The sequence below is a fragment of the Geodermatophilus arenarius genome (genome assembly GCF_042654585.1).
GTDB classification, from domain to species: Bacteria; Actinomycetota; Actinomycetes; order Mycobacteriales; family Geodermatophilaceae; genus Geodermatophilus; species Geodermatophilus arenarius.
Genome location: NZ_JBHSGR010000012.1, coordinates 1 through 56,002, shown reverse-complemented (window position 1 = coordinate 56,002; position 56,002 = coordinate 1). Strand labels below are relative to the sequence as shown.

Here is a 56,002-nt window from a genome sequence, read left to right as displayed (position 1 = left end):
GCGAGCAGCGTGAGCGCGAGGAAGGCCGTCAGCAGCCACCGGGTGCCGGGGCGGACCTCCTCGGCGGGGTCCGGCGTCCGCGGTGCGACGGGTTCCATCGGCTGCCGCCTGTCGGTCGTGCCCGGCCCGCGACGGGGTCGGCTGGGCGCGCACCGGCGCCGGACCCCGGACCGGCGACCCAGGCTGGCACGGCGTCCGCGCCGGGTCGAGGGCCCATCGGCTCCGACTCCTCAGCCGGCGGCGCGCACGTTCTCCGTCCACACGTCCCAGCCGAGCCGCACGACCAGCGCGGTGACCACGACGAGGAACACGACGCGGATGAACCCGGTGCCGCGGGAGGTCGCCGTCCGGGAGCCGACGTAGCCGCCGAGCGTGTTGGCCGCGCCCAGGCACAGGCCCAGGCCCCAGACGACCGACCCGTGCGGCACGAAGAACGCCAGCGCGCCGAGGTTGGTCGCGACGTTGACGATCTTGGCCTTGGCGCTGGCCTTGAGGAAGTCGTAGCCCAGCAGCGACACCAGGGCGAACACGAGGAACGAGCCGGTGCCGGGGCCGAGGACGCCGTCGTAGAAGCCGATCACCGCCCCGACGGCGAGCGCGGTGCCGTGGTGGCGGCGGCCGGTGTGCCGCAGCGCCGTCACCTCCCCCAGCGCCGGGCGGAACGCGGTGAACAGCGCGATGCCGACCAGCGCCACGACGATCACCGGCTTGAACACCGCGGCCGGCAGCAGGGCCGCCACCGACGCCCCGCAGGACGAGCCGACCAGGGCGACCGCGGCCATGGGCAGCGCCGTCCGCAGGTCCGGGTGCACCCGCCGCTGGTAGGTGACCGCGCTGGTGGTGGTGCCGAACACCGACGCCAGCTTGTTGGTGGCGAGCGCCTGCACCGGCGCCAGGCCCGGCACCAGCAGCAGCGCGGGCAGCTGGATCAGCCCGCCGCCGCCGACGACGGCGTCCACCCAGCCGGCGGCCAGCGCCGCGACGAGCACGAGGGCGAGCAGGGAGGGCGTCAGGCCCTCCGGCAGGAGCAGGTCAGTCACGCGCGCGTCCCGGGTCGGTCACGGACAGCCAGCCTCCCCGACGCCGGAGGGGACCGGACGGCCGGGTCCGGGGAGCCGCGTTGCGGCCGGTCGCGTCCGGCGGTGCGATGGTGCGATGACAGGGGGTGGAGCGCGCACCCGGCAGCCGCCCGTCGGCGCGGCGGCCGACGCACACTCACCGCACCGGCTCACCGCCCGCGACTGGCGCCGGGTGCTGCGCCGCGTCGCGCGCCACGTGCTCAGCGACCGGCTCATGGTGCAGGCGTCGGCGGTGGCGTTCTTCGCGCTGCTGTCGGTCGCGCCGGTACTGGTCACGGCGGTGTCGGTGTACGGCGTCGTCAACACCCCCGAAGACGCGCTGCACCAGCTGTCCGGGGTGGCGGGGATGCTGCCGGAGGACCTGCGGTCGCTGGTGGTCGACCAGCTGACGACGATCACCACCGCCTCCACGAACGTGAACACCTGGCGGGGGCTCGGCGGCCTCGCCGCGGCGCTGTGGACGGCGACGACCGCGATGACCTACCTCGTCGACGGGCTGACCCTCGCCTACCACGAGACCGAGACCCGGGGCTTCCTCCGCCGCAGCGCGCTGGCGCTCGTCCTGGTCCTCGGCGGCGCGGTCCTGCTCGGCGGGATCATCGCCGGCGCCGGCGAGGTCTCGGGTGCGCTCGCCGGGGCACCGGACGCCGTCCGGGACGTCGCCCCGGTGCTGACGTGGGTCGCCGCCGCGGTGCTGATGAGCGCGGTGCTCGCCGTCCTCTACCGGTTCGGTCCCGACCGCAGGCAGGCCCGGTGGCGGTGGATCACCCCCGGGGCGGCGCTGACCACCGGGCTGTGGCTCGCGACGACGATCGGCTTCTTCAGCTACGTCCGGAGCCTGGGCGACTACTCCGCGACGTACGGCTCGCTCGCCGGCGTGGCCATCAGCATGTTCTGGCTGTGGACGACGGTCTTCCTCGTGCTCGTCGGCGCGGTCGTCAACGCCGAGACCGAGCGGCAGACCGCCAGGGACTCCACCGTGGGCCCCGAGCGGCCGCTCGGCGAGCGCGGCGCGGTGGTCGCCGACAGCGCGCCGCCCTATCCGGGCGAGCGCTGAGGGCGGTCAGAGGTAGTTGACGTGCACGTGGTCGAAGTGGTTGGCCGTCGTGCCGCCGCGGTCCTCCATCGTCTGCCACGACCCGTTCGGCGAGGACAGCATCCGCTGCTCCCAGATCAGGTAGTCGACGCCGAGCTCGTCCCAGTGCGCGCGGTGGTAGGCGACGATCGCGTCGCCGAGGGCGGCGTCGGTCATGACCATGTAGTCCAGCGCCTTGCCGGAGGGGTGGCCGCCCGGGTCGGCCGCGCTGGCGCGGGTGCCGCCCAGGGTGATCGCGTCCGCCCCCGGCACGTTGCTGACGACGGCGTCCGCGGCGGCCTGCACCTGCGGCTCGACCGGACCGGTGCTGTTGGTGATGCGGGCGACGGCCGAGACGGCGGTGGTGCCCGCGGTCTCCGCCGGGCCGGCCTCCTCCTCGGCCTCGGCGGCCTCGGCGGTCCCTGCGGCGGCGGCGGCCTCCGCCGCGGCGGCGGCCGCGGCGGCCTCGGCGGCCGCGGCCGCCTCCGCGGCGGCGCGGGCGGCGGCGTCGGCCTCGGCCCGCTGCCGGTCGACGGTGGCCTGGTCGGCGGCGGCCTGCGACTGCTGGGCCGCGGTCTCGGCGGCCTCCCGCGAGCTGCGGGTGGCGGCGAGGTCCTCGAGCGGCGCCAGGTCCGGCGGGGTGGTGGCGGTCACCGGGCCGGACCGCGCCGACAGCCCCAGCGCCTCGGCGACGGCGACCGACCCGCTCGCCGTCCCGGCCTCGGCGGTGGCGGCCGGCTGCGGGCCGACCAGGACGTTGACCAGGACCGCGCCGACGGCGGCGACGCCCAGGTACAGGCCCGGACGGCGGTGCGCGGCCGGCGGGCGGCGGCGGCCGGAACGGTCTGCGGACGCGCCGGGGCGGCCGGGGGTGGTGCTCGAGGGCATGGGTGCAGGTCTCCCGTCAGCCGCCTGCCGAGTTAGCTGACGGGTTCGGGCGGGAAGCAGCCCTACCCGCCCGGACGCACGGGTCCGGTGCGGGATTCACCCCAGTACTGCGGTGGGTCCCCGGCTCGCCCGGGGGGCGACTCGGCGGCGACCGCCCGGGTCCCCTGGCGGGGACGTGGCCGGACGGCCTCGGCCACGGTAACGGCCGTTACGCGTCCGTGACAAACGGCGACCGCGTTCCGTGGCGGGGACCACACCCCGGTCAGGGGCGGGTACGCAGCCGCCCGGCGACGCGCAGCGGCAGGCGCAGCCACCACCCGGTCACCCGCCACGGCAGGACCACGGCGGCCCGGACGCCGCGCGCACCGAGGGCGGCGAGGTCGGCCCACTCGGCCGGCCGCGGCGCCGGGGCGGCCGGCGCGGCGGAGGGGGGCGGCCCGGCGGGGGGCGGCTCCTCGTCCTCCTCCGGCGTCCCGCCGGAGGCCCCGTCCGACGGCGCCACCGCCGACGGACCCGCGGGCTCCCCCGGGTCCTCCTCGGGCACGAGGACGTCGAACGCGGTCCGGCGGCGCGGGGCGCGCAGCGAGTCGAACGACGGGATCGCCGGGGACGGCGGCGCGTCGTCCTCGTCGGGCAGCGGCCACAGGCCCACCGCCACGGGCTCGGGGACGACCGCGCGGACGGCGGCCACCATCGCCGGCCCCAGCCCGGGGACGGCGGCCAGCTCGCGGCGGGTCAGCGCGGACAGCTGCTCGACGGTGGTGATCCCGGCGCGGGTCAGCGCGCCCACCGCCCGCGCGGGCAGACCCAGCTCCCGGACGCTCCCCGTCGGCTCGACCCGCGACCTCGTCGACATGGCGTCGGACCCTAGCCCCGGGTTCACCGGGAGGGTCCCGCCGGGGAGCCGTCCCAGGCCCGTTCCGCCGGGACGGTCCCGCCGGCGCCGGCGTCCGGGGCCGGGGAGGTCGCCGGCGCCTCACCGGTCGACGTCGTCCCCGCGTCCGGGCCCGGGGACTCCCCCGTCGCCGGCGGGGCCGTGTCCCCGGGCGTCCCGGTCGCCGGCGCCGGCGGTTCCGGCGTCGTGCTGCCGGACGGGGTGCTCTCCGGGGCCTCGGGCGTGCTCTCCGGCGTCGTGCCCGCGGACCCGGTGCCCTCCGCCGTGGTCGCCTCGAGAGTGGGGGCCTCGGGGGTGGTCGCCTCGGGAGTGGGCGCCTCGGGGGTCGTGGCCTCGGGGGTGGGGGCCTCCGGGCCCGGGGCCTCCGGCGTCGGGGCCCCGGGGGTGCTGCTGTCCGCGGCGGGCGCCCCGGGCGTCGCGGCGGGGGTCTCCGGCGCGGACCCACCGGACGGGCCGGGCCCGGCGGCGGGCGCCTCGGGCCCGGGCACCGCGGTGTCGGGTGCGACGGCGGCGACCACCTGCACCCGGTCGCCGGCGGCCAGCTCCACGTCCACCGGGTCCAGGCCGACGACGGTGCCGGGAGCGGCGTCCGGGCTCTGCTCGCCGCGCTGGGCGACGGTGAGGCCGAGGGCGGTCAGGTCGTCGGTGACCTCGGCCACCGGGCGGCCGAGGAAGTCCGCGGCCCGCAGCACGATCCCGGCCTGCTGCGTCTCGGCGGCGTCGGCCACCGGCACGTCGCCGGCGCGGGTCGTGGTGAACAGCACGCCGCCGACGACGAGCGCGACCAGCAGCAGCGGCAGCAGGACCAGCGCCCGCCGGCGCCGGCGCGGAGCGGGCTCGGGCACCGGCTCGGCGGCGGGGGCCGGCCCGGGTGCGGGGGCGGCGGCCGCCACCGGGCGGGTGGGCGGCGCGGGGGCGGCCCGGGGGTCCAGGGCCTCCTCGACCGCGGCCAGGAAGGCGGCGCCGTCGGGCAGGCGGGCGCCGGGGTCCTTGGTCAGCGCGGCACCGATGAGCTCCCTGACGTCGGGCGGCAGGTCGTCGGGCAGCGGCTCGGGCTGCTCGCGGACCTGCTTGAGCGCGACGGTGACCGGGTTGGTGCCGGTGAAGGCGGCGTGGCCGGTCAGCGACTCGTAGCCGACCAGGCCGAGGGCGTAGACGTCGCTGGCCGGGCCGACCCGCTCGCCGGCGGCCTGCTCCGGGGACATGTACTGCGCGGTGCCGATGACCTGGCCGGTCTGGGTGAGCGGCACGCACTCGGCCGACCAGGCGATGCCGAAGTCGGTGAGCTTCACCCGCCCGTCGGGCCGCACGAGGATGTTCGAGGGCTTGACGTCGCGGTGGACGACGCCGCTGCGGTGCGCCTCGGCGAGGGCGGCCGCGGCCTGGCGCAGCACCGAGAGGGCGGCAGCGGGGTCCAGCGGGCCCTCGGTCTCGATGAGGGTGGACAGCGGCGCCCCCTCGACCAGCTCCATCACCAGGTAGGCCAGGTGCTCGCCGGTGGCGTCGTCGGTGCCCTCGCCGTAGTCCAGGACGGTGGCGATGTTCGGGTGGGTGAGCGCCGCCGCGTGCCGGGCCTCGTTGCGGAAGCGGGCGAGGAAGGTCGGGTCGTCGGCGTACTCGCTGCGCAGCACCTTGACCGCGACCGGCCGGGCGAGCAGGTGGTCCCGGCCCCGCCACACCTGGCCCATGCCGCCGGTGGCGATGACCTCCTGCAGCTCGTAGCGGTCCCCCAGGGTCCGGCTCCCCCGCTGCACCGTGGTCACTGCCCGACTCCGTCCCGTCCGACGCGGGCGGGTGCGCCCCGCCTCCGGCCCCCACCGGGAGCTGCGCGGCCGCTCCCCCTGCCGGGTGGGCGACCCCGGGTGGGTTCCCGCCCGGACGCCCCGTCAACCACGGACCGCCCACGGCGGCTCCCCCGGACGCGTGCCGGTGCTCGCGCGGCCGGCCTCCGGTCCGCCAGGATCCGGGCGATCCGCGGCGACGGGGCCGCGGCCGTTCCGGAGGTCGCCCGTGGACTCGGCCCTCAGCACCGTCGCCCTGCCCGCCGCCCTGGCCGTGGTCATGTTCGGGCTGGGGCTGTCGCTCACCGTCGACGACTTCGCGCGGGTCACCCGCCGGCCGCGCGCCGCCGTCGTCGCCCTCGGCCTGCAGCTGCTGGTCCTGCCGGCCCTGTGCTTCGGCCTCGTGGTGGCCACCGGCCTGGAGCCCGTGCTGGCGGTGGGGATGGTGCTGCTGGCCGCCTCGCCCGGCGGGACGACGGCGAACCTGTTCAGCCACCTGTTCCGCGGCGACGTCGCGCTCAACGTCTCGCTGACGGCCGTCAACTCGCTGCTCGCCGTCGTGACGCTGCCGCTGGTGACCAACCTCGCCGTGACCGTCTTCGACCCGCCCGGCGCCGGGTCGATCGGCCTGCAGTTCGGCAAGACCGTGCAGGTGTTCGCGATCGTGCTGGTGCCGGTGGCGCTCGGCATGCTGGTGCGGCGGGCGGCGCCGGCGTTCGCCGAGCGGATGGACCGGCCGGTGCGGGTGCTGTCCGCGGTCGTGCTCGCCCTGGTGATCGCCGGGACCGTGGTGGCCGAGCGGGAGGACGTGGCCGGGTACCTGCGCGAGGTCGGGCTGGTCGCGCTCGCCTTCTGCGCGCTCAGCCTGCTGGCCGGGTTCGCCGTGCCGCGCGCGCTCGGCGTCGGCCACCGGCAGGCGGTCGCCTGCGCCTTCGAGATCGGCGTGCACAACAGCACGCTGGCGATCACGGTGGCGATCAGCGTCCTCGGCAGCGTGGAGCTGGCCGTCCCGGCGGCGGTCTACGGGGTGCTGATGTTCCCGGTGGCCGCGCTGGCCGGCTGGGCGATGACCCGGTCCTCCCGGTCGGGGGCGCCGGAGCGCGTCGCGTCCTGACCCGGCCACCGGCGGGCCAGGGCCGGGACGACCTCCGCGCCGGCGGTGCCGGCCGCGGCCCAGCCGAGGACGACCAGCCAGGACAGCGGGTCCAGCGGGGTGCAGCCGAAGAACCGGCTGAGCCCGGGGGTCTGCACGACCGCGGCCAGGGCAACCAGCGACCCGGCCGCGGTGGCCAGCACCAGCGGGCTGCGCCGCCCGGCCCAGGCGGTCTGCCCGAGCTGGGTGGCGATCAGCGCGGCGAGCCCCATCGTGCTGGCCCGCCGGCGCAGGCCGGTGACGCGGCCGGTGGCCCACGCGCCGGTCGCGCCGGCGGCGGTGGCCACCCCGCGGACGGCGACCAGGCGGCGCACCGCGTCGGCGAAGCCGCGGTACGGGCCGGCGAGCAGCACCGGGGCGAGCGGGTGGCCGGCCTGCGTCCCGCCGACCGCGGCCGGGGCGGCCGCGCGCGGGCGGGCCACGGCGACGGCCAGCGCCGGGAACATGTCGGTGAGCAGGTTGACCAGCAGCAGCTGCCGGGTGCCCAGCGGCGCGCGACCGCCCAGCGCGGAGCCGAGCACGGTGAACGCGACCTCGCCGGCGTTGCCCCCGACGAGGATGGCGACGGCGTCCCGGACGCGGGACCACAGCGCGCGGCCCTCGGCGACGGCGTCGACCAGCCGGGTCAGGTCCCGGTCGGTGATCACGAGGTCGGCGGCGCTGCGGGCGGCGGGCGACTCGGCGCCGGCCACCCCGACCCCGACGTCGGCCAGCCGGATCGCGGCGGCGTCGTTGATGCCGTCGCCGGTCATGGCCAGCGTGGCGCCGGCGCGGCGCAGGGCGCCGACGAGCAGCACCTTCTGCTCCGGCGTCAGCCGGGCGAACACCGCCGCCTCGCGCACCAGCGCGGTCCGCTCGGACTCCGACGCCCGCGCCAGCTGCGCGCCGGTGACCACCCGGCCGGCGTCGGGGACCCCGGCCTCGGCGGCGATCGCGGCGGCGGTCTCCGGGTGGTCGCCGGTGGCCACGAGCACCCGGACGCCCGCCGCGGTCAGCTGCTCGACCGCCGCAGCCGACGAGCCGCGGACGGTGTCGGCCAGGCCCACCAGGCCGCGCAGGGTCAGCCCGGTCGCCGCCTCCTCGAGGTCGTCGGGCCGGCCGTCCACCGCGCGGTCGGCGACAGCGAGCACCCGCAGCCCGTCGCAGGCCAGCTCCCGCACCCGGTCCGCGGCGTCGCCCGGGTCGGTGCACAGCCGCAGCACGACCTCCGGCGCGCCCTTGACCACCAGCCGGCCCGAGCGCAGCGCCGCCGAGAACCCGCGGCCGGTGGCGAAGGGCACCGAGGCCTCCGGCTCGCCGCCGCCGGCCACGCCGCGGTCGGTGGCGGCGGCGTCGACGGCGCGGTCGGTCTCGTGCGCGTCGGTGTCGCCGGCGCCGATCCCGGCCGCGGCCAGGCGCAGCAGGCCGTCCTCGCCGTCGTCCGGACCGTCCCCGAGGGGCAGCAGCCGGGCCACCCGCAGCCGGTTCTCGGTCAGCGTGCCGGTCTTGTCGAAGCAGACGGTGTCCACCCGGCCGAGCGCCTCCAGCACCCGGGCGCTGCGCACCACCACCCCGTCCCGCGACAGCCGCCGGGCCGCCGCCTGCTGGGCGACGGTCGCGACCAGCGGCAGCCCCTCGGGGACGGCCGCGACGGCGACCGCGACCCCGGAGCTGACCGCCTCGCGCAGCCGCCGCCGCCACAGCACGCCGAGCGCGGCGACGGTCCCGCCGCCGGCCAGCGTCAGCGGCAGCACCGAGCGGGTCAGCTCGGCCAGCCGGGCCTGGACGCCGGCCGGTGGCGCCCCGCGCCCGGCCGCCCGCGCCGCCCGGCCCGCCTGGGTGGCCGGGCCGACGGCGACGACGACCGCGCGGCCGGTGCCGGCGACGACGGTCGTGCCGTCGAAGAGCATGCAGCGCCGGTCGGGCACCTCGGCGCCCGGCGTCGGGGCCACCGACTTGGCCACCGCGAGGGACTCGCCGGTGAGGCTGGACTCGTCGGCCTCGAGGTCCTCGGCGGCCAGCAGCCGCGCGTCGGCGGTCACCACGTCGCCGGAGCCGACGAGGACCACGTCACCCACCCGCAGCGCGCTCGACGGCACCTCCTCCTCACCGCCGTCGGCCTCCCGGCGGACGCGGGCGTCCTGCTGCAGCAGCAGCGAGGCCAGCGCCGTCTCCGCGCGCATCCGCTGCGCCGCGCCGAGCAGCGCGTTGCCGACCGTGACCCCGCCGACCAGGAACGCGTCCGCGGTCTCGCCCAGCACGGCGGTGGCGCCGGCGCCGGCGCCCAGGACGGGGGTGAGCGGGTCGGCGAGCTCCGCGGCGACGGTGCGGCCGAACCGGACGGGCACCCGGACCACGGGCGTGCCGCCCGCCCGCCGCCACGCGCGGGTCAGCGGGCCGGGCGGGGCGTCGTCGTCCCGGGGCAGGTCCGCCAGCCGGCGGAGGACGTCGTCGGGGTCGAGGGCGTGCCACGGCGTGTGCACCGACGGGGGCGGCGGGGGCCGGCGGGCGGCGCGGACCGCCGTCACGGTGCCGTCGAGCATCGTCCACAGCGTCGCGGACTTGCCCGGGGTCGTCGCCCGCCGCTGCCCGCCGCGGGCCGAGCCGACGGCGGCCAGCAGCCCGCCCAGCACGTTGCCGGTGACCGCGCTCTGCACCGACCGGCGGGCCAGCCGCCGGGCGTCGGTCACGGCCCGCACCACCCGGCAGGCGTCGGCCAGACCGGTCCCGGTCACCAGGTCCGCCGCCCAGGCCGGCGCCCGGTCGGGCCGCACGGGGGCCACCGCGACGTCGGCGGCCAGCAGCGCGGCCGCGTCGGCGGAGGACACCAGCAGCACCCCGTGCCCGTCGGCCTGCAGCCGGCGGACGACGCCGGCCAGCGGCTCGTCCGCGGGCGCGATCTCCCCGGCGACGCCGGCGATCTCCCGGCTGCCGGCGTGCGCGGTGAGCACCAGGCGTGCGCCGGTGCCGGCGGCGGTGGTCAGCAGCGCCTCGGCGTGCGGGTCGAGCTCGGGGGCGACCAGGACGGTGCCCACCCGCCGGCGCCCGGCGTACAGCGCGCGCAGCGCCGCCCCCGGCGCGTCCGGCGCTCCCCGCGGCGGGCCGAGCCGGGTGCCGCCGGCGCCCTCGCCGTCGCCTTCGGCCAGCAGCCGCGCCGCCGCCGTCCACACGGCGGCGGGATCCCACCCGTCGGCCTCGGCGGTGGCCTCCAGGACGACCGGCGGGCCGGTGCACAGGGTCGCCCCGTCGACCACCACGCAGTCGACGCGGTCGAGCCGGCGGTAGGCCGTGCCGTCCAGGGGCAGCACGCCCGCGCGGCACAGCAGCCAGTCGAGGGTGGCGGCGAAGGACTCGCGGCCCGCCAGCGCGGCCTTGGGCGTGAGCGCCTTGACCAGGTCGGCGGCGCGGCCGGGGCGGCCGGTCAGGGCGAGGACGGCCAGCACGGCGCCGGTCGTCGTCGGGCCCATCCGGCCCTGGTAGCGGTCGACCGCGCCGGGCGGGAGGGGCACCGGCCGCTCCCCGGCGCGGGCGGCCGGGGCCGGGTCCTCCGGCTCGGTCCCGTCCGGCTCGGGCCGGCACAGCTGCTCCTCCCGGCGCCGCCACACCTGCCGGCGGGCCCGGACCTCGAGCACCTGCTGGGCGGAGGCGGCCGCGTTGAGCGCCGGGACGACCGGGCTCTGGGTGGCCGAGTGCAGCACGGCGGAGAGCCCCTCGAGGACCAGGCGGGTGCCGTACCGGCCGATCCGCCGGGCGAGCAGCTCGGTGATCCAGTCCTGGGTGTCGATCAGCGTGACCGCGAGCGTGGCGTGCCGCGACAGGGCGGGGATCGGCAGCGCCCGGGCGGTGAGCGCGGTGAGCACGCCGAGGGCGTCCACCGCCAGCGCCGTCGCCGTCGCCAGCAGCGGCTCGAGGTCGGCGGGGTGGTCGGCCGGCTCGCGCAGGACGTCCCGCCGGTCGCCGGCGTCCTGCAGCGTGCGCACCGTCCCGACGACGTCGTCCACGCCCACCCGCCGCGTGTCGACGGCGACCAGCGCCCGGCCGAGGACCTCGTTGACCGTGGCCCACTGCACGCCCTCGAGCCGCTCGAGGCGCGCGCGCAGCGTGCGGCCGGCGTCGGGCGGCGCGCCGGGGGCGCACTCGGGCAGCTCGACCTGCACCAGGTCCCCGTCGGCCCACACCCGCGGCGTGTGCCGCCCGCCGTCGGGCTCGAACATGCCGGCGGCGACCCGCGCGAGCTCCCGCAGCCGGCCGGTGGGCAGCGGGTCGGCGCCGGTGAGCAGCGTGCCGGCGGCCCGGACGCCGGAGACGGCGGCCTGGGTGAGGTCGACCGGCCGGCCGGCGACGCGGCTGGTCAGGTCCTCCGCCGTGCGCACCGCGGCGCGGGTGGAGACGCCGAGCAGGCCGGCGGTGAGCACGGCCGGCGCGGCGGCGACCTGCGCGCCGGTCACCGCGAGGCGCGCCGTGGCGGCCAGGGCGCGCCGGGCGGTGGCGGCTCGGTGGAGGACGCTCATCCCGGGGCTCCCCCCTGCGCGACACCTGCTGTCCGCCCATCGTCCACCTCGGAGTGACGCACGTCACGACCCCGGACCGGTACGCGTCGGTCCGCTCCGGCCGGGCGTCAGTCCGCCGCGCCGCGCCAGCGCAGCACCTCCAGCGCCGCGGCCACGCCGAGGACGTTCTCGGCCAGCGGCCGGGGCAGCAGCTCGTCGGCGCGGGCCAGCCGGCGCAGCACGGTGTTGCGGTGGGTGTACAGCCGCTCGGCGGTGCGGGAGGCGTTGCCGAGCTCCCGCACGTAGGTCAGCACCGCCTCGCGGGTGTCGGGGTCGGCGGTGGCCAGCCGGCCCAGGGTGCCGGCGAGGAACTCCTCGAGCTGGGTCGGCTCGGTGGTCAGCAGCGCCACCAGCTGCACGTCCTCGTAGCGGGCCACCTGCTGCGGGGAGGTCAGCCGCGCCAGCATCCGCTGCGCCGTCGCGGCGTCCAGGTGGCTGCGGCGGAAGCCGTCGACGTCGCGGCCCGGCCGGCCCACCGCCACCCGGACGTCGGGGTGCGCGGCCAGCGGCCCGGCCAGCTCCGCCGCCCGCGGCGCGGTGCCCACCGGCAGCCACACCCACAGCGCGGCCGCGCTGGCGACGACGGTCAGCCGCCGGGTCGCGCCGGCCGCCCGCATGACCGCCTCCGCGGCGGCCTCCAGCTGGCCGGGCGCCGCGCTGCCGGACCCGGTCCACACGACGGCGGCGGTGTGCGGACCGGTCAGCCCGTAGCCGAGCTGCGCCTCCGCGCGGGCCCGGCCGATCGGCGCGCCCTCCAGCAGCAGCGTGACCGTGGCCCGGCGCTCGGCGTGCGCGCCGCGGGTGAGCTCGGCCCGCTCGGCGGCCATCCGCTCGGACAGCGCCGCGACCGTGTCGTCGATGAACGTGGTGATCGACAGCGCCGACACGTCGAGCAGCTCGCGCAGCTCGGCCGGGTCGCCGGTCAGCTCGAAGCAGATCTCCATCCACCGCCGCCAGGCCACGCCCTGCGCCGTCCGGTAGGCGTCCAGCCCGCTCTGGTCCAGCCCGCGCCGGACCAGGTCGCGGGCGGCGTCCAGCACCTCCCCGCCGGTGTTGGCCGGCACCCGCCGGCCCGGGTGCTGCACGTTGGCCGCCGCCCAGTGCAGCAGGTTGGCCAGGTTGGCCCGCCGGGTGGCGGCGGCGAGCACGGGGTCCTCGGCGACGGGGCGCATCCGCTCGGTGCCCAGCGACGCCCGGTGCAGCTCCTCGATCCAGTCGGCGCGGGGGTCGAGGGCCACCTCCGCGCCCCGGCGGAACAGCTCCCGGATCCGAGGGGAGACGGCCGGCCAGTCGACGCCCTCTGCTGCAGTCTGCACCACGTAAGTATCGGGATGGTGCAGTTCGTCGTTGCACCGGGTGACCGGGACCACGCAGTCTCGTAGGCCGCTGCACCCGTGTCCCGAGGACGGAGCACCGCATTGACCACCACGCAGACGCCGGTCGAGCACCTCGATGTGCTGATCGTCGGCGCCGGGATCTCCGGCATCGGCGCCGGCCGGTACCTGACCACCGAGCTGCCGCAGAAGAGCTTCGCGATCCTCGAGGCGCGCGGCGCCTCCGGCGGCACGTGGGACCTGTTCCGCTACCCCGGCATCCGCTCGGACTCCGACCTGTCGACCTTCGGCTACGAGTTCAAGCCGTGGCGGGACCGCCAGTCGATCGCCGACGCGCCGAAGATCCTGGCCTACCTGCGCGAGACCGCCACCGAGAACGGCCTCGACGAGAGGATCCGCTATCACCACCGGGTGCTGGCGGTGGCGTGGTCCAGCGAGGACGCCCGCTGGACGGTCGACGTCGAGCGCACCGACACCGGCGAGCGGCTGCAGCTCACCGCCGGCTGGGTGTTCTGCGCCGGCGGCTACTACCGCTACGACGAGGGCTTCACCCCCGTCTTCGAGGGCCGCGACCGCTTCCGCGGCGAGATCGTCCACCCGCAGTCCTGGCCCGAGGACCTCGACCTCGCCGGCAAGCGGGTCGTCGTCGTCGGCTCCGGTGCCACCGCCGTGACGATCGTGCCGGCCGTCGCCGGCACCGCCGCGTCGGTGACAATGCTGCAGCGCACCCCCACCTACGTGCTGCCGGTGCCCCGCGAGGACAAGGTCGCCGCGCTGCTGCGGAAGTGGTTCGGCGACGAGCGCGGCTACGCGCTGACCCGCCGCAAGAACATCGCCCAGCAGCGGGCGATCTGGAGCTTCTGCCAGAAGCACCCGAAGGCCGCCCGCAGGGTCATCCGCTGGGTCAACACCAAGCAGCTGCCCGAGGGCTTCGACGTCGACACGCACTTCAACCCGCCGTACGACCCGTGGGACCAGCGGCTGTGCGCCGTCCCGAACGGCGACCTGTTCCGCGCCATCCGCGAGGGGAAGGCCGACGTCGTCACCGACCGGATCGTCACCTTCGACGAGACCGGCATCCGGCTCGCCTCCGGGCGGCACCTGGACGCCGACGTGATCGTGACCGCGACCGGGCTGAACGTGCAGGCCTTCGGCGGCGTCGCGATCACCGTCGACGGCGCGCCGGTGACCCTGTCGGAGACGGTCTCCTACAAGGGCATGATGCTGTCCGGGGTGCCGAACCTCGCCTACGCGATCGGCTACACCAACTCGTCCTGGACGCTGAAGGTCGGCCTGCTCTGCGAGCACTTCGTCCGGCTGCTCAGGCACATGGACGAGCGCGGCCTGGACACCGCGCGGCCGGTGCTCGCCGACCCGGACATGCCCACCCGGCCCTTCCTCGACTTCGCCGCCGGCTACATCCAGCGCGCCGTCGGCCGGCTGCCGCGGCAGGGCGACCGGATGCCGTGGCTGACCTCGATGGACTACCACTCCGACGTCAAGCTGCTCCGGGCCGACAGCGTCGTCGACCCCGAGCTCCGGCTCACCCGGGCGGCCGACCGCGTGACCGCCGCGGCGGTGCCCGCGTGACCGCGGCCGAGGCGCCGGCCCGCGTCGCGGCGGAGGACCGCTTCGCCGACCTGCCGGCCGGCCCGCGGATCTGCCACCGCGTCGACGGCCCGGACGACGGCGAGCCGCTGGTGCTCGTCGCGGGCCTCGGGCTGGACCTCACCTCGTGGCCGCAGCGGATGGTCGACGGGTTCACCGGCCGCGGCTTCCGCGTGGTGCGGATGGACAACCGCGACGCCGGCCGGTCGGGCCGGATCGCCACCCCGCCGCCGGGCCGCGCGCGGCAGCTGCTGGCCCGGCCCCGGCCGGACGCCTACGACCTCACCGACATGGCCGCCGACACCGTCGGCCTGCTCGACGCCCTCGGCCTGGGCCGGGTGCACCTGGTCGGCATGTCGATGGGCGGGATGATCGCGCAGGTCGTCGCGGCCCGGCACCCGCACCGGGTGGCCAGCCTGACCTCGATCTTCTCCACCACCGGGTCGCGCCGGGTCGGGCAGCCGGCCCGCTCCACGATCCTGCGGCTGGCGCGGGCCGCGCCGCGCACCGCCGAGGAGTCGGTCGAGCGGCACCTGGCGATGCTGGGCCACATCGGCGGCCCCGGCTTCCCGCCCGACGACGACCTCGAGCGCGCCTGGGCGGCCGCGGTGTGGGAGCGCGGCGGCGGCGACCGGTCGCGGGAGGTGGCCCGCCAGATCGGCGCCATCCAGGCCTCCGGCGACCGCACCGCCGACCTCGCGCGGATCACCGCGCCCACGCTGGTCGTCCACGGCGACGTCGACCGGATGGTCCACCCCAGCGGCGGGCGCGCCACCGCCGAGGCGATCGCCGGTGCCCGGCACGTCGAGATCCCCGGCATGGGCCACCACCTCGCGCCCGGCGTCGTCGACCGGCTCGTCGAGCTCACCACCGACCTCGCCCGCGGAGCGGGCCGCGACGACACCGCCCGGTCCGCGGGCGCCGACCTCCCAGGGGGGAACCGATGAGCAGCGTGCGCGGCAAGGTCGCCGTCGTCACCGGCGCCGGGTCCGGCATCGGCCGGCAGCTGGCCTTCGAGCTGGCGAAGCGGGGGGCGCGGCTGGCGCTGTCCGACGTCGACGAGCTGGGCCTGGGCCAGACCGCCGACCGGGCGAAGGCGCTGGGCGCGGAGGTGCACACCGCCCGCCTGGACGTCAGCGACCGGGCGGCCGTCGTCGCGTACGCCGACGCGGTCGCGGCCCACTTCGGCGTGGTGCACCAGGTCTACAACAACGCCGGGATCTCCGGCGGCGGCCGCTCGGTGCTCGACACCGACTGGGAGACCTACGACCGCACGCTCGGGGTCAACCTGCACGGCGTCATCAACGGCACCAAGGCGTTCCTGCCGCACCTGATCGCCTCCGGCGACGGGCACGTGGTCAACGTGTCCAGCCTCAACGGGTTCATGGCCCAGCCGACGCTGTCGGCGTACTGCGCGAGCAAGTTCGCCGTCCGCGGCTTCACCGAGGTGCTGCGCACCGAGATGATCGCCGGCGGCCACCCGGTGCGGGTCACCGTCGTCCACCCGGGCGGGGTGAGGACCAACATCGCGTCGGCGACGGTGGCCGAGGCCCGGGCGCAGGGCCTCGAGCTCTCCCCCGCGGAGCTGGCCCGCAACCGCGTCTACAACGAGAAGCTGCTGACGATGCCCGCCGAGCAGGCGGCGCGGATCGTCGTCGACGGCGTCGAGGCCGGGAAGCCGCGCGTGCGGGTCGGCAAGGACGCCGTCCTGGTCGACCGGCTGGTCCGGCTGCTGCCGGCCCGCTACCCGGTGCTGTCGGCCTGGTACGACCGCAAGCTGTTCGGCCGCGCCTGAGGCCCGGGGCCCCGGCCGCCGCCCGGCGGCCGGGGCTCAGGCCCGGTGCAGCCCCGCCGGCTGCGGGGCCAGGCGCCAGCCCGCCGCCCCGGTGAGCGCGATCGCGGCCGCGACGGCGACGTAGAGCCAGGCGGCCGGCCCGTCCCACACGACGTCGCCGCGGTGCAGCAGGACGACCACGAGCTCCAGGACGCCGAACACCGTGTAGGCGATCGCCGCGGTGCGCAGCCGCTCGAGGTCCCCGGCCAGCGCCGCCAGGGCGGTGGCGACGCCGAAGGCGACCAGCCAGGCCCCCACCACCCGGGCGGTCAGCGGGGTCAGCGGCCAGGGCCACAGCGTCGTCGCCGACGACGGCGCGATCGAGATCGCGGCGCCCACGGCCAGCAGGACCAGCGACTCCACCGCCAGCGCCGTCCGCAGGACGACCGGCACCGGCCGGGTCCGCGGCGGGTCGGTGCCCGGCGCCCGCTCCTGGACCGGCAGGACGACGAGCATCGCCAGCGGGATGACGACGTAGACGGCGGTCCAGAACCAGGCGGCCCCGCGGGCGAGCAGCGGCGCCGCCGCGAACTCGTCCTGGAAGTGGAACCGGTCGACGTGCACCAGCGTGGCGACCAGCGTGAGCACGGTGAACACCAGGATGGTGAGCACCGGCACCCGGCTGTGCGCCCACACCGGGTCGCGCAGCGACAGGACCACGAGGGTGAAGCCGGCCGCGTAGCCCGCGCCGAGGAAGGCCGCGGTCGCCGGCGGCTGGATCGTCCAGGCGAAGCTCTCGCTCGTCCGCGTCGACAGGACGAACAGCGCGACGAAACCGAGCGCGGTGAGGACGCTGAAGGCGAGCAACAGCGCCCGCATGGCCGGCAGCAGCTCGCGCCGCCCGGTCGCGGGCCGCACGGCCGTGGGGACAGGGTCCACCGCGGACCTCCGTGGTTCCTCCGCCCCCGTGCGGGCCCATTGGAGCACCGGCGCCGGGGACTGTCACCGGACTTCCGTCCCCGCCCGGTACCGCCCTCGGGACCTACGCCTCTACGGCACGGCGGCCCGTCCTGCGGATGCTCGACCCGGCAGTGCTCGACGCGTGCAGCGAGGCGGGTTCCCATGACCCCACCGCTCCCCGCTCCCCCGGACGGCCGGGCGTGACCGCCGGGGTGGCGCTCTCGGCCGAGACCCGGCTCGCGCGCCTGCTCGAGCGGCTGCTCACCGCCGCCGAGGCGTCGCTGGCCGCCGGGGACCTGGAGCCCGCGCGGACCACGGCCGAGGAGGTCCGCGCCGTCGACCCGGACAACCGGCGCGCCGCGCTCGTCCTGCAGCGGGTGGCGAGCCGCCAGGTCGGCCCGGCCGGCGAGCGGGCCCTCATGACCCTGCTGTTCTCCGACCTGGTCGGGTCCACGCTGCTGTCCGAGCAGGTGGAGCCCGAGCAGCTGCGGGACCTGTTCGCCTTCTACCGGGCGGCCGCCCGCGAGGCCGTCGACCGGTACGGCGGCACCCTCATGCACTACTCCGGCGACGGCATCCTCGCCGGCTTCGGCCACCCGGTCCCGCACGAGGACGACGCCCGGCGGGCGGTGCTCGCGGGCCTGGACCTGGTGGTGGCGCTGCACGACGCCCGGGAGCGGCTGACCGACCGCTTCGGCGTGGCCCTGGACGTCCGGGTCGGGATCCACACCGGCCGGGTGGTGGTCACCGACCTGGTCGACGACGGCGCCGTCGCCGAGCGGGACTCCGTCGTCGGCCTGGTGCCCAACCTCGCCGCGCGGGTGCAGCAGACCGCCGACCCGGGCACGGTGGTGATCAGCGACGTCACCCAGCAGCTGGTCGACGCCGACTTCTACCTGCAGTCGCTGGGCGAGCGCGCGCTCAAGGGGATCAGCCGGCCGGTCGAGGTGTTCCGCGTCGACCGGCCCCGCTACGCCGCGGCCCGCTTCCAGTCCGAGCGGTACCGCAAGGCCGGCCTCGTCGGGCGGGACGAGCCCCGCGCCCGCCTGCTGGCGGCGTGGGACGCCGTGCGGCGGGGCGACACCGGCGCCGCGTTCCTCGTCGTCGGCGAGCCGGGCATCGGCAAGTCGCGGCTGGCGGCGGAGGTCCTCGACCGGGTGGAGGCCAGCGGCGGCCGGGTGGTCGGCGCCGCCTGCCTGCCCTACCACGCCAACGTCTCGCTCTGGCCGATCGCGCGGATGATCGAGCGCCTGGTGAGCCGGGCGGGCGAGGGCGGGGACCGGCTGCGCCCGCTGGTCACCCACCTGGAGTCCCTCGGGCTGGACCCGGCGGTCGTCGTCCCGCTGATCGGCCCGCTGGCCGGGCTGCCCCCGACGCCGGAGTTCCCGGCACCCGAGCTGGACCCGGGCGCCCTCCTCGACGAGACCCTCGACCGGCTCGTCGAGTGGATGGCAGCGGCCGCCGTCCGGCGGCCGCACCTGCTCGTGGCCGAGGACCTGCACTGGGCCGACCCCTCCACCGTCGACCTGCTGGGCCGCGTCGCCGCGCGCCGCCCGCCCGGCCTGCTGCTGCTCGCCACCAGCCGCGACGAGACCGCGGTCCCGTGGCGGGGCGCGGCCCGCGTGGTCCCGCTCGGGCGGCTCGACGACCGGGCCGCCGACCGGCTGGTCGGCAACCTCACGGCCGGCCGCGACCTCGACGACGCGGTGCGGTCGGCCATCGTCGAGCACGCCGAGGGGATCCCGCTGTTCGTCGAGGAGCTGACCCGCTCCGGCCTCGAGGCGCGGCGCGCCGAGCCGATCCCGCTGCGGCTGCAGGAGCTGCTGACCTGGCGGCTGAAGGCGCCCGGGGTCGACCTGCGGGTGGTCCAGACCGCCGCCACGATCGGGCCCACCTTCGACCCGGCGACCGTCGCCGCGGCGGTCGGCGACCCGGACGCCGTGGACGAACAGGTCCGCGTGCTCTCGGACCTCGGCGTCATCGAGCGGGCGGGGCTGGCGACGGGCGCCTACCGGTTCCGGCACGCGCTCATGCGCGACGCCGCCTACGAGACCCAGGTGCTCGACGTGCGCCGCCGCACCCACGCCGCCGTGGCCGAGGCGCTGGCGGCGCAGGGGGCCGAGCCGGCACTGGTGGCGCAGCACCTGGACCTGGCGAGCGCGACGCTGCCCGCGGTGGCCCGGTACGTCGAGGCGGCGCAGGCCGAGCAGGACCGCGGCGCCCACGCCGAGGCCGCGCGGCTGCTCACCCGGGCGCTGGAGCTGGTGGAGCCCCTGCCCCCGTCCGAGGAGCGCGACGTGGCCGAGCTCGGCGCCCGGATGCTGCGCGGCCTGTCCACCAGCGCGATGCGCGGCTACGCCGCACCGGAGGTCGAGGCCGACCACCGGCGGGCGCAGGAGCTCGCCAGCCGGCTGGGGCGCCCGGAGGTGCTGCCCGCACTGCTCGCGATCTGGGCCTACTGGTACGCCAGCGGACGGCTGACCACGGCCCGTGGCGTGCTGGACCAGCTCACCGCGATGGCCCGGGAACCCGCCTTCGCCGCCTTCGGGCCGGAGGTGGCGGCGGTGACCGGGATCCACGAGTTCGCCCGCGGCCACCTCGTGTCCGCGCAGGAGCACCTGGAGCGGTCGGTGGCCGGCTTCTGCGCCCGGCCGGCCGCGGAACGGGTCACGCCGCTGTGGCCGCTGCCCAACGACCCGCTCGCCGGTGTGCTGGCCGCGTACGCCCTCGTGAGCACCGCGCGCGGCGAGCTCGAGGAGGCCGGGCGACGGGAGCGGGAGGCCCGGCGGCGGGCCGAGGAGGTCGGCTCCCCGCGCGCCCCGTCCAGCCTCGCCTTCCTCCACGTCTACGTCTCGTGGATGCGGCACTTCCTCGGGGACGACGCCGGGGGCGCCCGGGCCGGGGAGGCGGCCGCCGCCATCGGCGACGAGCACGGGCTCGCCCTCTGGTCGGCGTACGGCGCCGCCTACGCCGCCACGGACACGCCCGGCGGCGCGCCGGACCGGGCGGTCCTCGAGCGGACCCTCGCGGCCCTGGAGCTCATGGGTTTCCGGTCGTTCCTCGCCTTCCACCTGGCCCACCTCGCCAGACTGGACGCGGCGGCCGGGGACCCGGACCGGGCCGACGAGCACCTGGCCGAGGCGTTCGCCGCCGCCCGGGAGAGCGGTGAGGAGATCCACCTGCCCGAGCTGTTCCGTCAGCGCGCGCACGCCACGCTGGCCCGCGCCGGGGACCCCGCCGACGCCGCGGCCGACCTGACCGAGGCGCTGTGGATCGCGACGGCGCAGGGTGCCCGGCTGTCCCGGCTGCGCGCCGCCCTCGACCTCGCCCGGCTGCCCGCGGACGTCCGGCCGCAGGACTGGCGCACCTTCGTCGCGGAGGCGCGCGCGGACCTGCCGGCCACGACGGCGACCCCCGAGACGGCCGCGGCCGACGAGCTGCTGGCCGGCTGACCGGCGCTCAGCGGCGGCGCGGCAGCACCACCCGCGCCCGGGTCACGCCGTCCTCGGAGGTCAGCGTCAGCCGGCCGCGGTGCTTCTGGGCGACCACCGCCAGCGACGTCGCCAGGCCCAGCCCCGTGCCCTGGCCGACCGGCTTGGTGGTGAAGAACGGGTCGAAGGCGCGCGCGAGCACCTCCGGCGGCACCGGCGGCCCGGTGTCCTCCACGTCGACCACCACGGCGTCGTCCTCCCCGCGGGTCCGCACCGTGACCGTGCCGTCCGGGTCCACCGCGGCGAGCGCGTTGTCGAGCAGGTTTGTCCACACCAGCGCCAGGTCCGCGGCCCAGCCCTGCACCGTCTGGGGCCGCGGGTCGAGGTCCACGACCACCCGGACGCCGGGGGGCACCTTGTGGCGCAGCAGCACCAGCGCCTGCTGCAGGCTCGCGTGCACGTCCACGTCGGCCAGCGACTGGTCGGAGGAGTAGGCCAGCGGGCGCACCCCGGAGACGATCCGGGACAGCTGGTCGGCGCCGGCCGCGACCTCCTCCAGCAGGGCGGCGACCTCGGCCGAGCGGGCCAGTCCGCGCACCGCCCGGCCGCGCCCGGCGGCCGGCAGCGCGGCGAGCGCGGCGGCCAGGCCCGCCGGGTCGACGCCCAGCCGCACCAGGTCGGGGGCGACCGCCCAGCCGCGGTCGACGCCCGCCGCGGCGAGGACCTCGGCGAGCGCCCGCTCGGCGTCCCCGCGCGCCAGCGGGTCGTCCGGGACGGGCACCGCGCCGGCGAGCGCGCGCAGCGGGGCGTCGGGGTCGTCGTCGCCGGACAGCAGGGTCCGCAGCCGGGCGACGCCGCGCTGGACGGCGGCCGCCGGGTTGTTGAGCTCGTGCAGCAGGCCCGCGGACAGGGCGCCGAGCGCGGCCATCCGCTCGTGCTGGCGGACCAGGCCCTCCTCGCGGTCCAGCCGCCGGGTGGCGGCCAGCAGCATCGCCCGGGCCGACGCCGGGTGGGTGAGCAGCCGGTCCAGCGCGTCGGCGCCGATCCGCTGGACGCGGCTGGGCGTCCGCGCCCGCACGGTGGCCGAGCGGGGCCGGCGGTGGGCCAGGCCCAGCTCGCCGACGAGGTCACCGGCGCCGCACACGTTGAGCAGCACCTCCGAGCCGCCCACCTCCCGGCTCACCTCGAGGTCGCCCTCCAGCACGACGTACATGGCCTCCGGCGGCGAGCCCTCCGCCATGAGCACCTCGCCGGCCGCCAGGTCGACGCCGCGGCTGGCGTCGGCCAGGGCCGCGAGGTCGTCCTCCGGGAGGTGCTCGAACAGCCGCGAGCGGCGCAGCGCCGCGGCGACGTCGGCGTCCGCGGCGTCGGGGGCCGCGGCGTCGGGGGCCGTGCGGGTCACCGGGCGCCCAGCCGCTGGTGGGCGAAGCGGACCGCCATCGCGCCCTCCCCCACGGCCGCGGCGATCCGGTTGCCCGACCCGTGCCGCACGTCGCCGGCGGCGAACACCCCCGGCACGGACGTCTCCAGGGGCAGCGGCGGGACCTCCAGCGGCCACTCCGGCGTCGGCCCGAGGTCCACGCCGGTGAGCACGAACCCGCCGTCGTCGCGGCGGACCAGGCCGTCCAGCCACCCGGTGCGCGGTGCCTGCCCGATGAAGACGAACAGGGCGTCCGCGGCGACCTCGCGCTCCTCGGTCCCGGTCCGCAGCCGCAGGCCCTCCAGCCGCCGCGTGCCCAGCGCGCCGGCCACCTGCGTGTGGTACTCGACCGCGACCTTCTCCGAGGCGATCAGCCGGTCGACCAGGTAGCGGGACATGGAGGCGGCGAGGTCCCCGCCCCGGACCAGCAGCGTCACCGACGCGGCGAACGTGGCGAGGAACAGCGCGGCCTGCCCGGCCGAGTTGCCGGCGCCGACGACGAACACGTGGCCGCCCGCGTGGTCCACCCCCTCGGCCCGCCCGGCGCCGTAGTAGACGCCGACGCCGGTGAGCCCCGCGGCGCCCGGGACGTCGAGGGTGCGGTACTCGACGCCGGTGGCGATGATCAGCGTGCCGGCGCTGACCTCCCCGCCGTCGTCCAGGCGCACCACCGTGTACGGGTCGGCCCGGCGCACGCCCACCACCTCCGCCGGCACCAGGATCTCCGCGCCGAAGCGGACGGCCTGCTCGCGGGCCCGCAGCGTGAGGTCGGCGCCGGAGAGCCCGACCGGGAAGCCCAGGTAGTTCTCGATCCGGCTGCTCGTGCCGGCCTGCCCGCCCGGCGCGCTGCACTCCAGGACCAGCGTGGCCAGGCCCTCGGAGGCGCCGTACACCGCGGCGGCCAGCCCGGCCGGCCCGGCGCCCACCACCACGAGGTCGTAGGCCGCGCGCTCGGCCCGTGCCCGCAGCCCGATCCGCGCGCCGACCTCGTGCAGGTCCGGCTGCACGAGCACCTCGCCGTCGTCGAGCACGAGGGCCGGCAGCGACCCGGCGTCGACGCCCGCCACCTCGAGCAGCTCCCGCGCCTGCGGGTCGGCCTCGACGTCGAGCCAGCGGTAGGGCACCAGGTTGCGGGTGAGGAACTCGCGCACCGCGTGGCTGGCCTGCGACCAGCGGTCACCGACCAGGCGCAGGTTGGCCACCGGCGGGGGCCGGCGCCAGGTCTGCAGCAGGTCGTCGAGCACCGGGTAGAGCCGGTCCTCCGGCGGGTCCCAGGGCTTGAGCAGGTAGTGCTGGACGTCGGCGTCGTTGATCGCCTTGATCGCGGCGTCGGTGTCGGCGTAGGCGGTGAGCAGCACCCGCCGGGCGTCCGGGTACAGCCGCCGGCTGGCGGCCAGCAGCTCGACGCCGCTCATCCCGGGCATCCGCTGGTCGACCAGCAGCAGCGCCACCGGCTCCTCGCGCAGCCGCAGCCGGCGCAGCAGGTCCAGCGCCTGGTCCCCGGAGGACGCCGTGTACACCTGGTACTGCTCGCCGTAGCGCTCCCGCAGGTCGCGCTCGACGGCGGCCAGCACCGGGCCGTCGTCGTCGACGGCGAGCAGCGCGGGCCGGCTCACGGCTCGTCCCGCGGGGCCGGGGTGCGCGCGCGGCGGCTGGGGACCGGGCCGGACGGTGCGTCCACGGGCCCACCTCCCGGTGGAGTGGCTGGCGGCCGTTGGGCGCGGAGTCTAGGGCGACCGGCGGTGACCGACCAGCGCCGCGGCCGTCCGGTCAGGTCACCGTGAACGTGCCGTGCATGCTCGGGTGCGGATCGCACAGGTAGCGGTACTCGCCCGGCCGGAGGTCGACCACCCAGGTGGTCTCGCCGGTCTCGAGGACGCTCGTCTTCTCGTCGACCGCGCCGTCCCCGCCACCGAGGTGGAAGCCGTGGACGTCGCTGTGGTCGGTGACGACGACGTTGTACTGCCCGGCGGGCAGCTCGGTCACCGGCGCGCCGTCCTCGTCGACCAGGGCGATCTCGAAGGCGTCCGGCGAGTCCTCGGTCCCGACGCTGCCCTGCAGCGTCGGTGCGCCGGCGACCGTGCGGTCCGCCGCCTCCACGTCGCCCTCCCCGGAGCCGCCGCAGGCGGCTGCCAGGAGGAGCACGGTCAGGGGAACTGCGACTGGAGCCCTCATCGCCATCACCCGGCACTGCACTCCGGCACCGGGGCGGTCCTGCATCCCGACGTGGTGCCGGTGCGGGAAACGGTAGTACGCCCGCGCCCGTCCGAGGGACGTCGCCGTCCGGTCCCCGCGCGCGCCCGGCGGGCCAGACTGTGGCCCGCCGTGAGCCCTGCCCCGACGTGCGGAGGAGCCAGCGATGCCCGGTCCCGGAACACCCCGGACGGGCGGCCCGTCGGCGCCGGTGGCGGAGGCGCCTCCCCCGGGGCCGGCCGCCGGGCCGCCCGCCGTCCGGGGCGCGGACCCCTCCGAGGAGGAGGTCACCGGCTACGAGCGGTCCCCCAGCGACGTGCTGCGCACCGCCGTCCTGACGACGGTCACGCTGCTGCTGGGCCTGGTCGCGGCGTGGTCGCGCGAGGCGGCGGCCGCGCTCGACGCCGACCTGGTGGCGCGGCTGACCTCGGCCGCCCCGGCCCTGGAGCGTTCCCTGGCCGGGGCGGTGACCGTGCTCGTGGCGGTCTCGCTGGCCGCGGCGGCGACCGCCCCGCTGCTGCTCCGCCGTCCCCGGCTGTTCGGCTACCTGCTCACCGGCGCCGCCGCCGCGGTCCTCCTGACCCGCGCGGCGGCGGAGGCCCTGGGCGGGGAGCCGGGGGACCTGCGCGGCGCGCTCGGCGTGCACGGGCCGGCGGTGACCGCGGCGTCGTTCGTGGTGCTGGCGCCGTTCGTGTCCCGGCGGTGGCGGCGGGCCGGGGCCCTGGTCCTCGCGCTCACCGTCCTGCTGCAGCTGCTCGGGCCCCGCGCGTTCCCGGCCACCCTCGCCGTGTCGCTGGTGCTCGGCGCCGCGGTCGGCTCCGCGACCCTGCTGGCCTTCGGCCGTCCCGTCGCCCGGCCGACGCGGGGCGCCGTGGCCGCGGCCCTGGCCGGCAGCGGGCTGGACCCGGTGGAGGTGGCACCGGCGGTGGTCGACGCCCGCGGCTCGGTGCCCTGGACCGCCCGGTTGCGCGACGGGGACCGCGTGTTCGCCAAGGTGATGGGTGCGGAGAACCGGGCGGCGGACCTGCTGTTCCGCGCCTACCGGTTCCTCCGGCTGAAGGACGTCGGCGACGAGCGCCCGTTCTCCTCGCTGCGCCGCACCGTGGAGCACGAGGCGATGGTGTCGCTGCTGGTCCGCGACGCCGGCGGCCGGACCCCCCGCCTCCGCACGATCGCCCCCGTCGGCCGCGACTCGTGGCTGCTGTCCTACGACCTCGTCGACGGCGCGACCCTGGACCGGGTGCCCGACGCGGCCGTGACCGAGCGGGTGCTGCGCGGCATCTGGGAGCAGGTGGCCGTGCTGCGCCGGCACGGGGTGGCCCACCGCGACCTGCGCCGGGCCAACGTGCTGCTCGACCCGTCGGGCACGCCGTGGCTGATCGACTGGGGCTTCAGCGAGGTCGCCGCGGACCCTGCGCTGCTCGACGCGGACGTGGCCCAGCTGCTCGTCGCCCTCACGCTGCAGGCCGGGGTGGGACCGGCCGTCGACACCGCGGTCGCCGTGCTGGGGCCCGACGCGATGGCCGCGGCGCTGCCCCGGCTGCAACCGGACTCGCTCAGCGGCGCCACGCGCGACGCGCTCCGGCGCGACCGGCACCTGGCGGCCCGGCTGCGCGCCGCGGTCAGCGAGCGGTGCGGCGTCCCGGAGCCCCCGCTGGCGGACCTGGAGCGCGTCCGGCCCCGGACGCTGCTCGTCGTCGGCGTGCTCGCCCTCGCCACCTACCTGCTCGTCCCCCAGCTCGGCGACGTCGCCGGGATGGCCGAGCGCGTGCGGGACGCCGACTGGGCATGGGTGCCGCCGGTCCTCGTGGCCTCGCTGCTGACCTACGTGGGCGCCGCGGCGAGCCTCGCGGGGGCGGTGGCCGTGCGGCTGCGGCCGGTGCCGACCTTCGTCGCCCAGCTCGCCTCCTCGTTCGCCGGCCGGCTGGTGCCCGCCGGGCTGGGCGGGATGGCGCTGAACGTGCGCTACCTGCAGCGGTGCGGCCTCGACGTCGCGGTCGCCACGTCCGGCGTCGGGCTCAGCTACGCGGCCGGGACCGTCGTCCACGTGGTGCTGCTGCTGGTGTTCGGGATCTGGGCCGGCCGGTCGCTGCCCGACCTGGCCCGGCCGGTGGAGTCACCGGCCCTCGTGTGGGGCGCCCTCGCGGTGCTCGCCGTCACCCTCGCCGCCGCGGCGGTCCCGGCCGTGCGGCGGTTCGCGGCCGCGCGGCTGGTGCCGCCGCTGCGCCGCTCGGCCCACGGCCTGGCCGGCGCGCTGCGCAGTCCCGGCCGGGTGGTGCTGCTGCTGGGCGGTTCGGCGCTGACCACGCTCGGCTACCTGTCCTGCCTCTACCTGTCCACGCGGGCGCTGGGCGGCGACGTCGGCCCGGTCGCCGTGGGCGCGGTCTACCTCCTCGGCGCCGCGGTCGCCGCGGCCGCGCCGACGCCCGGCGGTCTGGGCGCGCTCGAGGCCGCCCTGATCGCCGGGCTGGTCGGCGTCGGGATGGACCACACGGTCGCCGTCCCCGCCGTGTTCCTCTACCGGATCGCCACCTTCTGGCTGCCGGTCCTGCCCGGCTGGGCGGCCTTCGCCTGGCTCCGCCGGGAGCACTACGTGTAGCCCTCAGAGGCCGAGCGCGCCCGAGGCGGGGTCGGCCCAGCGGCTGGAGTCGTCGTAGGTGCGGACGACGAGCGACCGCCACCGGCCGGTGCGGCTGATCTCCTTCTCCGGCACGCCGCGGGCGTAGGCCGTGGTGGCGAAGCCGCGGCGCAGCGAGTGCGGGGACAGGCCCTCGGTGGGGACGCCGGCCCGCTCGGCGGCGCGCTCCAGGACCAGGTCGACGCTGCGGGTGGTCAGCGCGGTCGCGCCCAGCCGCGGGGCGCGGCCCTTGCCCAGCGACCGGAACAGCGGGCCGGAGGTGACGCCCCGGTCGGCCAGCGCGGCCAGCCAGGCCCGCGCGGCGCGCACCGGGCAGGTGGCCGCGCGCACGCCCGGCGCCAGGGCCAGCGTCTCCCCCGCGCCCTCCTGGTCGGTCTTGGAGAACCGGAGGAGGAGGTCGAGGCCGCCGTGCCCGGCCGGGACGAGGTCCTCGACCCGCAGCCCGACCAGGTCGGAGGCGCGCAGGCCGAGGGCGTACCCGAGCAGGATCAGGGCCCGGTCGCGCACGCCGGCGAGGGAGTCCGGGAGGTCCTCGACCAGCGCCCGGACGGTCGCGGTGTCCAGCGCGCGGGCCCGGCGCGGGCGGACGCCGGCGCGGGCGGCGGTGCGGCGGATGCCGCTGAGCGTGCGGCGCACCCCCTCGCTGTCGCCGGGCGCGGGGTGCCCGGCGGTGCGGGAGGCGTCGTTGAGCGCGGACAGCCGGCGGGCGACGTAGCGCGGGCTGTGCCCGGCGTCGGCCATCGCGGCGAGCCAGGCGGCGACGGTGAGCGGGTCGGCCGGCAGCGCGGACGGCAGCGACCGGCTGCGGCACCAGTCGGCCCAGGCGGCGAGGTCGCGCGCGTAGGCCGCCCGGGTGCTGCCGGCGAGGGACGCGGCGAGGTAGGTGCCGACCGCCGTCATGTCCGTCGCCGGGACGACCCCCCTCTCTCCGGGGTGGGGACCGGCCGGTACGGCCATGCCGGGCCCCTCCGTCCGCCGTCGGATTTCACTTCGCAGAGTAGGGGCTTCTCGGAAGTGACGGCATCCTCCGCCTCGTCGATCCGGATACATGCATGGGCGCCATCCATCTATCGTCAACCCATGACGGAGCCACCCGGCGGGACGCCCACCTCCACGTGCGCCTATCCGGGGTGTCCGTCACCACCGCGGCCGCGCACGCCCGGACGCAGCGGCCCCTCCCCCCGGTTCTGCGAGCGGCCCGACCACAACCCCGAGTCCGCCCGGCAGGCGCGCGCCCGGGCGGCCGGAACGGCGGCCACCCGGCTGGCGGTCACCACCGCCGCCCTGGTCCAGGACCTGCCGCCCGAGGGCCGGGTCCGGCAGCTGGTGGGCCGCTGGGCCGACGCCACCCGGGAGGCCGCCCGGACGGCCGAGACCCAGGCCGCGCTCCTCGCCGCCGCGACCGAGGCGCTGGAGCAGTACCGCGACGAGTCGTCCGTGGAGGCCCGGCTGGCCCGCGCCTCGGCCGACGTCGACGCCGCGCACGCCGCCCGCCTCGACGCCGAGGAGCGCGCCCGCGCCGCCGAGGCGCAGCGCGCCGACGCCGAGGAGGCGCGGCAGGCGGCCGTGCGGGTGGCCGCGGCCGCCCGCGCCGAGGCCGAGAACCTGACGGCCGCCGCCGAGGCGGAGGCCGCGCGCCGGGTCCGGGAGGCCGACGGGGCCCGCCGGGCCGCCGAGACCGCGCGGGAGGAGGCGGAGGCGGCGCGCGACCGGGCCGGTGGGGAACGCGACGTCGCCCGGCGGGAGGCCGCGGAGGCCGCGGACCGGCGGCGGGCGGCCGAGCGGGACGCCGCGGCGGCGCGGGAGGACGGGCGGCGTGCCCGGGCGGACGCCGCCCGCGAGCACGACGCGCTCGTGGCGGCCCGCGCGCGGTGGGACGTCACCGAACGCACGCTCACCGCGGACCTGGAGACGCGGACGCGGGAGCGCGACGAGGCGGCGGCCGCCCGGGACGAGGCGCGCGCCGCCACCGCCGCCGCCCGGGAGCAGGTCCGCGACGCCGAGCGGGACCGCGACGCCGCCCGGCGCGCCGAGCAGGACGCCCGGACCCTGGCGCGGGAGGCGGCCGACCGCGCGACCGCGGCCGAGCAGGGCCTGCGCGAGGCGCTGACCGGGGCGGCGCGGAGCGCGGAGCGGGCGGAGGACGCCACCCGCCGCGCCGCCGAGGCCGAGGCCGCGGCGCGGCGGGCCGCGGCGCAGGTCGGCGCGCTCACCGCCGAGGTGGCGGCGCTGCTCGCCCGCCCGGCCGGCCGGCCGGGCGGGGACGCTCCGGACCAGGGACCTCGGACCGGCGCGCGGGGACCCGGCGGCGCGTAGCCTCCCGGGGCACGGAGCCGCGCGGGCGGGTGTCGCCGTCGGGAGGCCGCGCCCCGGCTCCGCTCCCCCGCCGAGCACCCGGCCCCACCCCCCGTCCCGGCGGCCTCGCCGGGCGGCGACCGAGGGACCCCGCCATGAGCGACCAGTGGCAGTACCCGGAACCCACCGTCCCCGTCCCCCGGGGGACGACCGACGTCGTCGGGCCGATCGCGGAGGAGGTCGCCGACCTCGAGGAGGACCGGCGCCGGCTGACGGACCTGGAGTACGCCGAGCTGGGCGGCGAGGGCTGAGGCCCGCGCGCCTCAGGGACGGGCGCGCAGGCCCTCGAACGCCGTCCGGACCAGCGCGTCGGCCAGCGCGTCCGGCGACAGGCTGCCGCCGGGGCGGTACCACTCGGTCAGCGAGTTGACCGTGCCGAACAGCAGCCGGCTGGTGACGGCGGGGTCGACGTCGGGGCGCACGTCGCCCTCCTCCTCCGCGGCGCGCACCAGTTCGGTGACGATCCGGTCGAACTCCCGCCGGCGCTGCAGTGCGGCCTGCTCGACCGGGGAGTTGCCGCGCACCCGCAGCAGCAGGGTGACGAACGGCAGCTCGGCGGCCAGCACCCGCACCGACCCGCGGACGACGTGCTCCAGCCGGTCGATCGCCCGGCCGGTGCGCGCGCCGGGCTCCCGGGTGACGGCGAACAGCGCGTCCAGCGCCCGGTCCAGCGCCAGCCGCAGCAGCTCGACCTTGCCGGGCACGTGGTGGTAGATCGCCGACTTGGTGACGCCGAGCCGGCCGGCCAGCTCGTCCATGCTGGTGGCGTCGTAGCCGCGCTCGTTGAACACCGCGACGGCGACGTCCAGCAGCGAGTCCAGCGAGTGCCCGGGGCGCCCTCGGCGGGCCCTCGCGAGTTCCGTCACGGACGGTTGCGGTTGTCGGTCATGCGCTGCAGTTTGCCCATCGAGCGCGGCAGCGTCTCCGGGTCGACGACGAGGACCTCGACGGTGCAGCCCACGGTGTCCTTGACGCCGGTCGCCACCTCCGCGGCCGCGGGCTCCCGGCGCTCCGGCGGGCAGTCCGGGCGCGCCTCGACGCGGCAGACCAGGTGGTCCATCCGGCCGCGGGTGACCAGCTCGAGGGCGAAGTGCGGCGACAGGCCCGGCGTCCGCAGCACGACCTCCTCGATCTGCGTGGGGAACAGGTTCACGCCGCGCAGGATGATCATGTCGTCGGTGCGGCCGGTGACCTTCTGCATCCGCCGCACGCCCGGCCGCGCCGTCCCGGGCAGCAGCCGGGTGAGGTCGCGGGTGCGGTAGCGGACGACGGGCATGGCCTCCTTGGTGAGCGAGGTGAACACCAGCTCGCCCTCCTCGCCCTCGGGCAGCACCTCGCCGGTGACCGGGTCGATGACCTCCGGGTAGAAGTGGTCCTCCCAGACGTGCAGGCCGTCCTTGGTCTCCACGCACTCCTGGGCGACGCCGGGGCCCATCACCTCGGACAGCCCGTAGATGTCGACGGCGTGGATGCCGGCGCGCTCCTCCATCTCGCGGCGCATCTGCTCGGTCCACGGCTCGGCGCCGAAGACGCCGATCTCCAGGCTCGAGGCCCGCGGGTCCAGCCCCTGCTTCTCGAACTCGTCGAGCACGGTGAGCATGTAGCTCGGGGTCACCATGATCACCCGGGGCGCGAAGTCGGTGATCAGCTGCACCTGGCGCGGCGTCATGCCGCCGGAGACGGGGACGACGGTGCAGCCCAGCGCCTCGGCGCCGTGGTGGGCGCCGAGGCCGCCGGTGAACAGGCCGTAGCCGTAGGCGTTGTGCAGCACGTCGCCGGGCCGGCCGCCGGCGGCGCGGATGGAGCGGGCCATGACCGCGGCCCAGGTCGCGAGGTCGCGCTCGGTGTAGCCGACGACGGTCGGCTTGCCGGTGGTGCCCGACGAGGCGTGCACGCGGCGCACCTGCTCGCGCGGGACGGCGAACATGCCGAACGGGTAGTTCTCGCGCAGGTCGGCCTTGCTCGTCGTCGGGAAGCGGGCCAGGTCGGCCAGCTCCCGGCAGTCGTCGGGGTGCACGCCGGCGGCGTCGAAGGCGCGGCGGTAGTGCGGCACGTTGTCGTACGCGTGCCGCAGCGACCAGCGCAGCCGCTCGAGCTGCAGCGCCCGCAGCTCGTCGGCGCCCATCCGCTCGGCGGGGTCGAGGGTCGCGGGGTCGGGGGCCTCGCCCAGCCGCTGCGCCGTCGTGGTCGTCCTGGTCGCCGTCATGACCGCCGTCCTCGTCCCGCGCTTGAACTCTCCCGGTGTCCTGGGTCACACTATTCCTGACCGCTCGGTCAGTAAATGGGAGGAAGGCCATGGCCGCACCCGTCGTGGACCGCGCCGCCGTCGACGAGACCGCGCTGCAGCAGCAGTTCGACGCGACGGTCGCCGCCGACCGGCGGATCGAGCCGCGCGACTGGATGCCCGAGGGCTACCGCAGGACGCTGGTGCGCCAGATCGCCCAGCACGCGCACTCGGAGATCATCGGGATGCAGCCCGAGGGCGACTGGCTGCTCGCCGCCCCGAGCCTGCGCCGCAAGGCGATCCTGCTGGCCAAGGTGCAGGACGAGGCCGGCCACGGCATGTACCTCTACTCGGCGGCCGAGACGCTCGGCGCCGACCGCGCCGACCTCACCGACAAGCTGATCGAGCGGAAGCAGAAGTACAGCTCGATCTTCAACTACCCGACGCTCACCTACGCCGACGTCGGTGTGATCGGGTGGCTGGTCGACGGCGCGGCGATCTGCAACCAGGTGCCGCTGTGCCGCTCCTCCTACGGGCCCTACGCCCGGGCGATGATCCGCATCTGCAAGGAGGAGTCGTTCCACCAGCGGCAGGGCTACGAGCTGCTGATGACGATGATGGGCGGCACGCCCGAGCAGCGGGCGATGGTGCAGGACGCCGTCGACCGGTGGTGGTGGCCGTCGCTGATGATGTTCGGCCCGCCCGACGACGACAGCCCGAACACCGCGCAGTCGATGGCGTGGGGCATCAAGCGGCACACCAACGACGAGCTGCGCCAGCGGTTCGTGGACATGACCGTGCCGCAGGCGCAGGTCCTCGGCGTCACGCTGCCCGACCCCGACCTGGCGCTCGACGAGGAGACCGGGCACTGGCGGTACGGCCCGATCGACTGGTCGGAGCTCAAGCGGGTGATCAGCGGGGACGGGCCGATGAACGCCGTCCGGATCGCCCGCCGCCGCGCCGCCCGCGACGACAACGCGTGGGTGGTCGAGGCGGCCACCGCCTACGCACGCAAGCACAGCGGCGGGCGACCGGCCGGGGAGCACGCGTGAGCACCGACCTGACCGCCGAGGGCGGGCACGGCGCGGTCCCGACCGGGCCGGAGGTGCCGACGACGCCGGCGCCGTCGGTCAGCCGCCGCGACTGGCCGCTGTACGAGGTGTTCGTGCGCGGCAAGCGCGGCCTCAACCACGTGCACGTCGGCTCGCTGCACGCGCCCGACGACGAGATGGCCGTGCACGCCGCCCGCGACCTCTACACCCGGCGCAACGAGGGCGTGAGCATCTGGGTGGTCAGGGCCGCCGACATCACCGCGTCCAGCCCCGACGAGAAGGACCCGATGTTCGCCCCGAGCGGCGACAAGGTCTACCGCCACCCGACGTTCTACGAGATCCCGGAGGACGTCCCGCACATGTAGGAAGGACCCCCACCGGGGCGGGGGGCCGACCGCTGCGCACGAACTCAGGGAGGGGTTCCGTCGGCATGGGGCACGAGGAGACGGTGTACGACGCGTTGACCAACGCGCACGACGACGCCGGGCACTGGGCGTTCGGCACCGGGTTCGACGACCCGCTGGCCGGGGTGGACACCACCGTCCCCGACGGCGTCGACCCCGCCGACCTGGGCGCCTACTGCCTGATGCTCGGCGACGACGCGCTGGTGCTCGCCCAGCGGCTGACCCAGTGGATCACCGCGGCACCCGAGCTCGAGGAGGAGGTCGCGTTCGGCAACGTCGGCCTGGACCTGCTCGGCCAGGCCCGGCTGCTGCTGGCCCGCGCCGGGTCGGCCGGCGTCCTCGGCCGGTCCCGCGAGCGGGCCGGCGCGTCGATCCCCGACGAGGACGCGCTCGCCTACTTCCGCGACCCCGACGAGTTCCGCTGCACCGGCCTGGTCGCGGCCGGGAACGGCGACTTCGCACGGACCATGGTTCGGCTGCTCGCGGCGTCCACCGTCCGGCTGGCGGTGTTCGCCCGGCTGCGGGACTCCCGCGACCCGGTGCTCGCCGCGATCGCCGCCAAGGGCGTGCACGAGCTGACCTACCACCGCGACCACGCCGCCCGCTGGGTCCTGCGCCTCGGCGACGGCACGGCCGAGTCGCACCGCCGCGCGCAGGCCGGCGTCGACGCCGTGTGGCCGCACCTCGCGGACCTGTCCACCGCCACCGACGTCGAGACCCGGCTGGTCGCCGCCGGGGTGGCCGTCGACCCGGCCGCCGTCCGCGACGAGGTGCGCGACGTGCTCACCACCGTGCTGCAGCGGGCGACCCTGACGGTCCCGGACTGGCCGGCCGACGCGCCACCGCGCGGCCGGGTCGGCGAGCACGGCCCCGAGCTGACCGACCTGCTCGCCGGCCTCCAGGGCCTCGCCCGCCGGCACCCGGCGGCGACCTGGTGACGGGGATGGCCGCCACCGCGCACGTGGACCCCCGGGCGGTCGCCGAGACCGTGACCGACCCGGAGCTGCCCACGCTCACGCTCGCCGACCTCGGCGTGCTGCGCGACGTCCGCGTGCACGAGGACACCGTCGTCGTCGACATCACCCCGACCTACTCCGGCTGTCCCGCGATGGGCGTCATGCGCGCGGACCTGCTGCACGCCCTGCACGCCGCCGGGTTCGACGACGTCGAGGTGCGCACCGTGCTCTCCCCCGCCTGGTCCACCGACTGGATCACCGAGGAGGGCCGCCGCAAGCTCGCCGCGGCCGGCATCGCGCCACCGGGCAGGGCGCCCGAGCGCACGGCCGGGCCGATCCCGCTGCAGCTGGGCCCGACCCGCCGGACCGCGTCCTGCCCGCTGTGCGGCTCCCCCGACACCGTCGAGATCAGCGAGTTCGGCGCGACGGCGTGCAAGGCGCTGCGCCGCTGCCGGGACTGCGGCGAGCCGTTCGAGCACGTGAAGGAGGTCTGAGTGAGCGCACCGGCCCGCCGGCGTCCGCGGTTCCACCCGCTGCGGGTCGCCGGCGTCGAGCGGCTCACCGACGACGCGGTGGCGGTCACCTTCGACGTCCCCGAGGACCTGGCCGAGGACTACGCGTTCCGCCCCGGTCAGGCGCTCACCCTGCGGCGGGTCGACGGCGACCGCGACGAGCGCCGCTCCTACTCGATCTGCGCGCCGGTGGGCGCCGCTCCGCGCGTCGGCGTCCGCGAGGTGCCCGGCGGCTTCTTCTCCTCCTGGCTGGTGCACGAGGTGCGGCCCGGCGACACGATCGAGGTGCTGCCGCCGTCGGGCACGTTCACCGCCGACCTGTCGCAGCCGGCCGACCACGTGTTCGTCGTCGCCGGCTCCGGGATCACCCCGGCGTTGAGCCTGGCGAGCACCGTGCTGCGCGACGGCGAGTCCACCGTCACCGTGTTCTACGGCAACCGGCGCACGAACACGGTGATGTTCGCCGACGAGCTCGCCGACCTGAAGGACCGGTTCGGTCCCCGGCTGCAGCTGGTGCACGTGCTGTCCCGCGAGCCGCGCGACACCGAGCTCACCAGCGGCCGGCTCGACCGGGACCGGCTGCGCACGCTGGTCGGCGCCCTCGTCGACGCCCCGCACGTGGACCACTGGTGGCTGTGCGGCCCGCACGGGATGGTCAGCGACGCCCGGGCGCTGCTGGCCGAGCTCGGCGTCCCCGCCGAGAAGGTGCACCAGGAGCTGTTCTACGTCGACGACGTCCCGCCCGAGCCGGTGCGCGGCGACGAGGAGACGGTCGCGGGCCCGAGCGCCCAGGTCACCGTGGTGCTGGACGGCCGCTCGACGACGCTGGCGCTGCCCCGCGACGTCCCCGTCCTGGACTCCGCCCAGCGGGTGCGCTCGGACCTGCCGTTCGCCTGCAAGGGCGGCGTGTGCGGCACCTGCCGGGCGCGGGTGACCGACGGCGAGGTCGAGATGCGCCGCAACTACGCGCTCGAGCCCGCCGAGGTCGACGCCGGCTACGTCCTGACCTGCCAGTCGCTGCCACGGTCGGACGCCGTCACCGTCGACTTCGACGCCTGACGGCCGTGCGCCCGGTCGCCGTCGGCGAGACCGCGGTCCTCGACGTCGTCGTCACCGCGGCGATGACCGTGCACTTCGACGAGCTCGGCCCGGTGCACCCGGTCTACGCCACCTACGCGATGGCCAAGCACTTCGAGGAGGCGGGGCGGAAGCTGCTGCTCGGCCACCTCGAGCCGGGCGAGGCCGGCGTGGGCACCGCGGTGTCGGTCGAGCACCGGGCGCCGGCGTGGGTGGGCGACCGCGTCCGGGTGACCGCCCGCTGCACCGCGGTCCGCGGCAACCGGCTGACCTGCGCGTGCCGGGCCGTCGACGCGAGCGGCCGGGAGCTCGGCCGCGGCTCCACCGAGCAGGCGGTCCTGCCCGAGGAGGTCCTGGCGGCCCGCCTGGACCCCCGGGTCCGGGACTAGTCGTCGCCGCGGCGCACCAGGTGCACCGCCGCCTCCTCGGCCGACGCCGCCCCGCCGTCGATGCCGAGGTCCTCGCCCAGCAGCTCGTCCTCCCTGTCGACGACGCCGTCGTCGCCGACCTCGGCCAGCCGGCCCGCGCGGGCGTCGCCGACCTCGTCGTCGAGCAGCTCGCCGTCGCCGCCGGTGAGGTCACCGAGGCCGTCGCCGTCGGCGTCGTCCCAGGACCGGTCCGGCAGCTCCCGGGCGAGCCGCCCGGCGAGGCTCTCGCCGGTGGCCTCCTCCCGCTCGGTGGTGCCCCAGTCGGCCACCCCCCAGGGCCGCTCCGGCGGCGACCAGCCGGTGTCCAGGTCGCGCGGGCGGCGGGGGTCCTCGAGGGTGTCCTCGGCCTCGAGCAGGCCGGTGGCCTCCTCGGGGTCGGTGCCGTCGGTGCCGTAGAGGTCGCGGTCCACGGTGGGGCTCCTCGGGTGCGGGCGGGGCGGACGGCGCTGTCCGGGGCGGACCCACCCTGCCACCGCGGCGGGCGGGGCGGGAGGGCCGCGCGTGTGACCGAACGAGCAGTCCGGCCTGCGACCCCGCCGCCCGGACCGGCGGACACTGGAGGCAGCCGACCTCCAGGGAGACCGCCGTGGACACCACGATGACCACGCTGCACGAGCACTACGTCCGGCGGGTGAACGCCGCCGTCGCCGAGGACCGCACCGACCTCGTGCGCGACCTCTACGAGGAGTACTTCGAGGAGGCGCTGCGGCGCCTGCTCGAGACCTCCGCCCCCGCCTGACGCTCGGCCCCCGTCGGACACGGGACCTCTGGGGACGACGACCCCGGACCCCTGCCCGCCGCGCGCCCCGTCACGCGGCCGGCTCAGCCCGCGTCGGCCCAGGACCGCACGACCGCGACGTCGAGCGGGAAGTCGAGCGGGAACTCTCCGAACAGCAGCCGCCCGGCCGTGGCCGCGGCGGCCCGGACCTCCGCGACGACGTCGTCGGCGAGGTCGGCCGGGGCGTGGACGACGACCTCGTCGTGCAGGAAGAACGCCAGGTGCGGCCGCTCCTCCAGCCGCCCCTCCCCCAGCTGCCAGAGCCGGTTGCGCAGGTCGGCCAGCCAGCACAGCGCCCACTCCGCGCTGGTGCCCTGCACGACGAAGTTGCGGGTGAACCGCCCCCACGCGCGGCGGGCGCGGTCGGAGTCGCGGCCGCGGGGCTCGGGCGCCTCGCCGAGGTCGGCGTCGCGCTCGGCCCACGCGGCGCCCGGCGGCGGGGAGCCCCGGCCGAGCAGCGTGGACACGACCGCGCCGCGCTCCCCCGCCCGCGCCGCCTCCTCCACCAGCCCGATCGCCCGCGGGTAGCGGCGGGCCAGCCGCGGCACCATCCGCCCGCTCTCACCGCGGGTCCCGCCGTAGAGCGCCCCCAGCACCCCGACCTTGGCCTCGGCGCGGGTGGCCACCACCCCGGCGTCGACCATCCCGGCGTACAGGTCCCGCGAGCGGGCCGCGGCGGCCAGCGCGGTGTCGGCGCTCATGCCGGCGAGCACCCGCGGCTCGAGCTGGGCGACGTCGGCGACCACCAGGACCCACCCGTCGTCGGCGACCGCGGCCGGGCGCACCTGCACCGGCACCGACAGCGCGCCCCCGCCCGACGACGCCCACCGCCCGGTGACCACCCCGCCGGGGAGGTAGACCGGCCGGAACCGCCCGCCGCGCACCCAGGCGTCGAGCCAGCTCCAGCCGTTGGCCGCCAGCAGCCGGGCCAGCCGCTTGTACTCCAGCAGCGGCGCGACGACCGGGTGCTCGACCCGCTCCAGCGTCCACGACCGGGTGTCCTCGACCGGCAGCCCCGCGACCTGCAGCGCTTGCAGCAGCGCCGCCGGGGAGTCCGGGTTGAGCTCGGGGGCGCCGAGCGTGGCGCGGACCTCCCCCGCCAGCGCCTCCAGCACCGCCGGCCGCAGGCCCGCGGGCGGGCGCGGGCCGAGCAGCCCGGTGAGCAGCGCGTCGTGGGCGTCGGCCCGCCACGGCAGCCCGGCGTGCGTCATCTCCGCGGCGGCCAGCGCGCCCGAGGACTCGGCGGCCAGCAGCAGGCCCAGCCGCGCGCGCTGCGGGGAGGCGGCGAGCACGGCCTGCTGGCGGCGGTCCTCGGCGACCGGGTCGAGCGCGTCGGCGGGGTCGGCCAGGTGGAACAGCGCCGGGTCGTCCGCGGTCACCGGCTCCAGCGCCGCCCAGCCCGGGTCCGCCGCCGGCCCGGGACCGGCGTGCGGGGAGCCGCGCAGCACGGCGGCGCACAGCCGCAGGTCGGCGCAGCGCGCCACGCGGACACCGGCGGCCAGCAGCGCCGGGTACCAGCGGGTGGTGTCGTCCCAGACCCACCGGACGCCGGCCCGCTCGCGCTCCCGCACCAGCGCCGCGAGCCCGTCCGCGGGGACCTCGGCGACGGCGCCGTCGGCCTCGTGCACCGCCACCGCGTCCCCGCGGCGGCGCAGCAGGACCCGGTCCACCGCCGCAGTCTCCCCGACCGGGCCGACGGTCCCGCGGACCGCCGCGGGGGTCAGGACCGGTCGCCGGCACCCTCCGCGGCCACCTGGGCGGGTGCGCCGTCGGCGGACCCGGGCCCCAGCGACTGCTCGCCGAGCAGCACCGCGGCGGCCTCGACCGTGGGTGGTTCCTGGGCCGGGGCGGGCCCGGCCCCGGCCGCCGGGGCCCTGGGTGGCGGGGCCGGCCGGGTCACCGGGGCCCTGGAGTCCAGCACCGGCACGGCCGTCGGGTCGGCGTGGCCCCAGGCCCGCTCCACCTCGCCGATCAGCGCCTCCAGGTAGGACCGCAGCTGCGTCCGGCACGCCTGGCCGAACGCCTGCAGGTAGGCGACCTGCTCCTGCAGCTCCTCGGCGGTGCGGGCGTCCCCCGCGGCGGCCGGTGCGCCGCCCTCGGCGACGATCCGGGCCGCGGCCTCGTGGGCGGCCTGGATCATCGCGCCGACCTTCTCGCGCGCGGACTGCAGCTGCTCGTCGTACTGCTGCTGCGCCTCGCTGACCATCACCCGGCTGAACGTCTCCGCCTCCGCCACGTACTGGTCGGCGGTCTGCTGGGCGACCGCGAGCAGGCTCACCGCCTGCGCCGTCGGCTCCTCCCGGGGCTTCTCCTCGCCCACCTGGGCCTGCAGCTCCTGCACCCGGCCGCGCAGCTCGGCCTTCTCCGCGTGCAGGCGGGCCAGCTCCTCGCCCACCCGGTCCAGGAACCGGTCGACCTCGGCGTCGCTGTAGCCGGGGTGCAGCATCGACGACCGGGCGAACCGCACCTCGCGCACGTCCGCGGGCGTCAGCCGCCGGCCGTTGGAGGCCACCTGCTCGGTCGTCATGACGTCACCTCTCCATCGACATCGGGTCCGGGACGGCTGGGGGCGAACACCTCGGTGCGGATGCGGTCCCGGGGCAGGCCGTGCCGCAGCAACCGCTCGACGGTGTCGTCGACCATCGCCCGGGGACCGGCGACGTAGGCCTCGCGACTGCCCCACGGCCCGGAGCGCGCCACCACCTCGCCGACGTCGCCGTGCGCCCACTGCGAGTTCCCGTCCTCGGAGACGGCGACGGTCACGGTGAGCCAGGGGTTCTCCCGCTCGAGCCGCTCCAGGTCCGCCCGGTCGTACAGGTCGCTCTCGGCGCGGACGCCGACGAACAGGTCCACCCGCCGGGGCGTGCCGTTCCGGGCGACGTGGTCGACGATCGCCTTGAGCGGCGCCAGCCCCGTGCCCCCCGCCACCAGCAGCAGGTCGCGGTCGGAGTCGGCATCGAAGCGCAGGTGGTCCACCGGGGGCCCGAGCCGCAGCACGTCCCCGACGTCGACCTGCCGCACGAGGGCGGTGCTGACCGGCCCGCCGGCCTGGGCCCGCGCGTGGATCTCCATCTCGCCGTCGGGCCGGCAGGCGTTGGCCGGCGAGTAGTAGCGCCACAGCCGCGGCCGCAGCTCGGTCTCCAGCGAGATCGACTCCCCGGGACGGTAGGACAGCGGGATCTTCGTCCGCAGCCGCAGCACGGCGGTGTCGACGGTGCGCCGCTCGTGCGCCACGACCTCGGCGTCCCACCACGGCGGCTCGTCGGCCATCTCGTCGGCGGCCGCGACCATCACCGAGGCGACCAGCTCGTAGGCCGCCGCCCAGTCCGCGGCCAGCGCGTCGTTCCAGTCCTCGTCGAAGTGCTGCAGCGTGGCGAGCAGGCTCGCTCCCACCGCGGGGTAGTGCTCGGCCACCGTCCCGAACTTGCGGTGGTCGCGCCCCAGCTGCTGCAGGATCGGCACGAGGGAGTCGAGGTCGTCGACCCGCCCCACCACCTCGCCGAGCGCGGCGAAGAGCCGGTCGCGCTGGTGCGCCATCGAGACCGGGAACATCTGCCGGGTCTCGGGATGGGCGAGGAACAGGTGGGAGTAGAACCACAGCGGCGCCTCGTCGCCGGCAGCCGCGGCCTTGGCGAAGTTCGCGCGCATCGCAGGAATGTCCACAGTCGCCCCCCGTGGGCCGTCCGCTCGGCCGTGTGACCTGGCGCACACTAGCGAGCCCTCCGGACGGCGGCTAGCCCTCCGCGGCACCGCTCCGGTCGATTTCCGGACCCGCTCCTGGCAGGGTCGGTCGCAGGGGCGCCGGTGGGGGCACCCCTGCCCCGCGGACGGCGACGACGGGCGGGCACGGACACGGGGACCCAGCAGGTCACCGCGCCCGTCGGCCGGCCGAGGAGGACCGCATGCTGTCTGACCGCTCCCGTCCCGTGATCGAGGCGACCCTGCCCGTGGTCGCCGACAACATCCAGGAGATCGCCCGGCGCTTCTACGGGCACCTGTTCGGCGCCCACCCCGAGCTGTTCGACGGGGTCTTCAACCGCGGCAACCAGGCCACCGGGGAACAGCAGGTCGCGCTGGCCGGCTCCGTCGCCGTGTTCGCCAGCACCCTGGTGAAGACGCCGGAGCAGCTCCCCGAGCAGCTGCTGTCGCGCATCGCGCACAAGCACGTCTCGCTCGGGATCACCCCCGCCCAGTACGACGTCGTCCACGAGCACCTGTTCTGGGCGATCGTCGACGTGCTCGGCGACGCGGTCACCCCCGAGGTGGCCGCGGCCTGGGACGAGGTCTACTGGCTGATGGCCTACGCGCTGATCCACCAGGAGCGCGGTCTCTACAGCGCCCGGGGGGTGCGCCCGGAGACGGTGTGGCGGGACTGGGAGGTCGCCGAGAAGGTCGAGGAGACCTCCGACGTCGTCACGTTCCGGGTGCGGCGGATCGACCACCGGCTGGTCAAGACGTCGCTGCCCGGCCAGTACGTCACCGTGCAGGTGCCGCTCCCCGACGGCGTGCGCCAGCCGCGCCAGTACAGCCTCACCCGCGCCGACGACGGCGAGCACCGCCAGTTCTCGGTCAAGCGGGTGCGCGGCGGGGACAAGCCCGACGGCGAGGTCTCCAACCACCTGTGCGACCGGGTGCGGGTCGGTGACCGGCTGACGCTGTCGGCGCCCTTCGGCGACGTCGTCCTCGACGACTCCGGCCGCCCGGTCGTCTTCGCCAGCGCCGGCATCGGGATCACCCCGATGGCCGGGATGCTGTCCCACCTGGCCGCGGCGGGCTCCTCGCTGCCCGTCACGCTGCTGCACGCCGACCTGGACGAGGAGTCCTTCGCGCTGCGTCACCAGGTCCTCGAGGACCTCCGCACGCTGCCGGACGCCACGGCGCACGTCTGGTTCGAGCGGGGCGCGCAGACCTCGCTGCCCGTCGACGGCGTGCACGACGGGACGATGGACCTCGACGAGGTCGACCTGCCCGAGGGCGCCGCGTACTACCTCTGCGGGCCCCTGCCGTTCATGCGCGCGGTCCGCAGCAGCCTGATCGACCGCGGCGTGCCCGCCCGCGACGTCCAGTACGAGGTCTTCGGCCCCGACCTGTGGCAGGCCGACTTCGCCTCCGAGCCGGCGCCGGGCGCGACGGCGGAGCCGGCGGGCGCGGGCCGGTAGCCGTCCCGGGCGGCACACTGGGCGGGTGCCCCCGACCGCAGCCGCCCGCCGCGGGGTGGTCCGCCTGCTCAACTCCTCCGCCGGGCGGGTCCTCTGCCTGGCCGGGGTCGTCGACGCGGACGCCGTCGAGGCGTTCTGGCGCTGCTACGGCCCGGAGCCGGTGCGCGTCGACGTCGTCGACGCCCGCTCGGTGACCGCCCTGTCGGCCTCCGGCCGCGAGCTCGTCGCCGACGTCCTCGAGGCGGCGGCGTGGCGCGGTCTCGAGGTCGTGCTGCGCCCGTCGGAGCCGGTGCGGCGGTCGCTGTCCGGGCGGCCGGCCTGACGCGACGAGCGTCACGGCCCGCGTTCACCTGGGCTTCACGCGCGGCGGGGACCGTGGGAGACGGCCGCACCCGCGGCCGACGGACGACGACGTCCCCCCGGACCCACCTCGAGGAGACGCCATGAGCACGACCACGAGCACGACCACGAGCACGACCACGAGCACGACCACGAGCACGGCCTCCCGCCGCACCCTCCGCAGCTGGCTGCGGCGCTTCGACGCCTACACGCTGCAGGTGTTCAACGCCGGGACGCCCGCGCGGCCCGGGACCCGCTGACCGACCGGGGCGGGGAGGCCCGGCCTCCCCGCCCCGCCGGTCACGCCCGCCGGCCCGCCGCGCCCTCGAGGATGCGGTGCGGGTCGGCCAGCGCGGCCAGCGCGGCCAGCCGGTCCCGGACGGCGGGCGTCGGGGTGCGGGCCAGCACGTCGGGCGCCGCCCCCCAGCCGTGCGCGGGCACGCGGCCGCCGAGGTCGCCGCCGAGCGCGCCGGCCAGCTCCTCGGCGCAGGCACGGGTGGCCGCCCGGTCCTCGGCGCCGGCGCCGCCGACGACCCGCACCGCCAGCCGCGCGTCCCGGTGGCAGACGGCGCTGGGCCGCTGCGGCACCCAGCCGAGCGCGCCGCCGAGCAGCCGCACCTCGACCGTGCGCGGCCGGCTCCCGCCGGCCGCGCGCACCAGCTCCGCGACCGCGCCGTCGGAGAGGCGGTCGAGCAGCAGCGAGGACTCCACCCCCGCCTCCAGCGCGGGCGTGGCCAGGCCCGCCGGTCCGCGCGGCGCCAGGTCGGCGGCCCCGGGCGGTGCGGCCGCGCGCAGGACGTCGAGCAGCCCGTCGCCGTCGTCGGCCTCGCCGGTCCAGGCGAACCGGACGGCCACCGTCCCCTCGCCCCGCGCCGGCCGGGTGAGCACCAGCGAGGTGCCCGCCTGCGGCGGCAGCGCCACCGACCAGGTCCGCCACGCCTGCGCCACCCGCGCGCCGTCGGCCGCTTGCCAGCGCAGCTCGCCGCCGTAGCGCGGCCCGGCGGCCAGCAGCTCCAGCTCCACGGCGGTGACGACGCCGAGCGCCTCGCCGCCGCCGCGGACGCCCCAGTACAGGTCGGCGCCGTCGGCGGGGGTGACCCGGCGCAGCACGCCGTCGCCGGTGACCACCTCCACCGCCCGCACCCGGTCCCCGGCCAGGCCGTAGGTCCGGGCCAGCGGGCCGACGCCGCCGCCGGTGACCGTGTCCGCGACCCGCTCGGCGGCCGAGGACCCGGTGATCGGGGTCAGCCCGTGCCGGGTGGCCACCGCGGCCAGGTCCCGCCAGCGCACGCCGGCGCCGACCCGCGCCCAGCCGGCGGGCGACACGCGCACCCCGGCGAGCCCGGCGGGGTCCACCTGCAGCGCGCGGGCGCCGGCGTCGGTGCGGCCGGGCCCACGGACGGCCACGGCCACCCCGGGCCGGCGGTCGGCGCGCAGCGCGGCCGCGACGTCGGCGTTCTCCGCGGCCCGCACCACCGCCCCGTCGGCCAGCACGGCCGCCGGCGAGAGGCGGGCGCGCAGGGCGGCGGTCAGGTCGGGCGGCAGGACGGCCGGCCGCGGGTCCGCGGCGCGGGCCGCGGGCGTGGAGGGGACGGACAGGGTGCTCACGGGGCTTCTCCAGGTGCGGGGGTCGGTGCAACCGGAGGGTCGTCGGCGGTCCTTGGTGCGCCCTTGGCGGCCGCTTGGGCAGCAGGTCACGGCCGCGACCGGGAGGTCACCGGCAGGTCACGCGGCGTCGCGGGCGCCCCCGCGGGCGTGTCCGGGCCCCTACCCTGCCCGGCGATGACCGCCACCTCGTACCGCGTGCTCGGACCCGTGGAGGTCTGGCGCGACGGGCAGCTCCTCGCCCCGCAGTCCCCGCGCCACCGCGCCGTCCTGGCCGCGCTGCTGGTCGACGCCGGGCGCACCGTCCCCGTCGACCTGCTCGTCGACCGCGTGTGGAGCGGCCAGCCGCCCACCGCCGTGTCGGCCACCCTGCAGTCGATCGTGTCCCGGCTGCGCCGGGAGCTGGAGCCCGACGTCACCGGTGGCCGCTGGACGCTGCTGGTCACCCGGGAGCCCGGCTACCGGCTCGAGGTCGCCCCCGAGGACGTCGACGCCGTCCGGTTCGTCCAGCTGCTGCGCACCGCCCGCGACCTCGCCGCCCGCGGGGACGCCGAGGGCGCCCGGGCGACGGTGGCCGAGGGGCTGGCGCTGTGGCGCGGCCCGGCCTACGCCGACGTCGCGGCCACCTTCGCCGCCGAGGAGTCCGAGCGGCTCGAGCAGCTGCGGCTGGCCGCCCGGGAGCTGGCCGCCGAGCTCGACCTGCGGCTGGGCCGGCACGCCGAGATCGTCGACGACGTCCGGGAGCTGCTCCGCGCCGAGCCGCTGCGCGAGGGCCTGCGCGCCTCGCTGATGCTGGCGCTGTACCGCAGCGGCCGGCAGGCCGAGGCGCTGGAGGTCTACGACGAGGGCCGCCGGCTGCTCGCCGACGGGCTGGGCGTCGACCCGGGCCGGCCGCTGCAGTCGCTGTACGAGCAGATCCTGCGCCAGGACCCGGCGCTGGCCGGGCCCGTCCCGGTGCCCGCCGCGGCGCCCGCCCCCGTGCCGGAGCCCGCGCCGGCTCCCCCGGCGCCGGCGGTGCGCGCCCCGGGCCCCCTGCCGGTCCCGCTCACCGCCTTCGTCGGCCGCGGCGCCGAGCTCGCCCGGCTGGCCGCCGCGCTGTCCGGGCAGCGGCTGGTCACCCTGGTCGGGCCCGGCGGCAGCGGCAAGACGCGGCTGGCGCTGGAGGCCGCGCGCCGCCGGCCGGCCGGGTCGCCGCCGGCCGCGCTGGTCGAGCTGGCCGGCGTCGAGGACCCCGAGCTGGTCGCCGGGCAGGTGGCCACCGTGCTGGGCGTGACGCTGGCGGGCGGGGACCCGCTGGGCGCGGTCGCCACCGCCCTGGAGGACCGCCCGCTGCTGCTGGTCCTGGACAACTGCGAGCACGTCGTCGACGCCGCCGCCGCGGTGTGCGCCGCCCTGCTCCCCCGCTGCCCCGAGCTGCGGGTGCTGGCCACCTCCCGCGAGCCGCTCGGGCTGCCGGGTGAGGCGGTGCTGCCCTGCGGCCCGATGCCCGCCGACGCTCCCGGCAGCGACGCCGAGCGGCTGTTCCTCGACCGCGCCCGGCTGGCCGCCCCGCACCTGGCCGACCCCTCCGCGGAGGACCTGGCCCACGTCCGGGAGCTGGTGGCCGCCCTCGACGGCCTGCCGCTGGCCGTGGAGCTGGCCGCCGCCTGCCTCACCACCCTCCCGCTGGCCGAGGTCGCCGGCCGGGTCGACGACCGGTTCGCCCTGCTGTCGGGCGGCTGGCGCACCGCCGTGCCGCACCAGCGCACGCTCGCGGCCACCGTCCAGTGGAGCGTCGACCTGCTCACCCCCGCCGAGCTGGCCGTCTTCCAGGCCGTCTCGGTGCTGCCCGGCACCTTCGGCCCGGACCTGGTCGAGGCGGTGGCCGGACCGGAGGTCGACGGCCGGGCACTGGAGCTGCTGCGGGTGCTGGTGGCCAAGTCGCTGGTCGAGCTCGACCACGCGGCCGGGCGCTACCGGATGCTCGAGACGCTGCGGCAGTACGCCGAGCAGGCGCTGGACGAGCCGGCGTCCCGGCGGCTGCGCGACCGGCTGACCGGCTTCGCCGTCGCGCTCACCGAGCGGCTGGAGCCGACGCTGCGCAGCCCGCTGTGGACCGGGAGCGCCCGCCGGCTCGACGCCGAGCAGCCGGCGCTGCGGGCGGCGCTCGGGCACGCGCTGGCCACCGGGCAGGGCGAGGCGGCGCTGCGGATCGGCGGGGCGCTGGGCTGGTACTGGTACCGCCGCGGCCACGTGCAGGAGGGCCGCCGCTGGCTGGCCGCCGCGCTGGACGCCACCCCCGGCGCGCCGGCCGGCGTCCGCAGTGGCGCGCTGCTCGCCGACGCGCTGCTGGCCTACCTGTCCGGCGACGTGCCCTCGCTGTGGGCGCGGACCAGCGAGATCGCCGGGACCGCCGACGACGCCGACCCGGTGCTGCCCCTCGCCCTGGTGCTGCGCGGCTTCGTGCGGGCGCTGCTCGGCCAGCCCGACCCCGACGGCGAGGTCGGGGCGGACATCGCCCGCGGCCTGGCGCTGGCACAGGCGTCGGGCATCGAGTGGGTGCAGGTCGAGATCGCCATGACCCTCGGCCAGTTCTCGCGGGCCGCCGGCGACCTCGACGGCGCGCTGGAGCACCTCGGCCGCGCCGAGCGGCTCGCGCTGCGGCTGGGCCACTCGTGGGCGCACTCGTCGGTCCTGTGGATCCGGGCGAAGGCGCTCACCGACGTCGGCCGGGCCGCGGAGGCGCTGGCCGACCTGTGGGCGATGGTCGAGCTGACCCACCGCGAGGGCGACGCCACCGGCACCCTCGCCGGGCTGCTGGCCGCCGTCGGCGCGGTCACCGCGTCGGGCCGGCCCCGCACCGCCGCGGTGCTGCTCGGCGCGGTGCAGGCCGTCGCCCGGCAGGTCGGCTACGACCCGCTGCGGATGGACCCGGTCGACGGGCAGCGCTACGTCACCGCCACCCGCGAGGCCCTCGACGAGGTCGAGTACGACACCGCGCTGGCCGAGGGCGCGGTCCTCGACCGCGGCGAGGCGGTGGCCATGGTGGGCAGGCTCGCCGCGGAGACCCGCACCGCCGACCCGGTCGCCTAGCCGCCGGGCGGCCGCAGCCCGGCGTACAGGCGGGCGAGGTCGGGCAGCTGGAAGTGCGCGTTCAGCCCGCTCGGGTTGGGCAGCACCCAGGTCTCGGCGCCGCCGACCGACACCGGCTGGCGGCCCCAGCCCGCGCGGGGCGCGCCGGTGGCGAGCCGCCAGGCCGTGAGCCCGAGGACCGCCAGCACCCGCGGCCGGCAGCGCGCGACCAGGCCGGCCAGCGCCGCCGCGCCCGCCCGCAGCTCCTCCGGGGTGAGCTCGGCCGCCGTCCGCGTGGGCCGGTCGACGAGGTTGGTCACCCCCAGCCCGTAGCGGGGCAGCTCGCGGTCCTCCTCCGGCGTCAGCCGGCGGGGGGTGAGCCCGGCCAGGTGCAGTGCGGGCCAGAACCGGTTGCCCGGGCGGGCGAAGTGGTGGCCGCGCTCGGCCGACAGCAGCGACGGGTTGATCCCGCAGAACAGGACGTCGAGGCCGGGGGCGACGACGTCGGGCAGCGGCTTGCCCGCTCCCCCGGTCAGGGCTCCATCGCCCGCACCGCCAGCGCGGCCCCGCCGTAGACGACCGAGCTGGCCACCGCCCGCACCGTGGTCGACCGGCCCGAGCCGCGGGCCGCGACCAGCGCGGTGAGCACGTCGAGGAGGTTCGCCGTGGCGACCAGCAGCAGCCCCCGGTCCACCTCCTCCTGGGTCCGCGCCGTCAACCCCGCCACCGAGAGGGCCAGCGCGCGGCTGCCGAACAGCCGCTGCAGCTGCAGCCCCTGCGGCGTCGGGGGGACGCCGTACCCCGCGGCGACCGCCCGCGGGGCGAGGACGCTGACCGCCCCGAACGCCATGCCGGCGCCGCCGAGCGCCCGCGCCGCCGTCTGCTTGGACATCCCTGCGATGGTCCTGGCCACGGTGGTCTCCACTCCCCGACCCCGGCGGCCGGCCTGCTGGGCCGCCTGCCGCGAGCCAACCAGCCGCCCGCACGTCGCGCACGCGGGAGGGGGCGCGGTCACACTGGTCCGCGACCGCGCCGAGTCCTCGCGCACGCCGTCCGGCCACCGGGGGTGCCAGCTGTCGACCGACCTCCTCCCGGCCGACCGGGAGACCCCGCTCGGGCGGATGCACAGCCGCTCGGCGGGCACGCCGCGCGACGGCGTCGCCGAGGTGGTGCTGGTGCAGGGCATCGGCGTGAGCGACTACCTCGTCCCCGCCCTGCGCGCGCTCGGGGCGTGGACGCGGGCGCACCTGGTGGAGCTGCCGGGCTTCTCGGGCAGCGGGGAGCCACCGCACGAGCTGGACGTCGCCGAGTTCGGGGACGCGCTGGTGGCCTGGCTCGCCGGCGCGGGACTGGACCGCGTGGTGCTGGTCGGACACTCCGGCGGCACCCAGGTCGCGGCACGGGCCGCGCTCCACCGCCCGGCCGGCGTGCGGGGCCTGGTCCTGGCCAGCCCGACGGTCGACCCGGCGTTCCGCAGCCTCGGCGGGGTGCTGCGGGCCTGGTACCGCAACCACCGGCGGGAGCCGCCGGACCTCGACGAGGCCCACCGGCCGGAACGGCAGCGGGCCGGCACGCGCCGGGTCCTGCACGCCGTCCGGGCCCACCTGGCCGACCGGCTCGAGGACGTCGTCCCCCGGCTGGCCGTCCCGGTGCTCGTGCTGCACGGCGCGGACGACCTGCTGTGCACCGCGGAGTGGGCCCGCGCGCTGTGCCGGCTGGCCCGGGACGGCCGGTTCGCGTCCGTGCCGGGGGCGCACAGCTTCGTCTGGACCCACCCCGGGGCCTGGTCCGGCCCGCTCCGCCGGCTCGCCGGGGAGGTCGGCTGACGGCCGGTCAGTCGCCGGTCCCGCCGAGCCGGTCGACCGCCTCCCGGGCGACCTCGGGCGGGACGACGTGACCGCCGGCGAACTCGCGGTAGGTGACGTCGTACCCGTCGTCGCGGAGCGCGGGGACGATCTCGCGGCTGGTCCGCTCGACCGGCAGGACGTCGTCGGCGGTCCCGTGGGACACGAAGACAGGCGGCCGCCCCGTGCGCGCCGCCGGGGGCACGAACCCCGGTGAGAAGGCGACGACCCGCCGGAACAGCAGGCCGTTGGCCAGCCCCAGCCCGAGCGCGTAGGACGCGCCGTCGGAGAAGCCGGCGACGGCCACCCGGCCGGCGTCGACCGGCACCCGCCGGAGGACGGCGGTCAGCGCACGGTCGATCCCGGCGACGTCGGGCCCGTAGGCGCGCAGGACGGCGTCCCAGGTCGAGCCCCGGGAGGCCGGGGCGAGCAGCACCAGGCCGCGCTCGTCGGCGAGGGACTGCAGCAGCCCGAGCCCGGCGGCGGCGTCACCCCCCGCGCCGTGCAGGACGACGACGAGCGGCGCCGGGCCGGGGACCCCGGCGGCCGGGACGTGCAGCAGGGGGTCGCGCGTCTCCTCCAGGCCCAGCGCGGAGGTGCCCGGTGGCGGCGGCGGGAGGTCCGGTGGCGCGGTCGGGCGGGCGGTCAGGACGGCGGCCCCCTCGGCGCCGGGTGCGCCGGGTGCGCCGGGGAGCCGGACCGCGCAGCCGGTCAGGAGGGCCGCCCCGGCGACCCGGCCCGCCGCCAGGAGCAGCCGCCGGCGGGTGAGCACGGTGCACGGGTGCCGCTCAGGCACTGACCTCCTCGTGGGTGTTCACCCCCGGGATCCGGCGGACCGACCCCCAGCCGAAGCGGGCCCACGCCACCAGCAGCGCCGCACCGACCAGGGAGCCGAGGGTGTCGCGGACGAGGTCGCCGTTGGTGTCGTCGTTGCCCTCCGACAGACGCGTGCCGAACCACGCGTCGGACCGCCACTCGTACACCTCCCACAGCGCCCCGATCGTGACGCCGAGGGCCGTCGTGACGACCGCGATCCCGACGTAGTGGCGCAGGTGGGTCTCGTCGCGGGGGTCGGGGACGACGTCGAGGCGGGCGAGCGCGATGTAGACGACGGGCGCGGTCAGCATCGGCAGCGTGACGTGCACCAGGTCGTCGAAGCGGACGAACCGGTCGTAGAGGCCCAGCGTCTCGCCGAACCCCTGCAGGACCATCCCCAGGGTCAGCGCGAGGTCGTACACCCGCGGCAGGTCGACCAGCCGCGCCAGGACCGTGACCGCCCCCAGGAACAGCAGGACCGCCGCGTCCCCCGCCCGCCCCGCCGCCGCGTAGGCGAGCCCGCCCACGAGCAGCACCAGCCGCAGGACGTCGATGCCGTCCCTCAGCACGGGCGTCCAGTCGCCCATCACCAGCCTGCGCACGTCCACGTCCACGTCCACGTCCCCGTCCCCGTCCCGGCCCGCCCGGTGGACGGGCCCCTCCGTCGGCGCCCGACCCACCGCGGGCGGCTCAGTGCGGCGGGTCGGCCTCCGCGCCCATCGCGTCGTCGACCGAGGTCTCGCCCTCGGTGCGACCGCCGCCGGCGTGGGCGACGTCCGGGCCGACGCTCGCGTGCGAGCCCTCGTCCTCCGGGCCGGCCTGCGGGGTCGGGTCGGTCTCGCTCATCGGTCCTCCTCCGGTCTGGTGGTGTCCCGCCCGTACCCCGCCGGCGGCGCGCCACGCCGCCGGCGGGGTGCGGGAGCCGGGTCAGCCCAGGCGCAGCACCGACATCACCCGGGCGGCCATCTCCGCCTCGCCGAGCGCGTTCGGGTGCACGACCACCGCGTTGGTGCCCTGCAGCACCGGCTCGACCCAGCGGACGCCGATCGGCTGACAGGCGTCGTGCCCGGCCGAGGCGCGGGACAGGTCGACGTAGGTGACACCCGTGGCCGCGGCCGCGCGCCGGACGGCGTCGTCGAGCGTGGTCTGCAGGGAGTGCAGGTAGGGGACGTCGCCCTCGGCGATCGGCATCCGGTCGAAGCAGCCGCCGGTCGGCGGGAGGATGGCGGGGTAACCGAGGATCGCGACCCGGGCCCGCGGCGCGGCCTCGCGCACCGCCGACAGCGCCTGCACCAGCGCCGGGTAGGTGGTGGTGCGGACGGTGTCCTCGAACGAGGTGCCGTAGGTGTCGCGGCACGGGCTGCCGCGGCCCAGCGTCAGCAGCCCGGCGGTGCCGCAGCGCAGGATCGACTCGATGAACACACCGCTGTCGTTGCCGCCGATGGTCATGGTGACCAGCTGGGTGTCCGGGGACAGCGCCTGGAGCTGGGGCGGCACGCCGGGGTGCTGCGCGGTGGTGAGGTCCGAGGTGTCCGCGCCGCCGCAGGTGACGTCGGTCAGCTGCGCGCCGGTCGCCTGCGCGATCAGGTGCGGGTAGTTGCGGGTGGAGCGCAGGCACTGCGGCGCGGCGGTGGGGTCCGGGGGCAGCACGCCGGAGGCCGCGCTGTAGGAGTCGCCGAGCGCGACGTAGCGCAGCGGCCCCGGGGGCGCGGCCGAGGCCGGGGGGACGACGAGCAGGACGCCGGCGAGCGCGGCGAGCAGGACGGTCAGCAGTCGGCGCACGGACCACTCCATCGGGGCCGGGGGCAGGTCGCCGGGCTCAACGACGCCGGCCCGAGCGGGTGACGGCGGTCACCCGGTCCCGACGAGCGGCTCGACCCGGTGGGTCCGCACCCACGCCGCCGGGTCGTGGCGGCGCAGCACCAGCGGCAGGACGGCGTCGCGGACGGCGCGGCCCACGGCCGGCGGCGGCTTCGCGCTGCTCCGGCGGAAGCCCTGGGCGACCACCCGCTCCGCGCGCGCCCGCCGCCGCTCCTCGAAGGCGCGCAGGGCGTCGTCGAGCGGCAGGTCGCGCAGGCACGCGGCGAGGACGACGGCGTCCTCCATGGCCAGCGACGAGCCCTGGCCCGAGGCCGGCGAGGTCGCGTGCGCGGCGTCGCCGACCAGCACGGTGCGGCCGCGGGACCAGCGGGGCACGGTGGGCACGTCGTGCGTCGTCCACCCGCGCAGCGGCCCGGGGGTGGCCTCCACCAGGTCCACCAGCGGCGACCGGTCGCCGCGGAGCAGGTCGTAGAGCAGCGCCCGCCACCGCGGGTCGGGCGTGCCGGCGACCTCGCCGTCGGCCGGCTCCCGGGTGAGCGGCGGGTTGGCGAACCACCACGTGCCGCCGTCCGGCGCGGCGAGGTACCCGGCGAAGCAGCGGCGGCCGAAGACCATGGTCAGCCGGCCCACCTCGGCGTCGGCCGGCACGTGCGAGGAGTACCCGGCGGTGACCAGCACGGGCACGAACCGGGGCGGCGGGGCGTCCGGGGCGACCAGCGGCCGCACCGCCGACCGCACGCCGTCCGCGCCGACGAGCAGGTCCGCGGTCTCCGTGCGGCCGTCGGCGAACTCCGCGGTGACCCCGGCGGCGGTGTCCTCCGCCCCGGTCAGGCGGGAGCGGTAGCGGATCTCCACGCCCCGCCGGAGCGCCTCCGCGTGCAGGGTCCGGTAGAGGTCCGAGCGCTTCACCGAGATGCCCGCGTCGCGCCGTCCCTCCGTGTCCCCGGTGGTGGACGAGCCCAGGACCCGGCCGGTCCCGCTGCGGAACTCGATGGTGTGCGTGGGGAACCCCGCCGCCCGGACGGCGTCCTCGGCGCCGACGGCGCGCAGCGCGTCCAGCCCGTTGACCTGCACGCCGAGCCAGGTCCCCACGTCCCCCTCGGGAGCCGGGTGGGCCTCGTGCACCGTCGCCTCGATCCCCACCCGCTGCAGCGCCATGGCCGTCACCGGCCCCGCGACCCCGCCGCCGACCACGATCGCGCGCGTCATGCCCGGGATTGCCTCACACCCGGCGGCGCGCGCCAAGCCCCTGCCGTCCTCCCGTCTGCCAGCATCGGCGGGCACCGACCGCAGCACCGGGGGAGGCCGCCCGTGACCGACGCCCAGCGGATCACCCTGACCGGCGTCGCGATCCCCCCGGGTCCGGGCGGGACGCCGGGGCTGCGCGGGCTGCTCGCCGTGCCCGACGGCCCGGGGCCGTGGCCCGGTGTGGTGCTGCTGCACGAGGCCTTCGGCGTCGACGGCGTGGTGCGGCGGCAGGCGCAGCGGATGGCCGCCGCCGGCTGCCTGACGCTCGTGCCGGACCTGTTCACCGACGGCGGCGCGCGGCGGGCCCTGGTCCCGACGTTCCGCGCGGTGGACGCCGGCGGGGGGCGCCCGTTCGCCGACGCCGAGGCGGCCCGCGCCCACCTGGCCGCGCGACCGGACTGCACCGGCCGGGTCGGCGTGCTGGGGTCCAGCGTCGGCGGCGGACTGGCGCTGCACCTGGCGGCCCGCGGCTTCGACGCCGCGGCGGTGTTCTACGCGCGGCTGCCGCGGGACCCGCACACCACGCTGCTCGGCGCCTGCCCCGTGGTGGCCGGCTACGGCGGCCGCGACCCGGGCCTGCGCGGCACCGCCGCGGAGCTCGCGACGGTGCTGACCCGGGTCGGCGTCCGGCACGACGTCCGCGAGTACCCGGGCGCCGGCCACGGCTTCCTGCACGACGCCCCGGTCGGCCCGCGGGTGCTGCGCCCCCTGCTGCGGGACGCGCTGCGGATCCGGCCGGACCCCGCCGCCGCGGCCGACGCCTGGGCCCGGACCGACGCCTGGTTCGCCGAGCACCTGCGGGGGCGGCCCCCGGCGGAGGTCCCGGCGCTCAGGCCGTCGGCACCGTGACGGGGGAGTCCGGCTGCCGCGGCGCCGGGACGACCGGCGCGCCGACGGCCTCCGGCGCGGCCGCCGGGCGGGCGGGCCGGCGGGGGAAGCCCGCGGCGAACACGTCCGGCAGCACGAACACGACGCGCTGCGGCTGCTCGGGGCCGGCGTCGACCAGGGCGCGGATGCGGGCCAGCTCGTCCTCGGCGGCCCGGGCGTCCTCCCACACCTCGTAGACCATCACCGACCGGGGCTGCCGGACGTGCCGGCGGGACAGGCAGTGCGGCGGCCGGTCGACGTCCTCCGGCAGGGCGCGGCGCAGCACCTCGTACTGCGCCGGCTCGACGTCGTTCCACCGCAGGTGCAGCACGAGGAGAGACACGGTTCCCCCTGGTATTCGGTCCGTAGGTGCGGCACGGACGCTAGGGACGGCCGATCGGCACCGTCTGTACGCACTTGTGCGTATGCGCCGGGGTGCGGCGCCCCCTTGACGGCGCGGGGATCTCCGTTGACGCCGACCCGCGGGAGCGGCCACGCTCGTCCTGCACAGAGGGCTGCACACGCGACCGACGCGGGACCGGCGGGGGCCCGCGGGATCGTCGGAGGCCGGCGATGGAGCCTGTGGTCCGGGAGCTCACCGACCTGGTGGTGGGCCTGCTCGACGGCATGGTCGGCCCGCAGCTGCCCGCCGGCCCCGTGTTCGCCGTCCTGTGCCCCCGCCTGGAGGCGCCCGCCGCGGTGCTGCAGCGCACCGACTGGCGCACCGGCGCCACGGAGATCACCGCCACCGGCCTCGCCGGTGACCAGCTCGAGCTGCTGGTCGACGCCACACACCGCATGCGCTCGGCGCACCCCCTGCTGACCGCCGTCGCGGCCGGGGACCTCACCCCCGCGACGGCGCAGGAGGCGGCCGGCGGCTGGCAGAGCTGGCGCCGGTCCCCCGCCCGGGGCGTCATCGCCTCGGTGTGCGGCTGGGACCAGCTGGTCAGCCTGCCCCTGCGGGGCGGGCCGGCCGAGGTCTGCGGCTTCGCCTTCGGCCGGCCCCGCCGCGACTTCACCGCGGCCGACCTCGAGCTGCTCGACGGCGTCGCGCCGGTGCTGCGGGCGCTGGACCGGCACGTGCGGACGGTGCGGGCCTGGCAGGACGGCGACGGGGACGGCGGCGCGCACGCCCGCGCGGCGGGCCTCACGTGCCGGGAGACGGCGGTCCTGCTGTGCCTGGCCGAGGGGCTGACGGCGACCGCGACGGCGCACCGGCTGGGCTGCTCGACCCGCACGGTCACCACGCACGCCGCGCGGCTGTACCGGAAGCTCGGCGTCCACGACCGGCTGACCGCGGTCCTCGAGGCGCAGCGCCGGGGCATCCTGCCCGCCCCCGCCGTGCCGGCCGGCTGAGCGGGGGGTCAGCGCGGTGTCCGCCAGGGCAGCAGCCGGGGGTCCAGCGGCGCCCCGAACCAGCAGGCCATCCACCGCAGCCGGGCGCCGGTCGGCGACGGCCGACGGGCCGGACTCGGGGTCGGGGTCGGGGTCGGGGTCGGGGTCGGGGTCGGGGTCATGGCGTCCTCCCTCGGAGCGGCTGCCGGACGAGCCTCCGGCCGGTGGCGGCGCCCTCGCGTCGGGGGAAACCCGCGACCTGGTGGGCCGGGCGGCGGAGCTCGCGCGCGTCGACCGGCTCCTCGACGACGCCCGCGCGGGCCGGCCGGGCCTGCTCGTCGTCGAGGGCGAGGCCGGCATCGGCAAGACCGCCCTGCTGGAGGCCGCGGCCGCGCGGGCCGCCGGGTGCACGGTGCTGCGCGCCCGCGGGATCGAGTCCGAGGCGACGCTGCCGCAGGCCGTCCTGCTGGAGCTGCTCGGCCCGCTGCGCCCCCTGCTGCCGGAGGTCCCGCCGGGCCAGGCGGCCGCGCTCGCCGCGGCGCTGGGCTGGGGGCCGGCCGACGTCCCGGGCGAGCGGCACCTCGTCGCGGCCGGGACCCTCTCGCTGCTGGCCGCTGCCGCGGCGGCCGCGCCGGTGCTCGTCCTGGTCGACGACCTGCAGTGGGCCGACGCGGAGTCCGCGGCCGCGCTGCTGTTCGCCGCGCGCCGGGTGCACGGGGACCGGGTCGCGGTGCTGGTGGCGCGGCGGCCGGGGGCCGGCCCGCTGCCCGGCGCCGAGGTGCTCCCGGTGACCGCCCTGCCCGCCGACGACGCCCGCACGCTGCTGGCCGGGACCGTCGCACCCGCCGTGGCGCGCCGGCTGGCCGGCCGGGTCGGCGGGGTCCCGCTCGCGCTGCTGGAGGTGGCCGCGGCCCTGTCGCCGGCGCAGCGGGCGGGCACCGAGCAGCCGCCCGCGGACCTGCCGGTCGGTCCGGCGCTGTCCGGGGCGTTCGAGCCGGTGCTGGCCGGGCTGTCGGCCGGGGCGCGGGAGGCGGTGCTGCTGCTGGCCGCGGCCGACGACGGCAGCGCCGCCGCGGTCGCCGCCGCGCTGGCCCGGTCGGGCACCGACCCGGCCGAGGCCCTGGACGCCGCGGAGGAGCGGGGCGTCGTCGTGCGCGACGGGGACGCCCTGGCGTTCCGGCACCCGCTGCTGCGCAGCCTGGTGTGGCGCCGGGCGACGCCCGCCGAGCGCCGGCGGGCGCACCGCCTGCTGGCCGGGACCGCCCGGACCGGCGCCGACCTCGCCGCGGTGCTCGACCGGGCGCTGGCGGCCGCCGGTCCCGACGAGGCGCTGGCCCGCGAGCTGGCCGCCGCCGCCGGCCGGGCCCGGGCGC

Annotated in this window: 51 protein-coding genes and 1 riboswitch (1 of these 52 cut by a window edge); of the genes, 24 read left to right on the top strand and 27 right to left on the bottom strand. The window is 78.0% G+C overall.

Translation table 11 applies throughout. The annotated features are described in order from the left end of the window. Together ACFO3M_RS12380 and ACFO3M_RS12375 are read right to left on the bottom strand one after the other, a co-directional pair. Nucleotides 1-98 carry the start of a hypothetical protein gene (locus ACFO3M_RS12380; RefSeq protein ID WP_387988900.1) on the bottom strand. It extends 799 nt beyond the left edge of the window, so 98 of the gene's 897 nt are visible here — the first part of the coding sequence; it begins with the start codon at nucleotides 96-98; the stop codon falls past the left edge of the window. 132 nt (nucleotides 99-230) lie between these two features. Beyond that, nucleotides 231-1,040, bottom strand: coding sequence for a sulfite exporter TauE/SafE family protein (locus tag ACFO3M_RS12375; RefSeq protein WP_387988899.1), 810 nt, complete (start codon nucleotides 1,038-1,040; stop codon nucleotides 231-233). A gap of 115 nt (nucleotides 1,041-1,155) precedes the next feature. Between ACFO3M_RS12375 and ACFO3M_RS12370 the strand changes: the two genes are divergently transcribed. Continuing rightward, a complete protein-coding gene (locus tag ACFO3M_RS12370) occupies nucleotides 1,156-2,136 on the top strand; it encodes a YihY/virulence factor BrkB family protein (protein WP_387988898.1) in 981 nt (326 codons plus the stop codon). 6 nt (nucleotides 2,137-2,142) lie between these two features. Here the strand turns inward: ACFO3M_RS12370 and ACFO3M_RS12365 are convergent, their stop codons facing one another. The 3 genes from ACFO3M_RS12365 to ACFO3M_RS12355 form a co-directional block, all read right to left on the bottom strand. Continuing rightward, nucleotides 2,143-3,042: a VldE C-terminal domain-containing protein gene (locus ACFO3M_RS12365; RefSeq protein ID WP_387988897.1), complete on the bottom strand. Its 900-nt coding sequence runs from the start codon at nucleotides 3,040-3,042 to the stop codon at nucleotides 2,143-2,145. A 6-nt stretch (nucleotides 3,043-3,048) separates the two neighbouring features. Continuing rightward, a riboswitch (cyclic di-AMP (ydaO/yuaA leader) is annotated at nucleotides 3,049-3,199 on the bottom strand. A gap of 105 nt (nucleotides 3,200-3,304) precedes the next feature. Next, a complete protein-coding gene (locus ACFO3M_RS12360; RefSeq protein ID WP_387988896.1) occupies nucleotides 3,305-3,898 on the bottom strand; it encodes a DNA-directed RNA polymerase subunit alpha C-terminal domain-containing protein in 594 nt (197 codons plus the stop codon). A 23-nt stretch (nucleotides 3,899-3,921) separates the two neighbouring features. Then, nucleotides 3,922-5,700, bottom strand: coding sequence for a serine/threonine-protein kinase (locus tag ACFO3M_RS12355; RefSeq protein WP_387988895.1), 1,779 nt, complete (start codon nucleotides 5,698-5,700; stop codon nucleotides 3,922-3,924). Nucleotides 5,701-5,947: 247 nt separating this feature from the next. Between ACFO3M_RS12355 and ACFO3M_RS12350 the strand changes: the two genes are divergently transcribed. After that, nucleotides 5,948-6,832: a bile acid:sodium symporter family protein gene (locus ACFO3M_RS12350; protein ID WP_387988894.1), complete on the top strand. Its 885-nt coding sequence runs from the start codon at nucleotides 5,948-5,950 to the stop codon at nucleotides 6,830-6,832. On the opposite strand, the gene ACFO3M_RS12345 is transcribed toward ACFO3M_RS12350, so the two are convergent. Both ACFO3M_RS12345 and ACFO3M_RS12340 read right to left on the bottom strand, forming a co-directional pair. Continuing rightward, a complete protein-coding gene (locus tag ACFO3M_RS12345; RefSeq protein WP_387988893.1) occupies nucleotides 6,739-11,361 on the bottom strand; it encodes a cation-translocating P-type ATPase in 4,623 nt (1,540 codons plus the stop codon). The two genes, ACFO3M_RS12350 and ACFO3M_RS12345, sit on opposite strands and share 94 nt — an antisense overlap. Nucleotides 11,362-11,468: 107 nt before the next feature. Next, entirely contained in the window at nucleotides 11,469-12,716 is a 1,248-nt protein-coding gene (locus ACFO3M_RS12340; RefSeq protein ID WP_387988892.1) for a PucR family transcriptional regulator, read from the bottom strand. A gap of 102 nt (nucleotides 12,717-12,818) precedes the next feature. On the opposite strand from ACFO3M_RS12340, the gene ACFO3M_RS12335 reads away from it, so the two are divergent. Genes ACFO3M_RS12335 through ACFO3M_RS12325 form a run of 3 tightly spaced genes read left to right on the top strand, consistent with a single transcriptional unit; the run spans nucleotide 12,819 to nucleotide 16,137 of the window. Continuing rightward, entirely contained in the window at nucleotides 12,819-14,324 is a 1,506-nt protein-coding gene (locus tag ACFO3M_RS12335; protein ID WP_387988891.1) for a flavin-containing monooxygenase, read from the top strand. Beyond that, nucleotides 14,321-15,289: an alpha/beta fold hydrolase gene (locus ACFO3M_RS12330; RefSeq protein ID WP_387988890.1), complete on the top strand. Its 969-nt coding sequence runs from the start codon at nucleotides 14,321-14,323 to the stop codon at nucleotides 15,287-15,289. Before ACFO3M_RS12335 ends, ACFO3M_RS12330 begins: the two co-directional genes overlap by 4 nt. Next, on the top strand, nucleotides 15,286-16,137 hold the full coding sequence (locus ACFO3M_RS12325) for an SDR family NAD(P)-dependent oxidoreductase (protein WP_387988889.1): 852 nt from the start codon (nucleotides 15,286-15,288) through the stop codon (nucleotides 16,135-16,137). The genes ACFO3M_RS12330 and ACFO3M_RS12325 overlap by 4 nt, the downstream gene beginning before the upstream one ends. Before the next feature lie 36 nt (nucleotides 16,138-16,173). Here the strand turns inward: ACFO3M_RS12325 and ACFO3M_RS12320 are convergent, their stop codons facing one another. Continuing rightward, nucleotides 16,174-17,055, bottom strand: a complete 882-nt coding sequence (locus ACFO3M_RS12320; RefSeq protein WP_387988888.1) for a hypothetical protein — start codon at nucleotides 17,053-17,055, stop codon at nucleotides 16,174-16,176. 221 nt (nucleotides 17,056-17,276) lie between these two features. Here ACFO3M_RS12320 and ACFO3M_RS12315 point away from each other — a divergent pair, with 221 nt between their 5' ends. Beyond that, nucleotides 17,277-20,528, top strand: a complete 3,252-nt coding sequence (locus tag ACFO3M_RS12315; protein WP_387988887.1) for an ATP-binding protein — start codon at nucleotides 17,277-17,279, stop codon at nucleotides 20,526-20,528. Nucleotides 20,529-20,535: 7 nt separating this feature from the next. Here ACFO3M_RS12315 and ACFO3M_RS12310 read toward each other — a convergent pair whose 3' ends face one another. The 3 genes from ACFO3M_RS12310 to ACFO3M_RS12300 form a co-directional block, all read right to left on the bottom strand. After that, nucleotides 20,536-21,909 (bottom strand): sensor histidine kinase, encoded by a 1,374-nt coding sequence (locus tag ACFO3M_RS12310; RefSeq protein WP_387988886.1) that lies wholly within the window; start codon nucleotides 21,907-21,909, stop codon nucleotides 20,536-20,538. Next, complete coding sequence (locus ACFO3M_RS12305) at nucleotides 21,906-23,543, bottom strand: FAD-dependent oxidoreductase (RefSeq protein WP_387988885.1); 1,638 nt, start codon at nucleotides 23,541-23,543, stop codon at nucleotides 21,906-21,908. Before ACFO3M_RS12305 ends, ACFO3M_RS12310 begins: the two co-directional genes overlap by 4 nt. 154 nt (nucleotides 23,544-23,697) lie before the next feature. Continuing rightward, nucleotides 23,698-24,027 carry a cupredoxin domain-containing protein gene (locus ACFO3M_RS12300; RefSeq protein ID WP_387988884.1) on the bottom strand — a complete coding sequence of 110 codons (330 nt, stop codon included), beginning with the start codon at nucleotides 24,025-24,027 and terminating at the stop codon, nucleotides 23,698-23,700. 259 nt (nucleotides 24,028-24,286) lie between these two features. Here ACFO3M_RS12300 and ACFO3M_RS12295 point away from each other — a divergent pair, with 259 nt between their 5' ends. After that, the gene (locus ACFO3M_RS12295) at nucleotides 24,287-26,719 is read left to right on the top strand and encodes a lysylphosphatidylglycerol synthase domain-containing protein (RefSeq protein WP_387988883.1); all 2,433 of its coding nucleotides are present in this window, start codon (nucleotides 24,287-24,289) and stop codon (nucleotides 26,717-26,719) included. 3 nt (nucleotides 26,720-26,722) lie between these two features. Here ACFO3M_RS12295 and ACFO3M_RS12290 read toward each other — a convergent pair whose 3' ends face one another. Further along, nucleotides 26,723-27,658 carry a site-specific integrase gene (locus tag ACFO3M_RS12290; protein ID WP_387988882.1) on the bottom strand — a complete coding sequence of 312 codons (936 nt, stop codon included), beginning with the start codon at nucleotides 27,656-27,658 and terminating at the stop codon, nucleotides 26,723-26,725. A gap of 180 nt (nucleotides 27,659-27,838) precedes the next feature. Here ACFO3M_RS12290 and ACFO3M_RS12285 point away from each other — a divergent pair, with 180 nt between their 5' ends. Both ACFO3M_RS12285 and ACFO3M_RS12280 read left to right on the top strand, forming a co-directional pair. Beyond that, nucleotides 27,839-29,074 carry a hypothetical protein gene (locus tag ACFO3M_RS12285; RefSeq protein ID WP_387988881.1) on the top strand — a complete coding sequence of 412 codons (1,236 nt, stop codon included), beginning with the start codon at nucleotides 27,839-27,841 and terminating at the stop codon, nucleotides 29,072-29,074. Nucleotides 29,075-29,208: 134 nt separating this feature from the next. Then, entirely contained in the window at nucleotides 29,209-29,364 is a 156-nt protein-coding gene (locus ACFO3M_RS12280) for a hypothetical protein (protein ID WP_387988880.1), read from the top strand. 12 nt (nucleotides 29,365-29,376) lie between these two features. Here ACFO3M_RS12280 and ACFO3M_RS12275 read toward each other — a convergent pair whose 3' ends face one another. Beyond that, nucleotides 29,377-29,979, bottom strand: a complete 603-nt coding sequence (locus tag ACFO3M_RS12275) for a TetR/AcrR family transcriptional regulator (RefSeq protein ID WP_387988879.1) — start codon at nucleotides 29,977-29,979, stop codon at nucleotides 29,377-29,379. After that, the gene (paaK, locus tag ACFO3M_RS12270) at nucleotides 29,976-31,319 is read right to left on the bottom strand and encodes a phenylacetate--CoA ligase PaaK (RefSeq protein ID WP_387988878.1); all 1,344 of its coding nucleotides are present in this window, start codon (nucleotides 31,317-31,319) and stop codon (nucleotides 29,976-29,978) included. The genes ACFO3M_RS12275 and paaK overlap by 4 nt, the downstream gene beginning before the upstream one ends. Nucleotides 31,320-31,408: 89 nt before the next feature. Between paaK and paaA the strand changes: the two genes are divergently transcribed. The 6 genes from paaA (at nucleotide 31,409) to ACFO3M_RS12240 (ending at nucleotide 35,727) form a co-directional block, all read left to right on the top strand. Then, on the top strand, nucleotides 31,409-32,389 hold the full coding sequence (gene paaA, locus ACFO3M_RS12265) for a 1,2-phenylacetyl-CoA epoxidase subunit PaaA (protein ID WP_387988877.1): 981 nt from the start codon (nucleotides 31,409-31,411) through the stop codon (nucleotides 32,387-32,389). Continuing rightward, on the top strand, nucleotides 32,386-32,754 hold the full coding sequence (gene paaB, locus ACFO3M_RS12260; protein ID WP_387988876.1) for a 1,2-phenylacetyl-CoA epoxidase subunit PaaB: 369 nt from the start codon (nucleotides 32,386-32,388) through the stop codon (nucleotides 32,752-32,754). Before paaA ends, paaB begins: the two co-directional genes overlap by 4 nt. An 83-nt stretch (nucleotides 32,755-32,837) precedes the next feature. Continuing rightward, entirely contained in the window at nucleotides 32,838-33,731 is an 894-nt protein-coding gene (gene paaC / locus ACFO3M_RS12255) for a 1,2-phenylacetyl-CoA epoxidase subunit PaaC (protein WP_387988875.1), read from the top strand. 5 nt (nucleotides 33,732-33,736) lie between these two features. After that, nucleotides 33,737-34,243, top strand: coding sequence for a 1,2-phenylacetyl-CoA epoxidase subunit PaaD (paaD, locus tag ACFO3M_RS12250; protein ID WP_387988874.1), 507 nt, complete (start codon nucleotides 33,737-33,739; stop codon nucleotides 34,241-34,243). Further along, nucleotides 34,244-35,320 (top strand): 1,2-phenylacetyl-CoA epoxidase subunit PaaE, encoded by a 1,077-nt coding sequence (gene paaE / locus ACFO3M_RS12245; protein WP_387988873.1) that lies wholly within the window; start codon nucleotides 34,244-34,246, stop codon nucleotides 35,318-35,320. Between the two features lie 5 nt (nucleotides 35,321-35,325). After that, nucleotides 35,326-35,727: a thioesterase family protein gene (locus tag ACFO3M_RS12240; RefSeq protein WP_387988872.1), complete on the top strand. Its 402-nt coding sequence runs from the start codon at nucleotides 35,326-35,328 to the stop codon at nucleotides 35,725-35,727. Here ACFO3M_RS12240 and ACFO3M_RS12235 read toward each other — a convergent pair. Further along, nucleotides 35,724-36,176, bottom strand: coding sequence for a DUF5709 domain-containing protein (locus tag ACFO3M_RS12235; RefSeq protein ID WP_387988871.1), 453 nt, complete (start codon nucleotides 36,174-36,176; stop codon nucleotides 35,724-35,726). The two genes, ACFO3M_RS12240 and ACFO3M_RS12235, sit on opposite strands and share 4 nt — an antisense overlap. Before the next feature lie 176 nt (nucleotides 36,177-36,352). Between ACFO3M_RS12235 and ACFO3M_RS12230 the strand changes: the two genes are divergently transcribed. Next, nucleotides 36,353-36,505, top strand: coding sequence for a hypothetical protein (locus ACFO3M_RS12230; RefSeq protein WP_387988870.1), 153 nt, complete (start codon nucleotides 36,353-36,355; stop codon nucleotides 36,503-36,505). Between the two features lie 83 nt (nucleotides 36,506-36,588). Here ACFO3M_RS12230 and ACFO3M_RS12225 read toward each other — a convergent pair whose 3' ends face one another. Genes ACFO3M_RS12225 through ACFO3M_RS12215 form a run of 3 tightly spaced genes read right to left on the bottom strand, consistent with a single transcriptional unit; the run spans nucleotide 36,589 to nucleotide 40,192 of the window. Next, entirely contained in the window at nucleotides 36,589-38,214 is a 1,626-nt protein-coding gene (locus ACFO3M_RS12225; RefSeq protein WP_387988869.1) for a bifunctional 3'-5' exonuclease/DNA polymerase, read from the bottom strand. Nucleotides 38,215-38,264: 50 nt separating this feature from the next. Continuing rightward, nucleotides 38,265-39,071 (bottom strand): DivIVA domain-containing protein, encoded by an 807-nt coding sequence (locus ACFO3M_RS12220; RefSeq protein ID WP_387988868.1) that lies wholly within the window; start codon nucleotides 39,069-39,071, stop codon nucleotides 38,265-38,267. Continuing rightward, the gene (locus ACFO3M_RS12215) at nucleotides 39,068-40,192 is read right to left on the bottom strand and encodes a globin domain-containing protein (protein WP_387988867.1); all 1,125 of its coding nucleotides are present in this window, start codon (nucleotides 40,190-40,192) and stop codon (nucleotides 39,068-39,070) included. Before ACFO3M_RS12215 ends, ACFO3M_RS12220 begins: the two co-directional genes overlap by 4 nt. Nucleotides 40,193-40,446: 254 nt before the next feature. Between ACFO3M_RS12215 and ACFO3M_RS12210 the strand changes: the two genes are divergently transcribed. The 3 genes from ACFO3M_RS12210 (at nucleotide 40,447) to ACFO3M_RS12200 (ending at nucleotide 42,302) form a co-directional block, all read left to right on the top strand. Beyond that, nucleotides 40,447-41,703: a globin domain-containing protein gene (locus ACFO3M_RS12210; RefSeq protein ID WP_387988866.1), complete on the top strand. Its 1,257-nt coding sequence runs from the start codon at nucleotides 40,447-40,449 to the stop codon at nucleotides 41,701-41,703. 25 nt (nucleotides 41,704-41,728) lie between these two features. Beyond that, nucleotides 41,729-42,025, top strand: a complete 297-nt coding sequence (locus ACFO3M_RS12205; RefSeq protein WP_387988865.1) for a hypothetical protein — start codon at nucleotides 41,729-41,731, stop codon at nucleotides 42,023-42,025. Nucleotides 42,026-42,146: 121 nt separating this feature from the next. Beyond that, nucleotides 42,147-42,302: a hypothetical protein gene (locus ACFO3M_RS12200; protein WP_387988864.1), complete on the top strand. Its 156-nt coding sequence runs from the start codon at nucleotides 42,147-42,149 to the stop codon at nucleotides 42,300-42,302. A gap of 40 nt (nucleotides 42,303-42,342) precedes the next feature. On the opposite strand, the gene ACFO3M_RS12195 is transcribed toward ACFO3M_RS12200, so the two are convergent. Next, nucleotides 42,343-43,650, bottom strand: coding sequence for an FAD-binding oxidoreductase (locus ACFO3M_RS12195; RefSeq protein ID WP_387988863.1), 1,308 nt, complete (start codon nucleotides 43,648-43,650; stop codon nucleotides 42,343-42,345). Between the two features lie 174 nt (nucleotides 43,651-43,824). Between ACFO3M_RS12195 and ACFO3M_RS12190 the strand changes: the two genes are divergently transcribed. Continuing rightward, nucleotides 43,825-46,719 (top strand): AfsR/SARP family transcriptional regulator, encoded by a 2,895-nt coding sequence (locus ACFO3M_RS12190; protein WP_387988862.1) that lies wholly within the window; start codon nucleotides 43,825-43,827, stop codon nucleotides 46,717-46,719. On the opposite strand, the gene mug is transcribed toward ACFO3M_RS12190, so the two are convergent. Beyond that, complete coding sequence (gene mug, locus ACFO3M_RS12185) at nucleotides 46,716-47,210, bottom strand: G/U mismatch-specific DNA glycosylase (RefSeq protein WP_387989012.1); 495 nt, start codon at nucleotides 47,208-47,210, stop codon at nucleotides 46,716-46,718. The genes ACFO3M_RS12190 and mug overlap by 4 nt on opposite strands. 20 nt (nucleotides 47,211-47,230) lie before the next feature. Continuing rightward, a complete protein-coding gene (locus tag ACFO3M_RS12180) occupies nucleotides 47,231-47,590 on the bottom strand; it encodes a hypothetical protein (protein WP_387989016.1) in 360 nt (119 codons plus the stop codon). A gap of 7 nt (nucleotides 47,591-47,597) precedes the next feature. Between ACFO3M_RS12180 and ACFO3M_RS12175 the strand changes: the two genes are divergently transcribed. Beyond that, complete coding sequence (locus ACFO3M_RS12175; protein WP_387988861.1) at nucleotides 47,598-48,524, top strand: alpha/beta fold hydrolase; 927 nt, start codon at nucleotides 47,598-47,600, stop codon at nucleotides 48,522-48,524. A 7-nt stretch (nucleotides 48,525-48,531) separates the two neighbouring features. On the opposite strand, the gene ACFO3M_RS12170 is transcribed toward ACFO3M_RS12175, so the two are convergent. From ACFO3M_RS12170 to ACFO3M_RS12150, 5 genes are all read right to left on the bottom strand, one after another. Continuing rightward, nucleotides 48,532-49,338: an alpha/beta hydrolase gene (locus tag ACFO3M_RS12170; protein ID WP_387988860.1), complete on the bottom strand. Its 807-nt coding sequence runs from the start codon at nucleotides 49,336-49,338 to the stop codon at nucleotides 48,532-48,534. Then, entirely contained in the window at nucleotides 49,331-49,978 is a 648-nt protein-coding gene (locus ACFO3M_RS12165; protein ID WP_387988859.1) for a DUF2238 domain-containing protein, read from the bottom strand. Before ACFO3M_RS12165 ends, ACFO3M_RS12170 begins: the two co-directional genes overlap by 8 nt. A gap of 70 nt (nucleotides 49,979-50,048) precedes the next feature. Then, nucleotides 50,049-50,204, bottom strand: a complete 156-nt coding sequence (locus ACFO3M_RS12160) for a hypothetical protein (RefSeq protein WP_387988858.1) — start codon at nucleotides 50,202-50,204, stop codon at nucleotides 50,049-50,051. An 81-nt stretch (nucleotides 50,205-50,285) separates the two neighbouring features. Next, nucleotides 50,286-51,140: an SGNH/GDSL hydrolase family protein gene (locus ACFO3M_RS12155; protein ID WP_387988857.1), complete on the bottom strand. Its 855-nt coding sequence runs from the start codon at nucleotides 51,138-51,140 to the stop codon at nucleotides 50,286-50,288. Between the two features lie 69 nt (nucleotides 51,141-51,209). Continuing rightward, nucleotides 51,210-52,388 carry an FAD-dependent monooxygenase gene (locus ACFO3M_RS12150; protein WP_387988856.1) on the bottom strand — a complete coding sequence of 393 codons (1,179 nt, stop codon included), beginning with the start codon at nucleotides 52,386-52,388 and terminating at the stop codon, nucleotides 51,210-51,212. A 102-nt stretch (nucleotides 52,389-52,490) separates the two neighbouring features. Here ACFO3M_RS12150 and ACFO3M_RS12145 point away from each other — a divergent pair, with 102 nt between their 5' ends. Next, nucleotides 52,491-53,276, top strand: a complete 786-nt coding sequence (locus ACFO3M_RS12145) for a dienelactone hydrolase family protein (RefSeq protein ID WP_387988855.1) — start codon at nucleotides 52,491-52,493, stop codon at nucleotides 53,274-53,276. Here the strand turns inward: ACFO3M_RS12145 and ACFO3M_RS12140 are convergent. Then, on the bottom strand, nucleotides 53,257-53,637 hold the full coding sequence (locus ACFO3M_RS12140; protein WP_387988854.1) for a hypothetical protein: 381 nt from the start codon (nucleotides 53,635-53,637) through the stop codon (nucleotides 53,257-53,259). The two genes, ACFO3M_RS12145 and ACFO3M_RS12140, sit on opposite strands and share 20 nt — an antisense overlap. 230 nt (nucleotides 53,638-53,867) lie before the next feature. On the opposite strand from ACFO3M_RS12140, the gene ACFO3M_RS12135 reads away from it, so the two are divergent. Beyond that, nucleotides 53,868-54,650: a helix-turn-helix transcriptional regulator gene (locus ACFO3M_RS12135; RefSeq protein WP_387988853.1), complete on the top strand. Its 783-nt coding sequence runs from the start codon at nucleotides 53,868-53,870 to the stop codon at nucleotides 54,648-54,650. Nucleotides 54,651-54,891: 241 nt separating this feature from the next. After that, nucleotides 54,892-56,002: AAA family ATPase (locus tag ACFO3M_RS12130; RefSeq protein ID WP_387988852.1), on the top strand; the 1,111-nt coding region annotated here is incomplete at its 3' end.

Bases quoted from the DNA above. Each gene is read 5' to 3' on its own strand.
- ACFO3M_RS12160 (WP_387988858.1), bottom strand. From the start codon at position 50,204: ATGAGCGAGACCGACCCGACCCCGCAGGCCGGCCCGGAGGACGAGGGC.
- ACFO3M_RS12215 (WP_387988867.1), bottom strand. From the start codon at position 40,192: ATGCGCGCGAACTTCGCCAAGGCCGCGGCTGCCGGCGACGAGGCGCCG.
- ACFO3M_RS12210 (WP_387988866.1), top strand. From the start codon at position 40,447: ATGCTGTCTGACCGCTCCCGTCCCGTGATCGAGGCGACCCTGCCCGTG.
- paaD (WP_387988874.1), top strand. From the start codon at position 33,737: ATGGCCGCCACCGCGCACGTGGACCCCCGGGCGGTCGCCGAGACCGTG.
- ACFO3M_RS12175 (WP_387988861.1), top strand. From the start codon at position 47,598: ATGGTCCTGGCCACGGTGGTCTCCACTCCCCGACCCCGGCGGCCGGCC.
- paaK (WP_387988878.1), bottom strand. From the start codon at position 31,319: ATGACGGCGACCAGGACGACCACGACGGCGCAGCGGCTGGGCGAGGCC.
- ACFO3M_RS12370 (WP_387988898.1), top strand. From the start codon at position 1,156: ATGACAGGGGGTGGAGCGCGCACCCGGCAGCCGCCCGTCGGCGCGGCG.
- ACFO3M_RS12345 (WP_387988893.1), bottom strand. From the start codon at position 11,361: ATGAGCGTCCTCCACCGAGCCGCCACCGCCCGGCGCGCCCTGGCCGCC.
- ACFO3M_RS12290 (WP_387988882.1), bottom strand. From the start codon at position 27,658: ATGACGGCGGTCGGCACCTACCTCGCCGCGTCCCTCGCCGGCAGCACC.
- ACFO3M_RS12135 (WP_387988853.1), top strand. From the start codon at position 53,868: ATGGAGCCTGTGGTCCGGGAGCTCACCGACCTGGTGGTGGGCCTGCTC.
- ACFO3M_RS12190 (WP_387988862.1), top strand. From the start codon at position 43,825: ATGACCGCCACCTCGTACCGCGTGCTCGGACCCGTGGAGGTCTGGCGC.
- ACFO3M_RS12325 (WP_387988889.1), top strand. From the start codon at position 15,286: ATGAGCAGCGTGCGCGGCAAGGTCGCCGTCGTCACCGGCGCCGGGTCC.
- ACFO3M_RS12200 (WP_387988864.1), top strand. From the start codon at position 42,147: ATGAGCACGACCACGAGCACGACCACGAGCACGACCACGAGCACGACC.
- ACFO3M_RS12180 (WP_387989016.1), bottom strand. From the start codon at position 47,590: ATGTCCAAGCAGACGGCGGCGCGGGCGCTCGGCGGCGCCGGCATGGCG.
- ACFO3M_RS12280 (WP_387988880.1), top strand. From the start codon at position 29,209: ATGAGCGACCAGTGGCAGTACCCGGAACCCACCGTCCCCGTCCCCCGG.
- ACFO3M_RS12220 (WP_387988868.1), bottom strand. From the start codon at position 39,071: ATGACGACCGAGCAGGTGGCCTCCAACGGCCGGCGGCTGACGCCCGCG.
- ACFO3M_RS12295 (WP_387988883.1), top strand. From the start codon at position 24,287: ATGCCCGGTCCCGGAACACCCCGGACGGGCGGCCCGTCGGCGCCGGTG.
- ACFO3M_RS12285 (WP_387988881.1), top strand. From the start codon at position 27,839: ATGACGGAGCCACCCGGCGGGACGCCCACCTCCACGTGCGCCTATCCG.
- ACFO3M_RS12365 (WP_387988897.1), bottom strand. From the start codon at position 3,042: ATGCCCTCGAGCACCACCCCCGGCCGCCCCGGCGCGTCCGCAGACCGT.
- ACFO3M_RS12360 (WP_387988896.1), bottom strand. From the start codon at position 3,898: ATGTCGACGAGGTCGCGGGTCGAGCCGACGGGGAGCGTCCGGGAGCTG.
- paaA (WP_387988877.1), top strand. From the start codon at position 31,409: ATGGCCGCACCCGTCGTGGACCGCGCCGCCGTCGACGAGACCGCGCTG.
- ACFO3M_RS12150 (WP_387988856.1), bottom strand. From the start codon at position 52,388: ATGACGCGCGCGATCGTGGTCGGCGGCGGGGTCGCGGGGCCGGTGACG.